The sequence below is a fragment of the Fimbriimonadaceae bacterium genome, assembly GCA_023957775.1.
Lineage (GTDB): Bacteria > Armatimonadota > Fimbriimonadia > Fimbriimonadales > Fimbriimonadaceae > JAMLGR01.
Genome location: JAMLGR010000007.1, coordinates 112732 through 170402, shown reverse-complemented (window position 1 = coordinate 170402; position 57671 = coordinate 112732). Strand labels below are relative to the sequence as shown.

The following is a 57671-nucleotide window of genomic DNA, read 5'->3' as shown; positions in this document are numbered from 1 at the left end:
CGCGTCTTGCCCCTCGCGATCACTCCATATCCGGGCCGCAGGTAAGGTCTGACTCAAGATGCGGCGAGGAATCAGCGGGGCGGATGGGGCGGGCCGGAGGGTCCTCATCCTCGGTGCCGTCCTGTTGGCGCTCGCACCCCTGTCCGCCATGGCCGAAGAACCCGCACCTCGCATCGTCAACATCGTCAACTTCATCCGCCAGAACGAGCCGCGCATCGCCGCGTACACGCCGGACGTGCTCTACCAATGCGTCGTCGAGCAGGTGGCGATCCTCAAGCGGTACGGGCTCAAAGGCACCTTCCTGCTGCAGTACGACGCGCTGATCGACCCGCACTACCAGAAACTCCTGAAGGAACTGCCGCCCGAGCAGTTCGAGATCGGGGCGTGGTGGGAGATCCCGCAGCCTCTGGTCGAGGACAGCGGCTACAAATGGCGCGGGCGGTACCCGTGGGACTGGAACGCGGACGTCGGGTTCGCCACCGGTTACACCCCCGCCGAGCGCGAGAAGCTCGTGGACACCTACATGGCCGAGTTCAAGAAGGTGTTCGGCCGCACGCCCGCGAGCGTGGGCTCGTGGTTCATCGACGCACATACGCTCCGGTACATGTCGGAGAAGTACGGCATCGTGGCTTCGTGCAACTGCAAGGACCAGATCGGCACCGACGGCTACACCCTCTGGGGCGGTTACTGGAACCAGGGCTACTACCCGAGCCTCAAGAACGCCTACATGCCTGCCCAGAACGCCGAGAACCAGATTCCCGTCCCGATCTTCCGCATGCTGGGAAGCGACCCGATCCACCAGTACGACAGCGGCCTGGGCTCCGACCACCAGCGCGTGGTGTCGCTCGAGCCGGTCTATCAGGGCGGGGGCGGCAACGCCGAGTGGTGCCGGTGGTATTTCGACAACTTCGTAAGCGGCTCCGCGATGGCGTACGGCTACGTGCAGGCGGGACAGGAGAACTCGTTCACGTGGCCCCGCATGCAGAAGGGGTTCGAGATCCAGATGCCCCTCATCGCCTCGTTGGCGAAGGAGGGCAAGGTCTCGGTGCAGACGCTCGAGGAGACGGGCAGGTGGTTCCGGCAGCGCTTCCCCGTCACGCCGCCCACGTCGGTGGTCGCGCTGAGCGACCACTCGGAGAAGAACCAGAAGTCCGTGTGGTTCAACTCCCGATTCTTCCGGGCGAACCTGCTTTGGGAGAAGGGCACGGTGCGGTTCCGCGACATCCACCTGTTCGACGAGCGCGTCGCGTCCGACTACGTGGACAAAAAGGGCACGTCCACGCAGTGTTTCTACGCGACGCTTCCGCTGGTGGACGGCTTCGTGTGGAGCTCGGACACGAAGGTGGCGGGATTGCGCGTCGTGGCGGCCGACGGGCGGGAGATCGTCGGGGGCGATCCGAGCGTGGACGACGCGACGCCCGGCGTGCTGAAGGTGCGATGGCCGACGACGACGCCGAAGGGCGAGCTGGCGTTCACGTTCGACGAGCGCACCCTGACCGTTGCCGGCGAAGGCCTCCCGGACGGGTGGTTCTTGGAGCTGACGACGGCCGAAGGCGCGCGCCTTCCGTTTGCGCAAGTGGAACCCAAGCGGCTGACGTGCAAATTCCGGGGCGCGGCGTACCGCATCGAGGCGGTCCGCGGGAGTTTCCGAGCAGGGCGGGGCGCCGCTTTGCGAATCGTCCCCGAGGCCGGGCGCATCGCCCTCGACTGCGCCGCGAGATAGTGTGGGAGTGCGCGCGCTCGCGCGACGCCTTGCACCGCCGAACTTGTTCGGCACCTCGGGGCTCGCGGCAAGCCGCTCGGGGACAGGGCGACGAGCAAGCTCGCGCACTCCCACATCGTGCCGAACTTGTTCGGCACCTCGGGGCTCGCGGCAAGCCGCTCGGGGTCAGGGCGACGAGCAAGCTCGCGCACTCCCACGTCCTCCCAAATTGGGGCACAATCGGGGCCGTGAACAACCTGACGCTCACCCTTTCGATGGCGATCCTCCTCCTCTCGACGGTCGCCCTGGCGGGGCCTACGCGCGGGTTCGTCAGTTCAATCCCCGCGGAGACGTGGGAGCAGGGACTGCTGAGCGGGAACGGGACGATCGGCGCGGATGTGTTCGGGCAGCCGGTCGACGAGACGATCGTGTTCACGCACCACCGGATGTTCCTGCCCCAGGGCCCGCCGACGGTGCCGCCGGACACGGCCGACCAGTTGTTCAAGGTCCGGAGCCTGATCGACCGGGGCCTCTACAAGCAGGCGACGCAGTTCGCGTTCGATCTGTCGGGCCAGCAGAGTTTTATGTACCCCGACCCGTTCGTGCCGGCGTTCGATATGCGCGTGCACATGCCCGCGCGCGGCCAGGTGCGCGATTACGCCCGCAGCGTCGACTTCCACACCGGCGAGGCCGCCGTGCGGTGGGTGGACGATCGCGGCGCGTTCGAGCGGACGTTGTTCGTCTCGCGCGCCGACGGCGTGGCCGTGCTGAGAATCGCCGGTCCCGCAAAAGGGACCGTGGAGTGCATACTCGAGCTGGCGCCCCGCACGCCCAGCCCAAATCTCGACCCCAAGACCGTCCAGGCATCGGCCGAGGTGTTCAAGAGCCACGTTTCGAACGTCGTCTGCACCGCGGACGCCGCGCACCTCACGTTCTCCAGCACGTTCACGCGCGCGTATCCGGGCAGCATCCACCGCCTTGAGGGGGTTTGCCGCGTGGTGGTTCAGGGGGGCCGCGTGAGTGCCGAGGGCTCGGTCATGCGCATCCAAGGGGCCGACCAGGTGCTGGTGTTCACGACGATCGAGCCGATCTACGATCCCGAGAAGCCTCAGGTGGACTCGATGAAGGCCGCTCTGGGCCGCCTCGAGGCCGACTACCCGCGGCTTCTTCAGCGCCACGCGGCGATCCACGGGGCGATGTTCGACCGGATGCGCCTCGACCTGGGTGGCGGCGACGACCAAGGGAAAACCTCCGAGGAGCTCATCGCCTCTTCGACGAACGAAAACCTGTCCCGGGCGCTGGTCGAGAAAGTGTTCGACGCGGGCCGCTACAACATCATCAGTTGCACGGGGGACCTGCCGCCGACCCTTCAGGGCCTCTGGGCGGGCACGTACGTGCCGCCTTGGGCCAGCGATTTCACGCACAACGGGAACGTGCCGTCGGCGATCGCGGGCATGCTGCCGGGCAACACCCCCGAGTTGATGCGCGCGTACACGTCGTACATCGAGTCGATCGTGCCGTACCTGCGCATCAACGCCAAGCACATCTTCGGCGCGCGCGGGGTCGTGCTGCCCTCGCGCTCCACCACGCACGGCTACAACAACGCGCTCGCGCCCGAGTTCGCCGGCGGGATGTGGGTCGCGGGCGCACCATGGGCCGCGCACTTCTTCTACGACGACTATCTTTTCACCGGAGATCGGCGGTTCCTCGCCGAGCACGCGCTGCCGTTCATGGAGGAGGCGGCCGAATTCTTCGAGGACTACCTGTACCTGGGGCCGGACGGGAAGTACGTGTTCAACCCCACGACCTCGCCGGAGAACTTCCCAAAGAATACGGCGTCCCAAGGCTCGTTCAACGCGACGATGGACGTGGCCGCGGCCAAGGAGCTGCTGACCAACCTGATCGCGGCCTCGCGGGAGCTGGGAGTGAATCAGGAGAGGATCCCGGTTTGGCAGAAGATGCTCTCGCGCATGCCCGAGTATCAGATCTCCAAAGAGGGCTACGTGAAGGAGTGGCTGACGCCGAAGCTCGAGGACAACTTGAACCACCGCCACTCGTCGCAGCTCTACCCCCTCTACTACTGGATGCCCGACGAGATCGCGGCCTCTCCAGCTCTGCAGGCGGCGTTCCGGAAGATCGTGGAGATCAAGCTTGAGAACCACTACAAGACCGCGGGCTTCATGTCGTTCGGCGTGGTGCAGCTCGGCCAGGCGGCCGCCACGCTGGGCGACGGCGAGTTGGCCTACCAAGCGTTGGCGCGTCTGGCGAACAGCTACTGGCTGGGGAACCTGGCGTCGATGCACAACCCGAAGTCGCTGCTGAACATGGACATCAGCGGCGGCCTGCCCGCGGTGCTGATCCAGATGCTGGTGGGCTCAGCCCCAGGTCGCGTGTCGTTGCTGCCCGCGCGGCCGAAGGAGTGGCCGACTGGCGCCTTGGACGGGGCGCTGTGCAGGGGCCAGATCGAGGTGCGGCACCTGGCGTGGGAGCCGGGCCGTGTCCGAGCGACGCTGGTGTCCGGCAAGGCCCAGACCATCGAGCTTTCGGTGCCTGCGCTGATCCAGGGCGCGACCGTCTCGGGCGGCGGTCGGTTCGCCGCCGGACCGGACGCCCGCACACGGCGGCTCACGCTGCCTGCGGGTCGGGAAGTGAAGGTGGAGATTGTGATGAACAAGCCAGAACCCCCTCGCCCCTCCGGGGGAGAGGGGGCAGGGGGTGAGGGGTGATAGCGCGAACACCGGCCCGGCCAGGTGGGCGGCTGAGAACGACCCGCCCTTGGGCGGCGGCTGATGCTCCAGGCGTTCGCGGCCAGGCCTTCATGGATGCGGCACGGAGAACAGCAGCCGCCCGGCGGAGAAGGCGCGATGACGCCATGTACGGGACCGAAGACCTCGACACTCGGCACCCGGTTGGCCCGTCTATGATCCAGAGCTTGGGCGCGATTGAGGTTCGTGTTGGGAACGGGCGAACCGCGCCGCCGCCGCCATGAGAAGGACACGCCTCGCACCTTGGATTCTCTCCCTGTTGTTCGCGCTGGGCGCCGCCCCGGGCCCCACGCCGACGGACCCGCCGCGCTTCCGCGTCCTCCTCGTCGGCATCGGACCGTACACGGGTGGGCGCTTCGGCCCCCTGAGGGGAGACAAGGACGTGGCGCGGATCGCGGAAATCCTCGAAACCCGTTGGAAGGTTCCCGAGGAACAGATCCGTCTCCTGAACACTCCGTCCGAGACCACGAAAAGCGCGATCTTGGCCGCATTCCGGAAGCACCTCGTCGAACCCGCCCAACCGGGCGACGTGCTCTATTTCGGCTATGCGGGCCACGGCACCCAGATTCCCGATCCCTCGAAACCCACGGGCCTGTCGCAGGCGATCGTCCCCATCGACGTCCGCCTGGTGGCACGCGACGACGCAAAGGGCAACCACGTCGGAGACGTCGATCCCGACTCGCTCATTACCGGTCCCGAAATCGGCCGCCTGCTCGACGCGCTTCGGGCCAAGGGCGTCTCCAACGTCACCCTCACGTTCGACTGCTGCCACTCGGGCAGCCTCACGCGGGGGGCGTGCCGTGCACGGGGTGTCTCCAATCCCGCCGTGGAACGCTTCCTTTCCCGCAGCCCGACCCGGAGCGGGCAAGCATCGTCGGAGCAAATCCTCGAAGGGCCCGCCCTGCAGGGGGTCGTCTGCCTCTCCGCGGCCCGGGCGGACCAGACGGCGTGGGAGGACTCGAGGGGAGGATTCATGACCCAGGCTCTGGTCGGGGCCCTTGGCGCGGACCGACCCTCGCACACCTATGGCGCCCTGTTTCGGGACATCCAGTCCAGGATGGCCTGGGCGCAGGTTCCAGCGAGACAGGATCCCCAACTCGAGGGGCCGCGCGAGCGCATCGTGTTTGGGGACGCCTACTCGGCCGAACCGCCCTCGGTGCCCGTATTCCTCGAGGAAGACGGGCTGGTCATGCACGCGGGCACCTCGTTGGGGATCCAGGATGGATTCGTGGTGGGCCTTTACCCTCCGGGCACGGTCACCTTCGGCCAACCCCCTCCGTGGACGGCCACCGTGGCGCGCGCCGAGTCGACCCGCGCACTCCTCAAGCTGAGCCCGGAGTCGGCCAAGGGTCTCAAGCGCGGGCTGGTCGACCTGAACGGCGCATCCGCGGTCGTACTCGACGGGAGTCCCGACGGCCGCCTTCGCGTCCGCGCTTCCAGCCTCGCCTCCGACCCGCAGGCCGCCCCGCTGCTCGAGACCCTGCGCGGCATCCCCACGGTGGCTTTCACGTCCGGCGAGGACTTCGACCTCGCAGTGGTCCGCCCCTCCGCCGGCGGAGACTGGGTTTTGCAGAACGCGGCCGGCAAGCCGGTGGCCTCGTTCCCAAGCTCGACCGGCTCGGCAGAAGCGGCGGCGCAACTTGCGGAGGCCGTCCGCGTTCAGGCAAGGAAGCTCGCCGTGGCGCGGCTCGGCCCTTCGGAGGCGCCGCGCGTGGCGTTGGAGATGCGGTTCGTCCGCGCGCGGGTGAGCGACGGTCGAGTGGTCGAGCTGGGCGAGGAGCTGCCCCCGGCCGCCGAACTCGGGCCGAGCGACCGGTTCGCCGTCAAAGTGCGCGCGACGGCGCCGGCGGGATCGCCCATGCCCTACCTGACGCTCCTCTTCGTCTCGCCGAATGCCCGACCGCCCGCGGGACAGCATGTGGGGCAGATCTGGCCCGATCCTGCCGAGAGCGTGCGCGAACTTCGACGCATCCGGCCCGACGGCCTTTGGCGGTACCTCGGACGCAACCAGGACCTGGTCGACGGAAGCGTGCCCGGCGCCTTGCTGGCGCTCTATGTCGATTCGAAAGAGGACGGGGTTGGCCCCGAACTCTTCAAGCTGTTCGCCACCGAAGAGGTCGTGGACTTCGGCGTGCTCACAGACCCCAGTCGAAGAGGTGGGACCTCCCGCCTCGGCAGGCTGCTCGAGGCTTACGCGGACAACCGGCCGGTGTCGCGACGCTCGGATTCGGGGCACCCTCCCGCCGAATGGTCGGTCGCCGACGAGGTGGTGATCGTCAAGGGTGCTCCAGGCGCCCGGGTGAATCGCGCCGGGTATCAGCGGGGGTTGCCAGTCAGCACGAAAGGCGCCCAGTAGTAGGGGTGGGCGAACGGATGCTCGGGGTCGGGCGTGTACTTCGGGAGGGTGTCGTCGACGCGTGTGGCGTAGCCCGCCCGCTGGGGCACCGCTCCGGAAAGGACCCCGGGCGATGCTCCCATCAGCCACGCCTGAGCCTGCCGTAACGCTTCGAGCTTGGACATCCGAGACCGCAGTTCGTAGAACTTCGCCATCAGGAGACTCGTGCTCGCGTCGTTGACCGGCCAGAGGGTGGCCAGCACGGCGTCGGCTCCGTTTTCCTGCGCCACGCGAGCGAAACTCTCCAGTTCGCCACCGTCCGCTTCATCGTCGACCGGAGTGGCGGTGTCGCACGCGGACAAGACGAAAAGGGACACCCCGTCGAGGGCGCCTTGCATCCACTTCGCGAACGCGGTCACCGCGAGGGGTTTGCCGTCCCCCAACAGCACGAACGACGCCGAGGCGTCGCCAGGCTTCAACTGAAAGTGGGTCGCCACGTGGACGATCTGCGGAGACTTCTCGAGGGCGTTCTTCAGCGAGTCCTCCGTGAAGGCGGCGTCGAGGTAGACCGACGCCCCGAACAGCCGGTTGAGCGTCGCCAGCTCGGTTCCCACGCCGGCCAATCCATCGAAGTGGACCTCGCCCACGTCGTGGGGTTCGGTGACCCCGAACCCGACGGCCGAGGGGTTCGCGCCGGGTTCGCGCATCATGCCCAGCAGTTTCGAGGGTGTGAAGAGGCTGCAGGGGAACTTCTGAAAGAGGAACTGCCGAGTGTCGCGGTCGTAGAGTGCTCCGATCGGGAGATACCGGAGGGGCCCGTCGAGCGACCAGAGCAGGCTCTCGACCTGGGCGTCGCGCAGCTCCCCCTCGATCGGTCGTACGAGAAGGTCGTACAACTCCCCGGCCAAAGGTAGGGGATCGCAGGAGGGCGAGGTCAACGCGGTGCGGAAGCGCGCGACCTTCCGGCTCAGTTCGGCAAACGGGATTTTGGACGACTGGCCGTCCTTCAGCTCGGTCAGGCGCGGCAACGTGAGGATCAGCCGCACGGCGTCCTGGGTGACGAGCGTGTAGACCGCCGCGGGGCGGCCCGGGAGTTCCTTCACGACGCGGGCGAGTTCGGTGCTGGTGCGCAGGGCCGTCAAGCGCTCGTCGTCGGCGCCGGCAGCCGCGAACTCCTGCTGGGCCTCCTTCAGGAACGTGGCAAACGTGACCCGGGCCGCGGAGAGCCGATCGGAAAGGTCTGCCTTCCGCCGGACCTGCTCTTCCGTCAGCGTGTCCGTCTTGGCAAGCTGCACCAGGGCGTCGTACTCGGTCGCTTCGCGCGCCAACGCGTTGCCCAGCGCTTCGTACTGGGCCTGCCACGCCGCCTCCCGGGGCGTGAGATCGATCTTCTCCCCCTTGCCGGCGCGCGTGAACTGGAAGTACTCGGCGTCCTTGAGGAGGCCCAGGACCTCCTCGGCCTCGGCGAGCCTTCCCAGATCGATGAGCCGTTCGGCCAAGAACCGGTATGCAGGCTCCACCTCGGCCGCGTAGGATCGTCTAAACGTCGGATCGAGCGCTTTCAGGTCGGCTCGGAGGTCTTGGAACCGAGCGACGCTCATTTTGGCGTTCGCGACGGCGAGACGGGGCTGTTTCAGCGCGTGGAGGGCGTAGGCCGTGTTGCGCAGGGTGATCGCCTCCGCCTCCCGATGCCCCACCTCGCGCTCCAGGCGCAAGGCCGCCGAGTAGAGGTCGAGCGCCCGTTCAGGGTGTCCCATCTCGACGTGGACACGCCCGATGTTGTTGAGCGTGATCGCCTCGCCTTGGCGGTCCCCAATCTCCCGCCGACCCGCCAATGCGCGCTCGTAGTACCCGAGCGCCTCGTCGAGCCGCCCCAACTCCTTGTGGGCCTTTCCAAGATCGTTCAGGGTGGCGGCCATGCCCGAACGATCCGAACCCCACAGGGAAAGGGCATCCTCGTAGAGCCCGATCGCGCGGGATGGATCGCCCATGTTGTCGACCGTGACCCCCATGTTCGTGAGCGTTTGGGCACGCCCGCGGGAGTCGGCTGCCCGCTGGAACAGCTCCAGCGCCTGCTGGTAGTGGGAGAGCGCCTCGGGCCGTTGGCCGAGCTCCTCGTGAAGCTTGCCGAGCGCGTTCAGGGCGGCGGCACGGCCTTGGGGCTCTCGCGCTTCAAACAAAGCGAGCGCCTTCCGACAGGCGTCGAACGCATCCGATCTTTGGCCGAGGTCGTCGTAGACCTTGCCCAACGCCAGCAACGTGGCGCCCCGACCACGCACGTCGGCTGCGGCTTCCTCGGCGGCCAGAGCGTCCCGGAACGCCTGGACGGCGAGTGGCCGATCCCCGCCGAAGTCGTACGCGACGCCCAGCTCGTGGAGGGCCACGCCGAGGTCCCTTTTCGCACCGATCGCCCGGTACAGAGTGGCCGCGCGGTCGAAGGAGACCGCGGCCCGCTTCCATAGGTAGAGGCCCTTGAGCGCCTGTCCGGAGTAGAAGGCGCCGTCGGCCTCGCCGTAGCGGTCGCCGGAGGAGCGGGCGGCCCGAACGGCCGAATCGAGCGCGGCGAGCTTGGCCTTGGCGTCGGCGAGAGCCATGGCTGCGTCGAGCATCCCCTGAATCCGCGCGGTGGGCCCCTGCGGCTCCTGGCTCCGCCCGATCCCGAGCGCACAACACATGAGCCCTGCGGCGACCAGGAGGAGCAACCGATATCGAACGGGGCGCGGCGACACTTCTTGAGACCTCTATTCGGCGGATTTCTACTACAATTCGGTTGTTACCAGCGGATTCTAGCAGTGCTTCGGATCAACCCAATGACGAATCAACAACCCCATAGTGTCGGACTGCGGGCCAGACTGGGTACGGTGGCGCTCCTCTGTGTCGCCGCGACCCTCGCCCTGCTCGTCCCACCGATCCGCGCCGGCGGCGCGGCCGCGGCCGCCCAGGCCGGGCCGGCGTGGCGACTGCGCACCTACACGCTGCGTGGCGCGGCGATCGACTTCGCTCTCCGCTACCCTGAGAGCCTTGGGGAGGATCTGGGCGGACCGGCCACCGTAATGAAAAACGCGACGTACGCGCGTCTTGCGGACCTCGCGAATCGCTTCTCCACCAAGTTCGCAACCGACGAATTCGGGGACGCCGGGTTGTTCGGATCGAACGAGGAGGAGGGAACGGGCCGTACCGTCCCATCCAAACCGTTCCTCGGCAAACCGTTCTTCGTGGGAGACTCGTTCCAAGGCGCAGGTCTGTTCCCATCCGAGAAGGTCGTGGCAAAGGACCTCAAGCAAATCCTCGCGGGTGGGTCGGAATGGCGGCTCGCGGTCACCGCGACCTACGACGAGGGCAAGTTCGGACGCGCGATCTTCTGGCGGTCGTCGGACGCGGGCTCGCTCTTCCCCGTGCCCGAGGGGGCCGCCGTGGACGCCAAGCAGCTCGAGCTCATGAAGTACGTGGCCGCAGGACCCTTGCCGTTCGGATTCCTCATCCAGTGCCACCAGGTCGAGATCGGAGGTTGCTCCGAGGGGGCGAGCCTCTACGACGAGGCGCTGCCGAGATACGTGAACCTGAGCGTCGCCGTGCTGGAGAACAACTCCGGGCATCCGCTCAAGTTCAGCGGCTTCCGCGGTGGGGCTGGCACGTCTTCCAAACTGCGCCTGGCCTCGAGCGACGACCGGGCGCTGAGCGCGGCGACGAAGGACCTCGGCTGGGCGTCGGCCAGCATCGTGCCGGCGGGGGGGCGCCTCGTCGTGCCGCTGCGCATCGCGTTCTCCTACAGCGACTACGAGTACGCCTCGGGCGACGACACGCTGGACTACATCGCCGCGAAACCCAACCGCAACGCCGTGCAGAAGTTCTTGGCCGAATTCACCACGAAGAAGAAAGGCCTCGAGTTTTACGTGGACGAGACCAAGACCGCGATCAAGGACGCGACCTTGCGATCCATTGCGTTTCGAGCGTGGAGGGATCCGCTCGTGAAGCAGGATTTCGTCTACGGACCCTCGTTCCGTCTTGCCTCGTTCAAGGTGGACGCCTTGGCTTCGACGGCCGCGCGCGCCAAGTCGCAGTCTCTCAGTTACACGACGGCCGAAGGATTCGGCAGTTGTCCGTTCGTCTCGATCTGGGACGCGGAGCGCGGGATCTGGCTTGAGAAGGGTCGGGTGCTGGTCGGGCGCGTGGGTCTCGCTGGTGCGGCCCGAGAGGTGTACGATTTGGCGTTCGCGCCGGAAAAGATCGCGGTCCGGGAGAGGGAGGCCGAGGCGACCCTCCTTCGCGAGCTGACTTTGGAGGTCCTTGGACCGGACGGAACCTGGCACCAGGTGCCCGCAAGGGAGCCCGTCGAACGTGGTGGCCTTTGGTTGCGGCATGGTGAGTCGCGGGTGTTCGAATTCGCGGTGCCCCCGGCCCTCCGAAGCAGCCCGGCGAGGCTCCATCTCGAGGGCTACTACGTGCCGGCCCCCGGCATCCGCGTGGTCGGCTCGGGGTAAAGCGCGGGGGCACGACCCGCTCCACGACGGCGGAACCGCATCGACCGCTCGCGTGCACAGGGGCGAAACCTGGTTTAGAATCATCCCATGCAGATCCACGCCGTTTCGCCTCGCCTGCGCTCGTTCGCAGCCAGCGCCGTTCTGCTCTCGGCGGCGTGGGCCGCGGGGCAGGTCGCGCCAAAGCCCGTGCGCGTGTTCATCCTCGCCGGACAGTCGAACATGGAGGGGCACGGCTTCGTGTCCGCGGACCCCAAGCGCAACGAGGGCAAGGGGTCCCTAGAGTTCTTGGCGCACGACCCCGCGACGGCGAAGCGGTTCTCGAAGTTCCTCGGCCCGGACGGGCAGTGGCGCAGGCGGGACGATGTGTGGATCGACTATCTCGATCGGAAGGGGCCGCTCGCCGCGGGCTACGGCGCGAACGAGAATCTGATCGGCCCCGAGCTCGGCTTCGGTTGGGTCGTGGGCGACGCGTACGACGAGCCGGTGCTGCTGATCAAGTGCGCCTGGGGCGGCAAGAGCCTAGGCGTGGACTTCCGCCCGCCCAGCGCCGGCAAGGTGCCGTACTCCCTCGGCGAGAAGACCGACGCGGCCATCGCCCAGAACCCGGAGATCGTGGGCCACTACTACCGGCAGACGGTGTCGCTCGTGAAGAGCGCGCTTACGAGGGTCCAGGAGTTGGTTCCGGGCAGCGACGGCCGCTACGTGCTGTCGGGGGTCGCGTGGCACCAGGGCTGGAACGACCGCATCAGCGAGCCGTTCACGGCCGAATACGAGAGCAACATGGCGCACTTCATCCAGGACATGCGCAAGGATCTCGGCGCCCCCAAGCTGCCTTTCGTCATCGCGGAGACCGGCATGAGCGGGCTCGAGGAGACGCATCCCCGCGCGCTGGCGCTGATGGCGGCCCAAGCCGCCGTCGCCCAGCGCCCCGAGTTCAAGGGCAACGTGGCGTTCGTCGGGACGAGGTCCTTCTGGCGGCCGACCGAAGCCTCGCCCAACGCGCAGGGCTACCACTGGAACTGCAACGCCGAGACCTACACTTTGATCGGCGAGGCGATGGGGGAGACGATGAAGGGGCTCGCAGGAGTTGGGCTGCCTGCAGGGAACATGACGGGTGACAGAGAAGGGGCATCGAGAACCTGACGATCGATCAAGCGGGCGCTCCAACGCAGAGCCGGTCTTCTGATTGCGATCGCGATCTTCGGATTCGCGGTGTCGCTGTACTATGGAGGGGGTTGGTGGTTCGCGACAAAGCTCATCCTGGGCGGCGACAACTCCCTTCGAATCAAGCTGATGGATCAAGGCGACGCTCTTCAACAAGGCGTGACCGGAGTAGTCGGCTTCAGCGTCGCCCTCATATGGATCTATGGCGTTACGAGCGCATTGATTTTCCTCATGTTGCTTGGTCTGCTCTGCGTACTCGGACCTAAGAGCCATGGTATGATTCGGGCTATCTGCTTGTCGATCGGCCTTCTCTGGGTTGTAGTCGCTTGTGCAGGTGTGTGGTCCGCGTTTCGGGGCGATGACTGGGACTGGGTCTATGGCCAACGAGAATTGCGCGACCTACAGATGCGAGTCTTGAGGATCAATAGCTCGATCAAGAAACCGTGAAATTGGATCGGCGCCGTTGGAGAACGCATGGACTCCCGCCAAAGAGATTCATTCTGACGGCATGCATGCTCGACCAGGAGGATTGGCGTGGTTGATCACGTTGCGGTCATGATCGCAACATTGACATTCTGTTTGGCGATCGTGGCCATCGCAAGACTCCGCCCAAGATCAGGGATGGCAAGAATCGCTTCGAAAGCCGATCGAGCACTCTACATAGTTGTTGGCTTCTACGCACCCGTCCTCTTGGGTATGTCCATGCTCAAGGTCGCTGGTCCAACCTATGCCCGAGTGTTGGTAGCGTTGGCTGTTCTAAGCACTTTGGCATCCTGCTACGTCTTGGTACTATGTGGATTGCCGAGACGACGGGAATAGCACCGTGCCGAAGCCAGAGATCCTCCAATAGCAGTAACGATCCAGTGTAGAATGGATGCAGCAGTTTGATTTATTGTCTTGATCGTAGGTCGAGGATTTCATGACTGGGTTCACTTGGAGTCTTGCTTATGCGCTCTTCCACGTAGCGCTGACACTCCTCCTGTGCGCACTCATTTCGAGAAGTCTGGAGCAGGGATTGAGACGGCTGCGGGTCGGCTTTTGGCTGTGGGGCCTGATCCTCCTAACGGGATGCCTTAGCATTTCCGCTCTTGTAAAACGTCCCGACATTCGACCCATAGACGTCGCAGTCACCGCTCTCTTTGGGATCTATGCAGCGTTGGCCCTTGCTCTAGCGAGAATTGGCGATCTCCTTTTGGCAGGTGACAAGTTTCAGAAGGACGCTGCAAGGGAAGAACCTCAAACGAACCCAACGAGCAACGGCAGCAGCGAAGTTCGATGACACATGAGGATGAATTGGAGGAAGGTCCAAGCCTCACCATAGCGCAATTGGTCTTCACCGGCATCAGTCTCTCCCTGACCGTCATCGGTGTGATTGTCGGCTTTTCGTGTACCTATGCAATCATTGCTGCTTGTGCGGTCACGATCACCTATGCCAGCATTGTCCGCATTCGGTCACTAACGATTGAGACGTCGTTCCTTGCGATTGTCGTCCTGGTGTTCTGGGGCATCGCGGGGGTTCTTTTTGCAATCAAGTCTCCATCTGATCAGGCGGAAGCCCTAGTCATTTGCGACGTGGCAGGAATCTTTCTGTTCGCCACCGTATACATCGCCATGCGAGTTTGCGGAGTCCGTAATTTCCGCCATTCAGCCTATTGGGTCGTCGCGATTCTGGCATCATCTTTGCCCGGACTTGTTCGCCAGATGATTCTTGAGCGCTAGGAACGAAGGCTCAGCTGAACGCCCACCTTGGCAGGACCGGGAAGCACTGGATGCTTCGATTCGGTGTTGTCTAGCTACGGTACGCGTCGCTCGATCCTCAGGGTGACAATGGGAGCACGTGCGTCCCGACCAAACCGTATGACGGAGATCCTGGTCGGATCTGCACCACGGAAACGAAACCCTCATTGGGCCAAGCATGTAGAAGTGTTCACCCTGCAACCGATCAGCCCAACACTCTTTGGGATGTAGGAGCCCAGCATGCGGATCGCCACTCGCCAAGTCGTTCACGCGCTCGTTCTGGCCGCGTTCACTCTTGCCTGTGGCGTCGGGTCGGTGACGATCTCTCTTGAACATGGATTCTCGGATCCCCTTCGATGGGTCTTTCCGGGCGGTTACCTGATGATCTTGATTCCGCTCGCGGTTTGCGGCCTCTTTGGGACGGTCGCCTCGGTTTTTCGAATCCGCACCGGTGGGTTGACTCGGGACGCAGGGAGGCAATTCCTCGCGATCACAGCGTTAGTTGTTGGTATCTCCTCGATTGTCTGGATCGCGGTGTTGCTCTGCTCCGGGACACTTGCGAGCTATCTGGTGATCTTCTTCGCGCTCATGTCGATACAAGAGACCGACCTCCCCTTCCTGGGGAAGCTGAGGCTCCCCAAAGCCAAATCTGGAGTTGAACACAGAGACCCCGCCCACGCTGTTGATGACTCCGCAGCCAATTGAGCCGTAACGTGCCCACGAAGATCTTCCCCCGAGGATTCGTCATCGCGTCGAACGAGCGAGAGGCTCTTCGTCTCAGCGAGGAGCTCAGACTTGTTGTCGACGCCCTGAGCCCAACCGTACATGCGGTGTGGCGGCGGCACCGCAAAGACAAGCGGATTTGGGACGCATCTTGCGCCCTGACGATTGCGGGTGGCAGTCTGCAGAACCCGGTTCTCTTGTGCGGCAAGTTGGTGCTGGCCAAGACGAGACCCTATTGGACGCACCGTCCGCTGATCGAACCGAACACAGCCGATCTTCTATCGACCCTGCTTGAGCCTGAGAATCAACTTCGGTTGGGCCGCGCTCTCCAGCTTGATGCTTCCATTCGGCGTTGCCTTGGTCTTGAATCGACGAAGTGAGCCAAGCGGCCCCTGGGTTAATCCCAGCACCAAGGCCCTGCACGCAAGACTCACCTGGTCTCCGACTGGATCGCCTTCCTCAGGTTGGCAGGCGAAGCTTGACAGGGTTGCTTGGCGAATATGGCCCTAGTCCAGCGTCTTGGCCATCAGCACGCTCACGTAGTTCGTGTCGTGCCAGTCGACCGTGCCGGCCAAGCGGTACCCGCGCTTCTCGTAGAAGGCGATCAGGTGCGCCGCCCCCTCCGCCGTGTCGAGCGCGACCTGGCTTGCTCCGGCCCGACGCGCCACCCGCTCGGCCTCTTTGAGGAGTTTGCTCCCGGTGCCCCGCCCCTGTAACTCCGGCAAGATGGCGAACTGGCTGACCACACGGGTGCCCGGCTCGAGGTACAGCGCGGGGTCGTCCTCGTCGAAGATCTCCTTGAGCAGCACCGTGCCCACGATCCGGCCTTCCGCCAGCGCCACCAAACAGGTGCCCGAGGCGCACCGATGGCGGGTGTCCTCCACGCTCTGATACGTTCCCCAGTAGCGAAAACCGAGGGCGGCGAGCTGGGCATACGCCGCCCGGATGAGCGCCGTGAGCTCCTCGAACGAGTCGTCCGCGTGCAAGGGTCGAATCTGCACCGAAACAGTCTAGCTCGTCGCCTTGGGAGTGCGCGACCTTGGTCGTCGCCTTGCACCCGAGCGGCTCGCCGCGCGGACGGGGAGCCGAACAAGTTCGGCGAATTCAGGGCGACGCGCAAGCGCGCGCACTCCCAGATTCAGGGCGACGCGCAAGCGGGCGCACTCCCAGATTCAGGGCGACGCGCAAGCGGGCGCACTCCCAGATTCAGGGCGACGCGCAAGCGCGCGCACTCCCAGATTCAGGGCGACGCGCAAGCGCGCGCACTCCCAGATTCAGGGCGACGCGCAAGCGCGCGCACTCCCAGATTCAGGGCGACGCGCAAGCGGGCGCACTCCCAGGGAGGATGAGCCGCCCCCCGCGGTCTCGCGCCATAATCTCCCCGTCCCATGAGCGACTTCACCACCCTTTCGCGCGACTCGAACCAAGCCCTCGGCCTTGGGCGGTACGCCCTCGAATTCATGCGCTCCGGCGAACCGGCACCCGCAGTGCTTGAACGCACCCGCCTGTTCCATACCGATGCCGTGCTGTGCGGACTCTCGGCCCTCTCGTTGGGCACGAACGCGCCCACCCTTCTTCGGCGGGAAGCGCTGGAGTATCCCGATCCCCAGGGTGCGGCCGTGTTCGGTTCCGAGGCCCGGGTGAAGGCGGAGAAGGCCGTGGTCTCCAACAGTTCGGCCGTGCGGGAGTGGGACTCGAACGGCACCAACTTCGGCTACAACCCCGCCCTTGGCCACACCGCGGGCGAGTTCGGGCACAACGACTTCTATCCCGTGGCGATCGCTGCGTGCCAGCAACAGGGGCTCGACGGCGCGACCGCCCTCAAAGCCATGGTCCTCATCGACGAGATTCGAGGCAGGCTCGCCGAGGTGTTCAGCCTCAAGACTTACAAGATCGACCACGTGGTACACGGAGCGATCGGCTCTGCCGCCGCGTACGGCGCCTTGATGGGTGCGACGGCCGAGCAGATCGAGTCTGCGATCGGCATGTTCGTCGCGCACTTCATCCCCTGGCGCGCGATTCGGGCCGGGAAGCAGCTATCCGACTCCAAGGGTGCCAGCGCCGCGATCAGCACCGAGGCCGCGATCCTCTGCATGAAGCGCTCTCTGGCGGGATTCACGGGCCCGAAGGACATCTTTCGGAACCCCGAGGCGATCTGGCGCTACTTCGAACCGACGACCGAAGGGTCCGCCCGCTGGAAGGAGCAAGGCGACAGCCCCTTCGACCTGGTCCTCGCGATGCGCAGCGACGACTTCGCCGTGATGGGCATGCACTTCAAGCTTGGGCTGTACGAACACCAGTCCGCAGGCGCGCTGCAGGGCGCGATCGACCTCCTGGCGTCGGCCCCCGAGCTCCTCGAGGATCCCTCGGGCGCGCGCATCCGTCGCATCGAGATCGTAGCCTACGAGCCGGCGTTCGGCATCATCGGCAATCCGATGAAGAAGGACCCGCACACGCGCCAAAGCGCCGACCATTCGATGGCCTACATCGTGGCGACACTCATCCGAAAGGCGTTGGAACGCGGCTCACTGCCCCAAGGCAACGACGCGATCTGGAAGGCCCTGATGCTCGATCCGTACGACTACCAGGTGGCCGACACGGCAATCTTCCACCCGGTCACCCGAGCACTGATGGAGCGCATCGAGTTTCGCCACGGCGGTCCCGATTACGACGCGAAATACCCCGACGGCATCCCCACGTCGATCGTGATCGAGGACACCGCCGGCACGCGCCACGACAGCGGCTTGGTGATGTACCCCGCAGGCCACGCGCGCAACACCACGGCGAATCTTCGCGACATCCTGGCGCACAAGTTTCAGTTGCTGGCGGGACTTGCCGTGCCCAATGGGGCCGACCCGTCGCCGCTCATCGAGCGGTTCGAGGCGCTGCCAGAGCTTGATGCGGCGGGAGTACGGGTGCTCTACGAATTCGAGTTGGGGTCAAGGCCCGGGTATGAGTAGATCTTCCGAGACAATTCTCAACGCGATACTCGGCCCGGAAGGTGCCGGCAATCCAGCTCTTCTTGGTGTCGGGAAGGGCGAGGATAACCTTGCCGGGAAGGGTACCGTCCTTCACCTTGCCGAATTCGAGCCGCACGGAGTACTGCTCGCGGAAGTCCACTGACGAGGCCGTGCCGCCTCCCGCCGGGAGGGTCGACACCGTGACCTTCACGATCCCTCTCGGGAACCTTACTGCGCCAAGGTGCATCAGCTTCTGCTTCAGGTCCTCCGGGGAGCTGAAGGCGCTCGGTTTCCAAGTTAGGGTCTTTCCATCCAATCGCTGATCCCAATCCGCGTTGATCCGAAAGTAGATCGTGCGGTCGGCACGCCCCGGCCCGTGGTCTCGAATCCGGAACTTGTAGGGTCGTATCTCATCGGAGCCGAGATCCTGGGAGTACGTCGCACTTCGTCCGTCGGCTTCCATCACCGCCTCGGTCATCTCAAAACGCGTGCCCAACACGGCACCGACGACCGGACGGTTCGGGATCGACGCCTGGCTCACATCGGGAGCGGTGCCGCTCCAACCCATGACCACGCCTGCGATTACAGCAAAGAGCCCCATCACCGCCTATTTTCGGCACGCGATCCGCGCCCGGACACCGGCCGAATTGCTGGAGATGCCCTAGTGCGTGACCACCCGACCCAACACCTTCGCCTCGGCGACCCAACGCTCGACCTCGCTCTCGACGGGCACCTGGCGGACAAGGCTCTTCTCCCGGTTGACCTCGACCATCTTCGCGGCAAGGTTCGCGGGGTTGCGCTGCGCAAGCTCGGGGACGCTGTCCACACCGGACCCTTCCAGGAGGTCGGCGTACTCCGAGCCGATGCCCTTGATTCGGGCGAGGTCCGCGCGGTTCACCCACTTGAGCACCAGCGTCTCGCTCACGTCGGCTGCCTCGGCGATCTCTTCGCGCCCCTTCTTGGACGCGCCACGCTCGAGCAGCTTTTCCACGGTGTTCACGCCGATCCCGGCCAGTTTCTCCCCGTAGGCGGGCCCGATTCCTTCGATTTCACTGATATTTGCCATTGCATGTCTCCTTCCTTCGATTATCCCCGCGCGCGAGGGGCTACGGTCCCGCCGTTGGTCGGCGGGTGGGGGTCGGCGGCTCCCCCGCATTCGGACAGGGGGTGCGCCGCAAACCTTCCGAGGATCTCGGCCAGCGTCCGAGCCTCCTCGGCGCTCATCCTTGAGCCGAAGTGCTCTTGGATCGCCGTGCGGTACACCGGCCACGCAGATTCGCGCGCTGCAAGCCCCGCGTCCGTCAACACGGCGTACGTGGACCTTCGATCCTGAGGGCAGCGCTCGCGACGAATCCAACCGAGGCGCTCCAACCGGTCCACGAGTCGGGTCAGTCCGCTGCGCGAGTAGACGATCGCATTGGCCAGATCCGACATCCGCAACCTCTGGTCGGGCGCCATCTCCAACGCGAGCAGGACGTCGTAGACCTCGAGCCCCGGGCAACCCGCCACGGCTAGCGCGTGCTCGATCTTCTTCGTGAGGAGGCCGTGGCCGACGAAGAAGGCGACCCATGCCTCGTGCTGCTCCTTGGGAAGTCTCACGGATGGAATTTTACCATGATAGTTGCATTGTCAACTATTTTTGTGGAATAATGATTGACATAGCAACTATTGCTAATACAAGCAATGGCCCGGACGAGAGCCGGCGGCCCCCAGTTGCAGGAGATAGGAACGATGAAAACACTGCTTTCGACTCGAGACAACGGAGCGCTGACCCTCTTGCGGATCGCGCTGGGAACGGTCATGTTCGCGCACGGCGCGCAGAAGCTGCTGGGCTGGTTCGGCGGCAACGGCTTCGACGGCACGATGGGATTCTTCACCCAACAGATGGGGATCCCCGCCGCGTTCGCCTTCCTTGCGATCGTCGCCGAGTTCTTTGGAGCGCTCGGCCTGATCTTCGGCTTCCTCACGCGCATCGCCGCGTTCGGCATCGGCACGGTGCTGGCGGTCGCCATGCTCAAGGTGCACCTTCCCAACGGGTTCTTCATGAACTGGATGGGCGCCCAGCAAGGCGAGGGAATCGAGTTCTTCCTGCTTGCGATCCCGATGGCCGCCACGCTGATTTGGAAGGGCGCAGGCGCGTTCTCGGTCGACGGATGGCTCGCACGGCGCCGGTCCTCGGAATGGAGCGGATCGACCGCCCCCGCCAACTCCTAAGCGACAAACGACAAACGCCGCAGGGGCGGACCCGCCCCCGCGGCACCGGGTATCACTGGCGAATGCACGCCACCGACAACCCCTCCGCCTTCCGCGACCTTCCCTTCATGGGAGTGATCCGCGTGAACGTGGAGGCGATGAAGATCGGCTACCGAATGGGCGATCCCGCGTGGTCGAACCTAGGCCAGGGCCAGCCGGAGGTCGGGATGATCGACGGCGCCCCTCCACGCATCGACTCGATGCCGATCGAGGCCGCCGATCACGCGTACGGTCCGGTCGAGGGCATCCCCGAACTGCGCGAAGCCGTGGCGGACTATATGAACCGCCTGTACCGGCAAGGCAAGCCCTCCCAATACACCGTTGAGAACGTGGCTATCGCCCCGGGCGGGCGGGCGGCGCTCACCCGGATCGGCGCGGCCCTCGCCCACCAGCGGCTCGGCTACTTCACCCCCGACTACACGGCCTACGAGGACCTGCTCACCACGTTCTCGGGCGTCGACCCCGTCTGGATCGAGTTGGAACCGTCGACGGGCTTTCGCATCGAGCCGGACGCACTGGAGCGGAGGGTGACCGACGAACGTCTCGGCGCGCTCCTGATCAGCAACCCGTGCAATCCCACGGGCACCGTGGTGTGGGGCGACGAGCTGCGGGAGTGGGTGCGCCTCGCGCGCGAACGGTCCTGCACGCTGCTGATGGACGAGTTCTACTCGCACTACTTCTATGCGAACGGCGCGCAAGGACCCGTGAGCTCGGCCGCCTACGTGGAGGACGTGGACGAGGATCCCGTGGTGATCGTGGACGGCCTGACCAAGTCGTTCCGCTATCCGGGGTGGCGCATGGGCTGGGTCGTGGCGCCGAAGAAGGTGATCCAAACCCTCACCGCGGCTGGATCGTTCCTCGACGGCGGTCCGTGCCGGCCCATCCAGAAGGCCGCCCTGCGCGCCCTCGAGCCCGAACAGGCCGACCGCGAGACGTCCGCGACCCGGGCCGTGTTCGCCGAGAAGCAACGCCTCACGCTGGACGCCCTCAAGGCCATGGGCGTCACCTTCGCGAGAGACCCCGAGGGCACGTTCTACGCGTTTGGCAGCGTGGCCGAACTCCCCTCGCCTCTCAACACGGGAATCGGGTTCATGCGGGCCGCATTCCTGCACAACGTGCTCACAGTCCCGGGCGAGTTCTTCGACGTGAACCCGCACCGCCGGCGCCCCGCGCCGTCGCCCCTGGAGCAGACCGTACGGTTCTCCTTCGGCCCGCCAAGAGACAACCTGGAGGCCGGCCTGGCACGGCTGGCCGAAATGGTGGCCCGACACCGATAACTCAGATCAGCCCCCCTCCCACCACCGGAATCGGATGGCTGGGCCGGCTTCGTACAGGACGCCGACCTTCTTGCCCACCCGCGTGAGGCTGGACGCGCCTGCAGGACCCTCTTGGACGACGGTGCCCATCGCCCACGTCGCGCCCTGGTCGTGGCTGACGCGCAGGGCCAGCCTTCGGGGCAACGTGTCGGCCGGGCCCGAGAACACCCACGTGCCGTCCTCGGCGACCGCCAACCCCCCTCGGGTCGGGGGAGCGATGAGCCACGGGTCGTGGTCGAACGCCTCCCACGTCTCGCCCCCGTCACTCGACGCGGCATGCGCCCGAAGCCCCACGCCCTGCAGGCTTCCCATCGAGAGCAGGAGCGATCCGTCCTCGCGCTCCACAACGGCGCCATCCACGGCACCGGCCGCCGCGAGCTTCGAACAGCGCCACGACCGGCCGTGGTCGTCGCTCAGCAAGGCGCGCGATTGCACGATGCCGTTCTCGTCGATCGCCGTCGCAGGGAGCACGATCCGGCCTGATCGCAGCACGGCACCGCTTCCCGGCGACGTCCAGAGCGCCCGCCAGGCGCGCTGCTTCACCTGCGTGGTGATGTTCACCGCGTCCGACCAGGTCGCGCCGTCGTCTTCGCTGCGCCGCACGAGGAGCTGCAGGGTCTCGAACACCCCAAAGCCCGGGCGTGACTCCTGGGTGCCCAATCCGCGTGAGCCGTACGTGTACGCCAGCCACAAGACCCCCGAAGCCGAGTCGTACGTGAGCTGAGGACGGCTCGCGCCTTCGGTGCCGGGCGGGTCCACGATCGTTTCCACCGCGCTCCACGTCTGGCCACCGTCGGTGCTTCGGCGCATCACGAGGTCGATGTTGTTGGGCAGATCGCCCGCCCGCTCCCGCCGCGCTTCGGCCACCGCTACCAGCGCGTGGGGCGTCGCCGCCAACGACGGGCTGCGGACCTCCGCGGCACCGTCGAGGCCATCTTGGAACAACGCGGTGTCCGGCGCGGCGCCCAGCAGCTTGCCCTGCTTGGCCAGCGCGTCCAACTCCTCCACCCGAAGCCGCACGCACACCACGTAGGGCTCCTTGCCCGCCTCCCAATGGCCGTAGGTGGTGGTCGCGATCGTGCCGTCGGGCAGGACCTCGACGCCCGGATAGGCGCAATCCCAAGAGTCCTGGTTGTCCATCAGGCGCACTCGATACTGCCCCTCGCGCCTGTCCACGATGTCGTCGTACGTGCCCACCCATGCGACCCAGTCCCCCTGCGTCGGGCTTTCGCGCGTCGTGTCGCGAAACGAGATGAACAGCCGGCCGTCCGGCAGGTACTTGGCCGTGTGGCGGTCTCCGGTCAGGGCCGCGGGAAGTTCGCGCGGCGCGGTCCACGTCTGGGCTTCGTCGTTCGAGAACATCACGAAACTGTTGCGGCGACGGCTGTTTTCGCGCAGCAGCAGCGCGAGTTGGCGGCCGTCGGGCGAGCGGACCACTCCCGGCTCGCACAGGTGCACGTCGCTGCCCGACCAGATGGCGCGTGGGGCCTCCCACGTCAGGCCGCCATCGCCGGAAACCGTCTGGTATAGGGTGAACGTCGAAGTGGCCTTGCCCGAGTTGGCGAAGAAGCGCCCGTCGTCGTGGAACCACGCCGCGTAGTCGCCGTTGGACAGCCTGGCCACGCTCGCCATCGCCACGATGCCGCCGAAATCGCCCACCTTCTCCAGGGGCGACCATGTGGCTCCATCGTCCTCCGACACGGCCCGCCGAATGGGATAGAGCCCGGAAAACACGATCAGCCTGCGCTTGCCCGTGCGCGGGTCGATCGTGCGGTGGATCGTCGGGGTCTCGAGGCTCGTCGCCCAGTTTTCGGGCGTCGAAAGCCGCTCGGACCACGTTTTGCCGCCGTCTTCGCTGCGTTTGAGCACGATCGGACCGCGCCCGTGCCCCTTGGGGAACACGGTGAGGATCGTCTTGCCGTCTTCGAGGAGCACCGTGGTGGGATGTCCCAGGTATTGGCCCTCTTCCCGGTCCACGACGAACTGCCTCGACTTGTCGCCCGAAAGGTCAAGCGTGGGAATAGTGTAGCCGCGCGCCATCTGGGAAACCTCCCTGTCCTCAAGCTCTCCCCGAACCTCGAGCGACTCGACGGTCATGCGGCTGCGGAAGGGGTCGAACCCGAAGGCGTGGACGGGACCGGAATCGGGCGCGCTCGCAACGACCTTCCCATCGATCGAGCACGTGAGCGTTCCACCCTGGCGCGAGGCCTCGAAAGCGATCCACGCCCCCCGCTTGAACACGGCCTCCGAGGGTTGGAGCAGTTGGAGGTCGCCGAACGCCCCGCCCGACACGAAGAGCGTCTCCTTTGCGCCCTCGAACCCGAAGACCGAGTCGTCCAGAAAGAACGCGGCCGCGCTGCCCTTCTGATCGTCCATCTTCAGCCGCGCGGTGATGCGGAAGTCCCCGTCGCCGATCGAGACCCTGGAAACCAGGCGGTTCCCCGGCCCGTTACCCACCAGGCCCTCGGGCGAAGGCGACCAGCCGTCCGCTTCGGCACCCAGCGGAACGCCGTTGCGAACTACCGCCCTCCACGTGCCCGCCACCCGCGGGTGGCCGTTCAAGGCCAAGAGATCGGCCACGCGGCGCGCGAGCACGGCCGCCAGGGCGCGGTGTCCCTCGTCGTTGGGGTGGAGCCCGTCCGAGAGCCAACCCTCGATCTTCTCGGGGTTGCGGTCCTGGGCCTCGTACATCCGATACACGTCGACCAGCGGCACGTCCGTTTCCTTCGCTATACGCCTCACGGACTCGGCATAGCGAGCGTTATAGACGTTGAATCCCCAACGGTCGTTGACGTCGTACGGGGGCTGGCCGTAGGTCTCGAGGAGGCGCTCCGACCAGATTCCCGGGTTGGGCGTCGCGAGGATCGGCTCGCCTCCCCGTTCCTTGATCCGCCGGATGATCGTGCGGAGGTTCCACTCGTACTCCGAGCGGGACACGCGCGGTTCCGTGCGCCCGCGGAGCACGTCGACCGCCGAGTCGTTCAGGCCGAACTGGATGATTACGAGGTCGGGGTCGCGGGCCAATACGTCGTGCTCGAGGCGGGCCACCGCTTGGCGGGTCGTGTTGCCCCCGACTCCCGCATTGACGATTTGCGATGCGATCCCCTGGCTCGCCAACTCTTCCGCGAGGCGGTCGGCGTAGACGAGATGGACGCCGGTCCGCAAGGCCGTGGTGGAGTCACCGAAGACGACGATCTTGAGAGGCGCCATTCCGCCGAGCAGGGCGGCGGCAAGAAAGGGGACGAGCACCCCGAGAGTTTATCAGGCAAGACCGGAACGGAGGGATTTCCCTTTGCGTCCATAGCGTTCTTTGCGAGCAACTTCCCTCGCCGGCTAACCCGCCCACCACGCCCACCCGTAGTACAGTAGAAAGACGGAGGCCCATCCCATATGAAAGAATTCGTGCTCGTCGTCAACGGCAAGGAACACAAGGTGGAAGCGGTGCCGACCACGCCCCTTCTGTGGGTGTTGCGAGACAACCTGGGGCTGACGGGCGCCAAGTACGGATGCGGCGTCGGCTCTTGTGGCTCTTGCACGGTGCATCTCGACGGCGCCGCGTTTCGGTCCTGCCTCCTCCCCGTCGCCGACGCGGTCGGCAAGAAGATCACGACCATCGAGGGCCTGTCGCCCGACGGATCGCACCCGGTGCAGCGCGCCTGGGTCGCGGAGGACGTCGCGCAGTGCGGCTACTGCCAGACGGGTCAGATCATGAGCGCGGCGGCCCTCTTGGCCTCGACGCCCCGCCCGTCCAACGAGCAGATCGACGAGGCCATGCAGCACAACGTTTGCCGGTGCGGCACGTACCAGCGCATCCGCGCGGCCATCCACCGCGCGGCCAAGGAGGAGCAGCCATGAGCAGCCAACCATCGCTTTCCCGACGAACGCTTCTGAAGGTCACCGCCGGTGCCGGCGCAGGATTGGTCCTCGGTTGTTACGCCCGCCCCACGTTGGAAGAAGGGCTCCTGAAGAGCGGCGCCGGCAAGGCCGAACTGATCCCGAGCGCTTGGCTCCGCCTTGATTCCAACGGCATTGCGACCGTCACGATTTCCAAGTCCGACATGGGGCAAGGTGCCCGCACGGTGCTCGCCACCCTCGTCGCCGAGGAGTTGGACATTCCTTGGGAGAACGTGCGTGTGGAGCAGGCCGACGGCGACCGTGAGAAGTACGGCTCCCAAGGCACGGGCGGCAGCAGTTCGGTGCGTTCGATGTGGGGACCGCTTCGCCTCACCGGCGCAACCGCCCGGACGATGCTGGTCGCCGCGGCCGCCCAGAAGTGGGGCGTGCCCGCGTCCGAGTGCCACGCCGAGAACGGCAAGGTGTCGCACCCGGGTCCCGGTCGCGAAGCCCCCTTTGGCGAGCTGGTCGAGTTGGCCGCGACCCTTCCGGTCCCCGATCGCCAATCCGTCCAGCTCAAGAGCCCCGAGGCGTTCAAGCTCGTGGGCAAGCGGGTGGGACGGATCGATGCCCGCGACATCGCTATGGGCAAGGCGCAGTATGCGTCGGACCTTCGGCCCAAGGGCGCCGCGGTCGCCGCGATCGCACGCCCGCCGGCGTTTGGCGCTCGGGCGAAGTCGTTCGACGATTCGCGCACGATGCGGATTCCCGGCGTACGCAAGGTCGTCGAGCAGCCCTCGGGCATCGCGGTCGTCGCCGACCACACGTGGGCGGCCCTCGAGGGGCGCCGCGTGCTCGAGATCGACTGGGACATGGGCCCGAACGCCGATCTCGACAGCGCGAAGATCCGCCAGGCCTTGGTGGACGCGGTCGGCGAGTTTCCAGCCGTCGGCGGTGCGAAGAGCCTCCGCGCGGAGTACGACCTTCCGTTCCTGTCGCACTCGCCGTTGGAGCCGATGAACTGCATCGCCGACGTGAAGGCCGACTCCGCCGAGCTTTGGGCTCCCACCCAGGGCGCGGACGGGGTGCGCTCCTCGGTCGCACAAACCCTCGGCCTGCCCCTGACGGCGGTGACGGTGCACGTCCCGATGATCGGCGGAGGATTCGGCCGGCGCCTTCAGGGCGACTACGCGACGGAGGCTGCGCTTCTCTCGAAGGCGATCGGCGGTCCGGTGCAGGTGATCTGGTCGCGCGACGACGACATGCGCCATGACTTCTACCGCCCCACCAGCCACCACGCCCTGATGGGTGCGGTGGACGCGCAGGGCATGCCGGTCGCGTGGCTTCACCAGATGATGGGCCCGTCGGGGCGGCGGGGCGGCGGGGATTTCTCCCGCACGCGCATCGCCTACGACGTAGCGAACGTGCAGCAGCGCAACGGCGGTGCGAACATTCCCGTTCCAACCGGCGCATGGCGCTCGGTCGGCGCCTCCCAGACGTGCTTCGTCGAGGAGTCCTTCTTCGACGAACTGGCGCATCTGGGCGGCCAGGACCCGCTCGAACTTCGCTTGAAACTCCTGCAAGATCCCAGGCTGAAGAAGTGCGTCGAGACTGTGAAGGAGAAGGCGCAGTGGGGCCGCGAGATGCCCAAGGGCTCCGCCCAAGGCGTCGCGTGCTTCGCGGGCTTCGGCTCGTATGTCGCGGTCGTCGCCGAAGTGACCGTGAGAGCGGGCGAGGTGAAGGTGGACCGCGTGGTCGAGGCCATCGATTGCGGGGTGGTCGTGAGTCCGAGCGGGGCCAGCGCCCAAGCCGAGGGGTGTGTGGTCGACGGAATCTCCACGGCCTTGCACGCGGGCATCACGATCGCGAACGGCGGAGTCGAACAGAGCTCCTACTTCGATTACCCGTGGATCAAGATCGCCGACATGCCGAATGTGGAAGTGCACTTCATCGAGGGCGCCAACTCGCCGGGAGGAATGGGCGAGCCCACCTACCCGCCGGTGCCGCCCGCGTTGATGAACGCGATCTTCGCCGCGACCGGCAAGCGCATTCGGCGCCTTCCGATGCAGCCGGGCGACCTCGACTAGATGCGCGCCGTCGCCGGAGCGGTGCTGGAGTGGACGGCCGAAGGCCGGCGGTTCGCGTTGGCCACGGTGGTCCAGACGCGGGGCTCGTCCCCGCGCCCGACCGGTGCCTGCATGGCCGTGCGCGACGACGGTCTGAGCGTGGGGTCGGTGAGCGGCGGCTGCGTGGAGGGGGCGGTGATCACCGAAGCCCTGTCGGTGCTCGGGGACGGCCGGCCCAGACTGCTCGAATTTGGAGAAGCGTCCGACGACGGATGGGAGGTCGGTCTCTCTTGCGGCGGCGGAATCCAAGTGTGGGTCGAGCGTCCGGCCCTTGAGGAGGACGGACCCGACGGGACGGGTTGGTGGGACGTGCTGCGGATGGCCGACGAGGGCCTCGCCTGCGTGCGCGTGGCCAGCCTCGACCCGAATCGGCCGACACACCTGGTGTGGAGCCCGACCGGCGCGTCGTCGGGAGGCCTTTTGCCGGCTGTGGAAGCAGCAAGGAGCGCATGGGGACGGCGCGAGGACGGTGTGGCCGAGGTCGAGGGCGTTCCGTGTTTCGTCCACGTCATGCCCGCACCGGACCGGCTTCTCATCGTCGGCGCCGTGCATATCGCCGTGCCCTTGGTTCGCCTCGCACGCGACCTCGGGTTCACCAGCGTTGTCGTGGATCCGAGAGCGGCGTTCGCGACCGCGGAGCGGTTCCCCGACCCTCCGGACCTGCTCGTCGCCGAGTGGCCGCAAGACGCGCTGTGCGGCTTTCCTCCGGACGAGGAGACGTATGCGATCCTGCTGACCCACGATCCCAAGATCGACGATCCGGCGCTTGAGATTCTCCTGCGGAGCCCCGCACCCTACATCGGCGCCCTCGGGGGCCGATCGACCCAGGCGTCGCGCCGCGAACGCATGCGGGCCAAAGGATTCTCGGAGGAGGATCTCGACCGCATCCGCGGCCCGGTCGGGCTCGCCATCGGCGCGCGGACGCCCGAGGAGATCGCGCTCGCAATCCTCGCCGAGATCGTGCAGGTCAAGCGGATGCGATGACGATCGCCGGGATCCTGCTTGCGGCGGGACGTTCGGAGCGGATGGGCGGCGTCAACAAGCTGCTTGCCCCCTGGGGATCGGGGTTCGTCGTCGAGGCGGTCTGGAAGACGATGCTCGGGGCGGGTCTGGAGCGGATCGTGGTGGTCGCGGGCTTCGAGGCCCCGCGGGTGCAGGCCGTTCTTCCAGGCGCCACCGTGGTTCGCAACGCCCGTTTTGAAGAGGGGCTCGGCACCTCGATCGCCGCAGGGGTGGAAGCCGCGGGCGCCGCGGAGGGCTACCTGATCGTGCTCGGAGACATGCCGCGCGTGCCGCCCGACCACCTCCGGGCGCTTGTGGCGGAACGGTCGGAGGAAACCACGATCGTCGCCTCGCGCACCGAGGGCCGTTTGGGTCCGCCCGTGCTCTTCGGCGGCGCTTACCGCGGCGAACTGGGTGCACTGTCGGGCGACGAGGGGGCCAGAGTGCTGCTCCACCGCCACGCCGACCAGGTGAGGGCCGTGGACCTCGCGCCAAGCGAAGCGGCGGACATCGACCACCCCCAAGACCTCGTCTGAGTGTGGGAGTGCGCGCGCACGCGCGTCGCCTTGCCCCCGAGCGGCTCGCCACGACTTGGGAGTGCGCGCGCTCGCGCGTCGCCCTCGCTCGCCGGACTTGTCCGGCGAAAAGGGGTTGCCTGTCACGGGCTTTGGTCTCGCGGCAAGCCGCTCGGGGGAAAGGCGACGCGCGAGCGCGCGCACTCCCAGGTTTCTTGGCGGCAAGCCGCTTGGGGAAGGGCGACGCGCGAGTGCGCGCACTCCCAGACTTAGGTAGTCAGCGAGCGCAACTGGCCCTCGATCCATCCCAGGATCGCCTCGGTCGAGTCGTCCTTGGCAAACGTGTGGGGTTCGCCCCACTCGGCGTGGACCGCTCGGAACGCCGGTCTGGGAATCGTCGCCCCGTACGGCAAAAGGCGACGCGTCCCGGTCACGCCCAGGCAGATCACCGGGGCGCCCGACATGCGAACGATCAGCGCCACGCCCGGCTTCAACTCCTGGAGCTCGCCGTTCTCACTGAGCTGGCCCTCGGGGAACACGCACACGACCTCGCCCGCCTTCAGGTACTCCACCGCGAGTTTCAGCGCCCCCCGGTCTGGTTCCCCGCGCTTCACGGGGAAGGCCTTGAACAGCTTCAGGAACGGCCCGAGCGCGGGCATGGAGAACAGCTCGCTCTTGGCCATGAAGTGGATGGGGCGCGTGCACGCGAGTTGGACCGCGACGGGGTCGATGTCGGCCGTGTGGTTGACGAGGACGAGGACCGGACCCTTGCGCGGAACCCGGTACTTGCCGCGCACGCGCAACGAACCGAGCAAGAACATGAGAAAGCCGGCGAAGAGCTTCATCATCGGGAGCCAGAGCCAGCGAAAGAGAGGCCCGTGCACCGGTGGGGAGGGGTGGTTTTCAGCCACCGTTCCTCCGCTGGATCTCCAAAGCCAGAGCCTGCGCGTACGCCTGGTGCTCGAGGGCCAAGACGCGCGCCGCGAGGGTCTCGGGCGTGTCGTCCGGCAACACCGGGCATCGAAGCTGCAGCACGATCTCGCCCTCGTCGTAGCGTTCGTTCACCCGGTGCACCGTGCAACCCGATTCGGTCTCTCCGGCGGCCAGCACGGCCTCGTGCACGTGATGCCCGTACATCCCCTTCCCCCCGAACTTCGGCAGGAGGGCGGGGTGGATGTTCAGCACCCGGTCCGGATAGGCGGCCAACACTTGGGAGGGCAGCAGGCGCATGGTGCCCGCGAGGCAGACCCACTGGACGCCAGTCTCGTGGAGCAGGGAAACCAACCGCTCTTCATAGGCGGGATCCTTGTAGGGGAGGACGGCGACGGCCAAGCCCAACTTGCGGGCGGTCTCGACGGCTCCGGTCGCCTCTCTGGGTGAGACCACGAGCGCCACGGAGGCGGGAACATCGCCCCGAGCACAAGCCTCCGCCAGCGCGCGCATGTTGGAGCCCCGCCCTTGCGAGCCCACCAAGATCGCGATCCGCCCATCCTCGCTCATGCTGCGGAACAAGCATACGCGCAATGGCCCCGGCCCGCTGCGTGCAGACTTGGGTGACGCGTCAAAAGCCGAAACCGAGGCTGATTCCGGGGTAGCGCATCTTGATCATCAGGAAGCTCACGTTCGCCTCGGGCATCTTGTACGTAACGAGCGCGTGGGTGTTGCGGCCGTCGTGCATGCCCGTCAGATCCCATTGGCGCGCCACTTCGAACGTTGAACCAAAGGGAACGAGCAGCGTGTCCTCCCACTCCGAGTAGGAGAAGGAAACGTAGGCGCTGGAGCCGGTCCAAGGAAGGCTCTTGGCGAGCGTCGCGTAGTATGCCTGGGTTCCCCGCGGCGAAAAGATGCGATCGCTCGACGTCCCGACCGTCGTCATCGGCCGATGTTTGCTCTCCGGGGCGAGGATCCAGTTGGCGACGGGTCCCAACTCCCGTTCTCCCGGGTTCCACTCCAACCCTGCCTGGAAGTTCGGTGCGAATCGATAGAAGAGATTCACACGCGTGCGCGCCCGGTCCACGTCGACGTCGGCGAACCGCAGGGTCAAGCTCCACTCGTTCTCAATGCCCCTCGAACCGAGGAAGCGGCCCTCGCCGGGTCACCCGGTTCACGTGGGGACCTGGGCGCCTCCCGCGGGAGACTCTTGTCCCAAGGCAAACGGGGCAACTGCGAGAAGGGGTGCGAAGTGCCACCGGACCATGAGGCATTATGCATTGAGGGGCGCACGGTGGGAATCGAACGCCATCGGACAGGGACGGGAACGAATCGCCTCTCCTCAAGCGGTATCCACGTTTAGAACCATGAAAAGCTCCTTTCTTCTCCTCGCCCTTGCGGCGCTCGCCGTGGGTTGCGGCACCGGCTCTCAACCGCCGTCCGAAGGCTCCAGTGCCGCCAAATCCGAGCCCAACGCCACCGTCGCCCAGAAGGAGGGCACGGACAGCACGGCCGTAACCGGCGCCCAAGCGACGGCCGAACCGGCTGCGCCCGAAGCGGTAAAACCCGGCGAGCAGACGCCGGCCGCTGCCCCCGGCGAAGCGAAGCCGACACCCCCCGCCAACGGGGCGGCCCCAGCGCCCGGAGGGAGAGCCCCCCAAGCCGGCGCTGGCGGTCCCGGGCCGAGCGCGAACAACGCGCGCGGCGGCCCAGGCGGAGGCGGGCCGCGCGGCGGCGGACGGGGATTCAACGTCGGCATGATGCTTCGGAACGAGCAGTTCCAGAAGGAGCTGAAGCTCACCGACGACCAGGTCAAGAAGATCGAGGCCGCCTTGCCCCAACAGGGTCAAGGCGGGGGTGGGCAACAGATGTCGCCCGAGGAGCGAGCCAAGCAACGCGCCGAGATTCAGGCCAAGGTCGAGGCGATCCTCAAGCCGGAGCAGACGCAGCGGCTACGCGAAATCGAGCTACAAATGCAGGGTCCCCGGGCTCTGACCCGCGACAATGTGGCCAAGGATCTCGGCCTCTCCGCGGATCAGACCAAGAAGATCGAAGCAGCTCTGCAAGTCCCGCGCCCGCAGGGCGGCGGCGGTGCCGCCGGCGCCGCTCCACGCGGCGGCGGGGCGGCCCCGGGCGCGCCTGGTGCCGGAGGACCGGGCGGAGGATTCGACCGCGAGGCCTTCATGAAGGCGCGGGAAGAGGCCAACAAGAAGGCCCTCGCCATCCTCACGCCGGCCCAAAAGGCCAAGTGGGAGAAGATGCTCGGCAAGCCGTTCGTGTTCCAGCGTCCCCAGGGCGGCCCCGGCGGCGGGGGCCCCGGCGGCCCTCCCCGCGGAGGTGGGCAGCGCGGCGGCTAGCAGAGTCCTCACTTTGAATCGCCTCGAAGGTGCGCGTCGAACTCCTCCAGCATGTCGATCTGGAGCTGCTGGATCTCCATCAGGCGCTGCATCTGGTGCATCACGAGATGGTCCAGCTTCTCGTGCAGGTGGCGTATCTCCAACTCCGCCTTCAGGTTGACCTTGTAGTCGTGCTCGGCCTGCAATCGGTCTTTCTCCGCATGGCGGTTCTGGCTCATCATGATGACCGGCGCCTGCATGGCCGCAAGGCACGAAAGCACGAGGTTCAGCAAGATGAAGGGAAAGGGGTCGAACGGGTGGGCGAGCAGGGCAAACCCGTTGATCCCGATCCAGCAAACCATGATGCCGAGGAAGAGGCCGATGAACGCCCAGCTTCCCCCGAACGACGCCACCCGGTCGGCGACACGGTCTCCGAACGATGGCGGAGTTTCGAATTCGTCGTGAAGGTCGGCGACCAGCAGTTCGTGGTTTTTGAGACTCTCCACCACGTCGCGCTCGATCTCCGAAAGCTCTCCTTGATCGCTGCTGATGGCGTCGACGATGTACTGCACGCGCGCTCGGTCGAGGCACTCGCGGCAGACGAAGCCCTGGGGCTGCCACTCGGGCGAGCGTTCTCGAAGCGCCGGCCAAAGCGCCTCCCGGACTGCATCGCCGGGCACGGCGGACGACTCCGGAACCGATTTGCCGCACACGCCACAGGGAACGAGTTCTGCATCCACGTCCTTTGAGACGCCCGGACGAGGACGAAGGGACCGCGCCTTGCTCCGATGAAAAAGGCGAAGTTTGTCCTCCCAGTCCGGAACGGGCCGTGCCGCTCCAAGGTTGCTCTGCATTGGGGATGGAGATCCCCAAAGAGAAAATCACTGGAGGTTCTGATGAAGAACAGACTGTTCGCAACGGTGGCGCTCGCCACCCTTCTCGCGGTATCGGGCGCGGCCCTCGCACAGGGTCCGGCCAAGACGCCGCCTTCCAACGACAAGAAACCGGTCACGCACGCCGCCAAGGCCAAGTCTCCAAGCGCGAAGGCCCCGGCCCGCAAGGCGGCGAAGTCCAAGGCCGCGCCAAAGGCCAAGTCCATGCATGCCAAACATGCGACGGCCGCGAAGCACTCGACCTCGAAGACGCCGAAGCACAAGGCCACCCACAAGCGCGCCCACGCAGCGACGCCCACCCACCACTCCGGCAAGACGCCGCACGCCTCGGCTGCGACCACCAAATCCAAGCCGACCGCCGCCCCCGCAAAGACCACAGCCAAGGCGCCCTCCAAGGCCACCGCAGGCAAGGTCAACGACCAGAAGACCCGCAAAAGCAAGGTGAATCGACAATGAAAACCTCTCCCCTGATCGTTTTAGCGATCCTCTCTCTCGCCACGACCGGCCTCACGGGATGCAAGAAGGAAGAGCCCGCGGCGCCCACGACCAAGACCTCCAGCACGAGCCCTCTCTCTAGTTCGACCACGGCGGCGAAGGCACCCCCGACCTCTCCACCGGGCACGAGCACGGCCTCCTCGCCAAGCTCCACGAGCTCGACTCCGTCCCCCATGGGCGCCAGTACGGCCCCCTCGGGTTCCACTCCTTCCACCCCCGCGTCCGGCAAGTAAGAGCCTGACCGCACCTCCCAGCTGCCATGGGGTGCCGCAAGGCGCCCCGGCAGCCCACGGGCACCGGCGGACGGTGGCAACCAACTATGGCCCCGCTACCAAGGGTGGTCAGAAGCGTCTGCCGCCTTGGCTTCCCCGTCCGCTACCTGCGACGTCGCCGAATCGCCGCGGCCAACGCACCGCCCGCGAGAACCATCGTCAACGGTTCGGGCACGGGCGCTTCCACGGTGATGTTGTCGATGAACGTGTTGCCGTTTCCGCCGTTGTTCGGGTTGGTCGAGAGTCTGAGGAGCGCGTTCGCCTCGACGTTGATGAACGTGAGGTTGAACGACAGCCAGGTGTCCGACGGATTGAGCTCAAGTCCGTTCAAAGACTGCGACCCAAGCGAGACGTTGATCTGCCGGTTGATGGCACTTCCCGTCCAATACAGTTGGAACCTAACCTCGTAGGTCCCGCCTGCCACGGTGGCCAGAGTCTGTTCGACGCTCCCGGGTCCGGGGGTTCCAACGAGATCGAGCGCCTGCGTCCCGTAGAAGGGATACGGCGCCCTGACGATATCCACGCTGGTCATGCCGACCGTCCAGTTGTTGATTCCCGAATTGCCCGCGTTGAACGTCCAGTACCCTGAGCCGGAAGAGTTGGCTGCCCCCAGATTGGCAAGTTCGAAGTCGCCGTTTGAAACCAGATTCGCAGCGGTCGCCCGGCCCGAGAGCCCAAGCGTGGTGGCGACTATCAGCGCGCCGATCGAGTATTTCAGAATTCTCACCCTCCTATCGTAACCGCAGCCCGGCGACTTCCCTGCCGATCCCTTCGATTCAGGAGCAAAGCTGGCAAATTCACCAGCTCAAGCGACTCGCTGGGTACGATCGCGGCTTCGCGCGGGGTGAGCCGGACGGTCGTCGCGTTGGCCTGGCTTCTCAAGCACCCATCGGGCAACCCCACGCCCATCCGCGGGGCCACGTCGGCCACGGATGTCGAATTGACGCGAGAGGAGTGGTACACCCTCACCGTGGCCGCGCGCGGAGCGCCGATGCCCTAGCGGTTCCTTCTGCGACGCAACAGCGCGGCGGCACCGAAGCCCAGTGCCGCAAGGGTCGCGGGCTCGGGAACGGGAGTGGACACCAAGTTCGTGACCAGGAAGTTGGCGTTCCCCCCGGTCGTCGCATTGGGGTCACCCACCCATCGCGCTGCGAAGAGCGTTCCGTACCCATTGGCCGTGTCGGTCGCGGCCACACCGTCGAAAGATGGTTGGTTCGTCGCCCCACTCTGCGTGCTGAAGCGCATCAAGATGGCCAAGTCCCCACCCGTGTAGGTGTAGGAGGAGTTGAATCCGACGGTCGCTCCAAACGCATTCGGCGAGCCACCGCTGGTGAAGTCACCCGGGTTGAACGTCAGCGGACCTGAGCGAACCTGGGTCGAACCACCCGTGAAGTTGTCCGCAAACACGTTGCTGGTCGCGGTCGGGTCCACACCCGCTCCCACCCAAATGTCAAAGAAGGTGTAGCTTGTCGCCACGCTTGGCCAGTTTGCCGTCACCGCGCCGTTGAGGCGCCACTGCATCCCGTTCAGGTCCGTATTGACCAATGCGCCGAGCTGAGACGAATCGATCACGAACATGTACGTTCGAGCGGTCACCGTCGAGGTCAAGCTGAAGGTGCTCGGTGCCTCGGTCGCAGCAAACGCCGTTGGCACAACACCGTCCGCAGAAGCCAACGCTGCCGCAGTCATCAAGCCAACGAACAAAGTTCCTTTCATCACTGTCACCCCTCTCGAGAGTCGCTAACAGTTCATCATAACAAGCCCCGCCCTATTCAGGGCCCGTAAAATTGCTTGTTCTGAAGCAACCTAACCAGAGACAGGGGCCTTTCGGCACTAGAGTTTGTAGAACTGAGCCCACTCCGCTCGGGGCGGAGCTCCGTCCAAAAGGGCGTCCGCGACTTTGTGGTTCGTGATGCGCTTGGTGCGGCGATCGAACTCCACCTTCGCATTCACCTGCTGGGCGATGATGCCGATTGCCATCGCCTGGCACAGAGGACCCGCGACCGCGAAGTTCGAGCGGCACTTCTCCTCGCCTTGGCACGCGCGCAGGAAGTTCACAAAGTGGTTGGAGGGGGTCGGGGGCACGTCCGGCAACTTGAGGTCCTTCGCCTTCGACGCGGGGATGATCTCCAAGGTGGACGCGTGCGAGCCTCCCTTGAAGGTCAGCCCCTCGCCGTAGATCACCTTTCCGGGCGGGTAGACCTTCGTGTCGATGCTCCCCTTCGTGGGAGGCGGAATATTGGGATCGACCACCCCTCCTCCAAAGTCGGGCGGCAAGGGCGGCAGGTTCTTCACGCCGTCGTACCAGGTCAGTTCCAGCGGCGGCATCGACCCGCGCCGGGGGAATCGAAACGCCAGCGTCGAGGCCTGCGGGAAGATGAAGGCGCTGTGCCCCTCGATGAGCACCGGATCAACCTCGACGGGCAACCCGAGATTCAGGAACTCGTGAGCGGTGTCGAAGATGTGCGCGCCCCAGTCGCCCAGGGCACCGTCGCCGAAGTCGTACCACGAGCGCCACTCGCCGTTCAGGTACTTCGCGTTGAACGGATGCCGACGCGCAGTGGCGATCCAGCAGTCCCAGTCCATCCCTTCGGGCAGGGGTTCGGCGGGAAAGTAGTCGGAGACGTTCATGCCGTGCCACCGGCGCGCGCTGTTCATGAACGCGGTGATCTTCGTGACGTTCTTGATGATCCCCGCGTCCGTCCACGCCTTGAACTGGAAGTAGTTGGCTTCGGAGTGGCCCTGGTTGCCCATTTGGCACGCCACCTTGTACTTCTTCTCCGCAGCCATCAGCAGCTCGATCTGGCGGAAGCTGTGCGCCAGCGGCTTTTCGACGTACACGTGCTTGCCCATCGACATGGCGAGCATCGCGATCGGGAAGTGCGAGTGGTCCGGGGTCGCTACGCTCACGGCGTCGATCTGACTCCCCATCGTGTCGAACATCGTGCGGAAGTCCCGGAACTGGGGCACGCCCGGGAAGTCGGCCAGCGTCGCCACCGTGTGCTTGGCCCCCATCTCCGTGTCGCACAGCGCCACGACGTTGGCGAGCCCGGTTGCGTTGAGAGCCTTGACGATGTCCGCGCCTCGGTTGCCGATGCCCACGCACGCGAGGTTCACCTTCGCGTTGGGGCCGATGCCTCGTCTGGGAGCGACGGCGCCGAACACGCCGGCCGGAAGCATCGCGTAGCCTCCCGCCGCCAGCATCCCCTTGAGCACGGAGCGCCGGTCGAGCGGTGTCGAGAGAGGGTCGTTCGTTCTTTTGGGTTTCATGGCTTCTCTGGGTTTGCGCGGGGCGTTGGTTTGCCGGTTCGTATCTTGATGCTGCGGAACGAGACGCGGTCCCCGTGGTCCTGGAGGAGGATGTGTCCGTCCTTCCACTCGCCGAAGCCCGGGATCGTCTTGTACTTGCTTTGGGCGACCAGCTCGCGGAACGCCGCGGAACCCCGCTCGTACTCGAGCACCTTCTGGCCGTTGAGCCAGTGCTCGACGTGCGGCCCGTGGCTCACGACGCGCGCGGTGTTCCACTCGCCGATCGGGTTCGGCTGCTTGGTGCCGACCGCTGGAATCAGGTCGTAAAGCGAACCGACGGTCCGGTTCCCGTCGCGCCCGAGCTTGGCGTCCGGGTGCAGTTCATCGTCGAGGATCTGGAACTCCAATCCGATCGCCGAGCCGGTCTGGGCTTTGGCGCCGGTGCCGGTGATGGGGTCGAGATTGGGCTCGCAAAAGTATTTGATGCCGCTGTTCGCACCTGGGGTGATCTTGAAGTCGACCACCAGCTCAAAGTCGCTGTAACGGTCCGTGGTCACGATGTCGCCGCCCGCGGCCGATTCGGCGCCGCCGCTGGCAAGAACGGTCAGGACCCCGTCCTTGATCTCCCAGCCGTGGTCGGGGAACGTCTCCAACTTGGCGCCGCGCCATCCCTTGGTGGTCTTGCCGTCCCACAGCAGCCGCCAGCCCTCGGCCTTTTCTTGGGCGCTCAGCGTGTTCGGAGGCGGGGTGAGATCGGTGAGCTTCATGTTCCGCCAGCGCACCTGGATGCCCAGCTTCGAGGTGTCCGTGCCGATGCCGTGGACCTGGAGGGCGATGAAGCCGCGCCGCGTCATCCCGTCGTGGATGGACGCACACGGGGTGCCGTTGAGCCACGTCTTGATGGAGTCCCCGACGGCCTCGACACGGACGTGGTTCCACTGACCCTGCTTGAACAACTTGCGCCCTTGGTCGGTAAAGGCCTTCGCATCGCCACCGACCGTGCCCGGGAAGAGCCAGCCGCGACGGCCCTCGTCGTAGATTCCGGCGGTCCACCAGCGATCTTGGACGGGGTCGGGATCGATCTCCACCTGGTATCCGTGCACGCGGCCGGCCGGAACGTCGATGCTCTTGCCCTGCCACATCACCGAAGAGGGCTTGTCGAAACACTCGCTCCGAATCTGGACCCCCGAGTTCAGGCGCGGATCGACCTTGAAGTCGTACTCGAGGATGAAGTCGCCGTAGGTCTTCTCGGTGCAGAGGAACGAGTTGGGCGTGTTCAGCACCGACGTGCCGACGAGCTCCTTGCCCTCGACCGCATAGGTGGCGTTGCCCCCCCGCTGGACCCAGCCGGCGAGGTCCTTGCCGGGCAGGATGTCCACCGGTTTCTGGGCGAATGCGGCGATCGGAAGCATGAGAGCGAGGGGGAGGAGAGAGGCGGTTGGGTTCATGGGATTGGTCGATGCCTGACGGCGGCATCGATCTCAATGTACCAAGAACGGCGTCTCAACGCTACTGCGGTGTGTGCGGCGCCGCGCTGGCGCGCGTCACCCCCGCACCCTTGCCGCTCTTGGTCGCTCTCGCCCTTCCCCAGGCCAAGCCCACTCCCCAAGGCGAGGCCATCCTCCAGCGGATCATCGCCGTCCGAGAGCTGCCCGCCGAGAAGCGACCGACCGCGATTACGGACATCGCCAAGACGATCTCGGCCAAGACCACGGGTAGCGAGAGGGTCACCCTCGCGTCCCTGCTCGTGGGATCCTCGTCGGAGGGCGACGACGGAATCAGCACCCTGCAGTTGGCCGCGGACACGTTGATCGAGGCTTTGAAGGAGACGCCCGCCAGCGGGCATTCGGTAGGAACAGGACACGCAATCCTGGCAATCGGTACCGAACGTTCCTCCCGCCCATGGGAGTCCATCTCATGGGAGCAGATGCCATGGTGGAAGGAGTCGCGGCGCGCGCGGTTGGCGCGCTGATGGTTGGGCTTGCGGCGATCGTCGCCGCAAGCGGCGGGTCGGGGACACGGAAACAGGAGCCGCCCCGGTCGGTGCCGGTGCTCGAGCGCGTTGGCGATCCGCCGGCGATGCGGATGCTCCCGCGCTACTCGCCGAGGGGGATCTCCCTGGTCGGCGACAGCCTTAGCGTGCAGGTCAACGTCGGTCCCGGCGGCGCCAACATCGTGGGCGACGCGGCCAACGAACCGTCCCTATGCGTCGACCCCCTGCATCCGAACCGCATCGCCATCGGATGGCGCCAGTTCGACAGCGTCTCGTCCAACTTCCGCCAGTCGGGTTACGCGTACACCCTCGACGGTGGCGCCAACTGGACGTTCCCAGGCGTGCTTGAAGCCAACGTGTTCCGAAGCGACCCCGTGCTCGCGAGCGACGCCGACGGGAAGTTCTACTACCTCAGTCTGATGGAGACCTTTTACGACGATCTCTGGTCGTCGTTGAACGGCGGCCAGAGCTGGGTTCGGATCGGACCCGCCACGGGCGGCGACAAGCAGTGGATGGCGGTCGACACCACCGATTCGCCCAGCCGCGGGTTCATTTACCAGACGTGGAGCACGGCCGGCAACAACTGGGGAGGACGCCAGTTCAGCCGCACCACCGACGGCGGCGCCACCTGGATGGACCCGATCAACATTCCGAACCGACCGGTGTGGGGCACGTTGGACATCGCGGCGAACGGCGACCTCTACATTTGCGGGGCGAGCGGCAGCACGTTTCGCGTGTTGCGATCGCGCAACGCGAAGGACCCCGGGGCCACGCCGACGTTCGATCTCAACCGCGTGGTGAATCTGGGCGGCTCCATCGTCTCAGGCGGAACGGTCAATCCGGGAGGGCTGAGCGGCCAAACCTGGATCGCCGTCGACCGTTCGGACGGCCCCACCGCGGGCAACATCTACCTTCTGTGCTCCGTGGAGGTCGACGGCAACGACCCCTGCGACGTGCGCTTTTCCCGCAGCACCGACGGCGGCAACACGTGGAGCCCTTCGGTGCGTGTCAACGACGATCCGCCGAACCGAAATCGCTCGCACTGGTTCGGCACGATGTCGGTCGCTTCGAACGGCCGCCTCGACGCCTTCTGGAACGACACGCGGGACGATCCGACCTCGACGTTCTCGGTGCTGTACTACTCGTACTCGTACGACGGCGGGGTCACCTGGTCGCCCAACGAGCCGATGAGCGCGCCCTTCAACCACTTCCTGGGCTATCCGAACCAGAACAAGATGGGCGACTACATCGGATCGGTCTCGGACCCCTTCGGCGTCGGCGTCGCCTACACTGCGACGTTCAACGGCGAGCAGGACGTGTACTATCTGCGCGTTCCGGCGCGACCCCTGATCGTCTTGCCCGACACTTTTCGAATCGACCGCGGTCGATTGGCGGGCGGGGGCCTGGCCGACCTGTTCGCCAGCGACGACTCCTGGCTGCAGGCGCGGGTCTACCTGGGTGCGGAAGAGGTGGGCGACGCTATCCGAGTGGTGGTCGAAGGCACCTCGCCCTCTCCTCACCCCTCTTCTCTCGGGTTCCGGCTCGAGTCGCGGGCTCAGTACACAGGTGTCCGCCAACTCCTCGAGTTTTGGAACTGGAGCACGGGCGCTTACGAGACGTTGGACACGCGGTTCGCGACGGCGGGCGCCGATACGATCGCCGAGGCGGCGGCAAGCGGGGATCTGTCCCGCTTCGTGCAGCCCGGGAGCGGCACGGTGCGGGCCCGAATCGGTTGGGCGAACCTGGCCGCCGATCTGGCCGGGTCTTGGCGCGTTTGGATCGACGAAGCGGTCTGGACGGTGCTTCCCTAGGAACACCGCCGTCGGGCGCTGGTATGGTGGGCCATGTTCGGCGCCCTCGTTCTCGCCGCAGCGGCCCACGTCGCGCCCCTCAACGTCGTGGTGCTCTTCACGGACGACCACCGCCGCACGGCGGTCGGCGCATTGGGCATCGAACCGGTCAAGACCCCGAACATCGACACGCTGTACCGCGACGGGACGGGTTTTTCGAACTGCTCGACGATGGGTGGTCCGCACGGGGCGCTGTGCGTTCCAAGCCGCGCCATGCTGATGACCGGGCGCAACCTGTGGCACCTGGGGCCGCGGGACCCGAAGACGGGGGCGGTGGACGTCGGCCAGGTCCGGGAGGAGTTCACCACGTGGCCGGAGGTGTTCCGCGCCCACGGCTACCAGACCTTCTTCACCGGCAAGTGGCACAACAACAAGGACGCGGTGAACCGCCTGTTCACCGACGGGGCGGCGCTGTTCTTCGGCGGCATGCACGCGTACGAGACGAACGGCCACTTCGAGCCCCGCATCCACGACTTCGACCCCACAAGCGCCTACCCCGAATCGGACCGGCACGAGGTGGAGGCGTATTCGAGCGAACTGTACGCGAACGGGGCGATCGAATTCCTCGCCCGTCGGCGAGACAAGTCGAAGCCGTTCGCGATGTACGTGGCGTTCACGGCGCCGCACGATCCGCGCAAAGCGCCGCCCGAGTGGCACGCCATGTATCCCCCAGAGAAGATCGAGCTCCCGCCGAACTTCATGCCCCAACACCCCTTCGACAACGGCGACATGAAGGTGCGCGACGAGATGCTCTCCCCGGTGCCAAGGACCGAGGCGCGGACAAGGCAGGACATCGCCGACTACTACGCGATGGTCAGCGAGGTCGACGCCCAGATTGGCCGCATTCTGGACACGTTGAAGCGCGAGGGGCTGGAGCAGAACACGTTGGTGGTGCTGATCGGCGACAACGGTCTCGCAGTGGGCCAGCACGGGCTCCTGGGCAAGCAGAGCGCGTACGAGCACAGCATGGGCGTCCCGCTCGTGTTCCGCGGGCCGGGGATTCCGGAGGGCCAGATGCGAAGCGCGTTGGTGTACCACCACGACGTAACAGCCACGCTGCTGGAGATGGCGGGGATGCCAAGGCCCAAGACGATGGAGGCCAAGAGCCTCGTCCCGGTGCTGACGGACCCCGCGCGGGTCCACCGTCCGGTGATGGTCAACTGCTACCAGAACCGGCAGCGCGCGGTGCACATCGGGGATTGGAAGCTGATCCGCTACAGCGTGCACGGGGTCGAGCACGCGCAGTTGTTCAACCTGGCCGAGGACCCGTGGGAGACCAAGAGCCTGCTTGGGCAGCCCGGCTCGTTCGCCCGGTATCGGGAGCTGAACGACGCGTTGCGCGACTGGATGCGGGAGCAGGACGACCCGGGGTACGACCAGTTCTTCGAGAAGGCGATCAATCGAGGAAGTAACGGACGCTCGAAACCACCACGTTCTGCCGTTTCCCGAGCGCGTTCTTGATCTGCTGGCCGACGTTCTCTTGCAGGAAGCGGTGCGTCCACTTCTTAGCGACGGCGACCGGCACGATGACGGTCACCACGCGATCCGGCTCTTCCTCCAGCATCTGGTCGATGTATTCGAGGATGGGTTCGATCAGCGAACGGAATGGGGATTCGACGATCACCAGCGGCACCTCGCCCGCATAGTGCTCCCACGCCTCCTTCACCAGCGGCACGCTCTTCTTGTCGATCGTCACGTGGAAGCCGCGGACCTCCCCATGAAGTCCCCGCGTGTAGTCCAGGGCCGAGAGGATTCCCCGGTGGACTCGGGGGACGAGAAGGATGGCAGCCCCCTGTCGCATTTGGGGCGGCCGCGGCCCATCCAAGGCGAGCTGATCGGAGATGGCTTTGTAGCGGCGTTTGATCGCATGGAGCATGACTGCCGTCGCGCTCATCAGCAAGAGGACCATCCACGCGCCCTCGGCAAACTTGGTGACGAGAATGACGATGGCGACGACTCCGGTCAGCAGGCCCCCGATACCGTTGACCGTCGCCCGCAACGCCCACCCCTTGCTCTTGAGCTTGATCCAATGGCGGACCATGCCGGTTTGGGAGATGGTGAACGCGGTGAAGACCCCGACGGCATAGAGCGGCAGGAGCAGGTCGAGTTCGCCGTGGAAGTACCAGACCAATGCGATCGCCAATGCGGCAAGGAGGAGGATTCCGTTTTGAAAGACCAGGCGGTCGCCTTGGCGGGCAAGGGGTCTCGGGAGGTAACCGTCGCGGGCGAGGATGCTGCCAAGGCGCGGGAAATCGGCGAAGGCCGTATTGGCGGCGAGGATGAGGATGGCGGCCGTGGCGAATTGAATGGCGTAGAAACCGCCGCTGTCGGGGCCGAAGGCAAACGCGGCGATTTGCGAGACGACCGTGCGGTACTCCGGGTTCTTTGTGGCGTACAGGGAGACCTCGGGCAAGTGCTGGACGAGGTAGCCCGTGCCCAGAAACATGAAGATCATCAGCACGGCGAGCCATCTGAGGCTGAGGGCCGCGTTGCGCGCCTCTGGAGCCCTGAACGCCTGCACGCCGTTGCTGATCGCCTCGACGCCAGTCAGCGCGACGCAGCCTGCCGAGAAGGCTCGCAGCGTGATGAAGAGGAGCAGGAAGTTCGCTTCGCTGCCGATGGAACCGGGCTCGGCAAGGATCGTCTGTTGCGGAACGGGTTGGCCCCAAACCCGAAGCACTCCGCAGACGATCATCACGAACATCGCAAGCACAAATCCGTAGCTCGGGAGGGCGAAGAGCGTGCCCGACTCCCGCACGCCGCGCATGTTCGCCCAGGCGATGATCGCGATGAAGGCGACATTGAGAGGCACGAGGACCGGGTGCAGCGCGGGAAACGCCGACACTAAAGCCGCCACGCCGGCCGCAATGCTGACCGCAACCGTGAGCACATAGTCGATCAGCAGCGCCGCACCGGCGACCAGCGCAGGCCGTTCACCGAGGTTGTCGGACGCGACGATGTACGAGCCGCCGCCCGTTGGGTACGCGTACACGGTCTGCTGGTACGAGATCACGACGATCACGTACAGCACGCAAATGGTGAACGTGATCGTGGGCTGAAGCGCCATCGCGGTGACGCTGTAGAGGATCAGGATGCTGAGGATGGCCTCGGTGGCATAGGCGGCCGACGAAAGAGCGTCCGACGCAAAGACAGGCAACCCGAAGAACAGCGAAAGCCGTTCGTGGTGTTCCCTCGCCGTGGGAATGGGCGCACCAAACACGAGAAGACGGAGTCTCCTAAAGAACCCGTCGGACGCGACTTGACTCATGGATGGCGGACCTACCGCGCTCCCCGAACAGGCGTTTGCCCCGAGGAACGTATCCCGAGTATTCGGGGAACGCGTGTCAAGGTCGCGTCAGGATTCCCGCACGAGGAGTCAGGATCTTGTGAAGATCCAGCGCTACACGCGGAGCCGGTAGCCGACGCCGGGTTCGTTGATCAGCAGTTTGGGCCGCGCGGGGTCGTCTTCGAGCTTGTGCCGAAGTTGCCCCATGTAGACGCGCAGATAGTGGCCTTCCTCCACGTACGCCGGCCCCCAGACCTCGCTCAAGAGCTGACGATGGGTGACGACCCGGCCGGCGTGGCGGACCAGCATGGCGAGCAGGTTGTACTCGTTTGGCGTGAGGTGGATCTCGGTCCCATTGCGGAACACCTGCCGCTTCGCGAGATCGACCCGCAGCCCCCCTGTCTCGAGGACAGGCTCGCCCGCGTCTCCTCCTCCGAGGCGTCGCAGGGCCACCCGAATCCGGGCGTGCAGCTCGCCCATGCCGAACGGTTTCGTCAGGTAGTCGTCCGCACCGGCCTCCAGGGCATCGATCTTGTCCTTCTCTTGGCCCCGGGCGGAGAGCACGATGATCGGAACTTGGGTCCATTCCCGAAGGCTCTTTGCCACGTCCACGCCATCCATGTCGGGAAGGCCCAGATCCAAGAGCACAACCTGCGGGTTGCGCATCGCGGTCGCTTGGATGCCCTGCTGGCCGGTCTCGGCCTCGATCAGCTCGTACTCGACCGGATCCAGGCTGGCTTTGAGGAAGCGCCGGATGGGCAGGTCGTCGTCAATGATCAGGATCCGTTTGGGCTCAGCCACCGCGCACCTCCGGCTGTCGCTCGGCCAGCGGCAGTTCGAACGAGAAAGCGGCACCGCCTTCCGGGCGGTTTTGAGCCCAGATACGCCCGTTGTGAAGCGTGATGATCGCCCGGCAGATCGCCAAGCCGAGACCGAAGCCGATGGGATTGCCGGCGGCCTGGTTGAACTGTTCGAAGACGGCCTCTTCGTTGCCTGGCGTGATCCCCGGCCCCGTGTCCAACACGGTCACCCGGAGCGAGTCAGCGAGGCGCTCGACGCGGACCTCGACCTCGGCCTCTGGCGGAGTGTGGCGCGCCGCGTTCTCGAACAGGTTGATCAGCGCGCGTTCCAGCAGGGCCCCGTCGGCTTGGACGAGGGGAAGGTCGGGCTCCAGGTGAACCTTGACCTTGCGGGAGTCGAGCAGCTCCTCGGTGCGGTCCAGAGCCGAGCCGATCAGCTCTTCGAGCGATTCCCATTCGCAGTTCAGCCTGAGCTCTCCCCATTGGAGGCGCGTCATATCCAGGAGGTTCTGCACTTGACGGTTCAGGTGCATCGTCTCGGTGTAGATGTTGGACGCCAGGGCCCTCGTGTCGCCTTCGCCTCGCCGCAAGGTATCTGCCGCCCCGGCGATGGAGGTGAGCGGTGTGCGCAGGTCGTGGGAGATCGAAGTCAGGAGCGTGTTGCGCATGCGGTCGGCCTCAGCCTGCAGACGGGCCTGCTGCGACTCCTTGAGGAGCGTCTCCGAAACTCGGGCCTGTCGCCGAACGCGCAAGGTGAGCGAGCTGATGAGGAGGGAGACCAGCAGCATCACGATGAAGGTCACGATGTACTGCATGTCCGACACGGCGAAGGTGCCGTGGGGTGTGACGAACAGGAAGTCGAACGTCGCCACGCTCAAAACGGATGCGAGAATCGCCTCGCGCGGGCCAAACCGGCTCGCGACGAATGCGACGCCCACAAGATAGACCATGATCAGGTTCGACAGGTCGAACCGGTCGTACATCAGGCGGCAGGCGCCCGTAGCGACGGCGGTGACGCCTCCTGCCCAGAGGTAGCCCGCGGGGGTGCCGCGCTCAAGCAAAGGCCGCTCGTCTGGCCGTGACCTCCTGGTCGGCTCGTCCGATTCTCGACGCACTCTGCTAGGCTAGCCCGTTTTTGGGGCCGCCGTCCACTTCTTCGTCCGGGGGACGACCCCGAGCGCAGGCTCCAGCCAAAGAAGCGGGCAGTTCGAACGCTTAGCCCGGTGAGTTCGTCCGGGGTAGCAATATCACTAAGAGTGTATGCTTTTGAATAGATGCGAATCGGTCTGGTCTGTCTCGATCCCGTGATGTCCGACGCCATCGCCGCTCTCCTGTCGCGAACCGGGGGCTTCGACGTGGTGTTCAACATTGGACATCTTCTCAAAATGGTCGAGATCATCGAGTCCGAGATGCCCGATCTGGTCATTTTCACCGAAGAGTTCGACGCCCCCGACAGTCGTGCTCATATCCGGCGGATGCGCGAATCGACCGACGTGCCGACGATGCTCCTTCATGCGCAGAACCGCCAGGACCTCGGTGCGGACGTGGAATTCGACGTCGTCCAGAGCCGCTGGGCGGGCACGGGGGCACTCCTCGATGCCATCCGTGGGCTGGGCGGCACAGGCGGTGGACAGAACGGGTCGGACAGGCCGCCTGCGGTGTCCAATATCCGCGACGACACCATCATCCGACAGCTCGCGAAGATGTCGCTGAGCGAGCGGAATGTCGCGCATTGCATTGCCAAAGGCATGCCCAACAAGGAAATCGCGGAGACGTTGGGGCTAAGCGAACCCACTATCAAGCTGTACGTGGGGCGGCTTCTTCGAGGCTTCGATTGCAAGAACCGAGTCCAGTTGGCCCTCAAGCTCCACGCTGATGGGCACCTCTTTTGAACCGGTTGGCGGGAATGTGTGGGGTGCTCTTTTGGAGGCTCAGAATAGGCTCAACAGGTTCAAATGACCCGCACCAGCCCGCACCAAGCCGCATGGATGCGCACCCAATGTACCAACGTTTTGCCCAGTATTCGCCCCTTCAATGTGGAGCGCTTCATAGAAGCTCACTTCTTGCCCCGTAGTATGCGGTGCCTTTAGCAAGACCAACTCAGGGTTCCATGCTCAAGGGAACGACACCATGGAAAGGCGAATCTCAGATCGAGCCGGGCGATACGCCAAGCAAGCTGCCGACTCTCGAGCGTTCATTCCATCCCGGCTCCCGCAAGTGTCGCTATTTACTATTTCGAAATGGTAAATAGATGGTTGTGCTCAGACCCCTCGACCTTGTTGTGTTGCTAAAGATCTACGTGCTCGCGAGTCCGGAACTCGGGCAGATGCGCATCGCCGACTTGCTGGGCGTGAGTTCTCGATCGGTTCACGGCGCTCTCAAGCGGGGTGCTGCCTCACGTCTGTACGACAAGAACAGGCGCGCCATCAACGTCAGCGCACTTGAGGAGGCGCTCCTTCACGGCGTGCGCTACTTCATGCCAGCCGAAATGGGAGGCATAACCCGCGGCGTTGCAACAGCGTGGGCTGCGCCGCCACTGTCTGCATTGCTCGCTTCCTCGGATGAGCCTGCCCCCGTGTGGCCGCATCCCGAGGGGAGTGTTCGAGGCATCGCACTCCTTCCGCTTCACCCGAGCGTTCCTCGAGCCGTCGAAGGAGACCCAAAACTCTACGAACTCCTCGCCCTGACAGACGCCCTTCGCGCCGGACGCGCACGCGAGGCGGGACTTGCGGCCGAGGAGTTGCGCAAGCGGTTGCGACAGCCGTGAGGCGTGCCCTTCCGCCGGTCGAGATGGTTCGCGCCGTTGCCCACCTTCTGGGCGACCTTCGCGATGAGGTGGCCTTCCTCGGCGGCGCGGTGGTGGGCCTCCTGGTGACCGACCCGGCGGCCCGCGAGCCTCGTCCGACGCAAGACGTCGATGTTGTTGTCGAGCTGGCCACCAAACGAGAGTACGACTCCCTTGAGGAGCGTCTGCGCGAACTGGGCTTCCAGAACGTAATGGAGGGTCCAATCTGCAGATTCCGACACGGCGACCACCTCTTGGATGTGATGCCGACATCAGAGGAGGTTCTCGGATTCGGCAATCCCTGGTACTCGGAGGCGCTCGCCGAAGCGGTGGAAATGGACCTTGGGGAAGGTGTTTCGGGCCGCGTGATCACGGCGCCCTATTTCCTGGCAACCAAGCTCGCCGCGTTCGACTCGCCCCATCGAGAGGGACACCGAGATCTGGTGGCGAGTCGAGATTTCGAGGACGTCGTGACTGTCGTCGACGGCAGGCAAGCAGTTGTCTACGAGGTGGCTCGGTCTCGTCCTGGGCTGAAGGCATACCTCGCCGAGAGGATCCGATATCTTCAAGGGTTGAGAGCGTTTGAAGAGGGGGTCGCAGCGCACCTCGACATCGACGAGGCCAGTCAAAGCAGAGTTGCCTTTGTGCTCGAACGCCTCGGCAGCATCGCCGGCGACTAGCCCGGTGCATAGGAACCGGTTGGCGGGAATGTGTGGGAATCGAACCCACCAGACGCGTTACACGTCACACTGGTTTTGAAGACCAGGCGGCACACCAGCACCGATCCACTCCCACCCCGTTGTACCGCACCCGGAAACACCTCATGCTTTGGAACTCCCCGATCAGCGAAGAACGATTCGAGGCGATGGCCCGGCGGCTGGACCTCCAGCGCGGCAGCCGGGTCCTCGACGCCGGTTGCGGAACCGGCGAGATGCTCATGCGTCTCGCCGAGCGGTACGGAATCCTCGGCGTCGGCATCGACCGCTCGCGAGAGGCGATCCAGAAGGCGCGCTCGGCTTCGGCCACCCGCTTCCAAGACGCGCCCATCGAGTGGTTCGACGGCGATGCGGCCACCTACCCGGGCTCGGGATTCGACGCGGCCCTCTGCATCGGCTCCACCCACGCGTTCGGCATGGGCGCGGACGCCTTTGGACTCGCCCTGGAAGGCCTCGCCCGGCGCGTGAAGCCCGGAGGGCTGCTGCTGGTCGGCGAGGCCGCGATGAAGCGCCGCGCGCCCGCCGAGTACCGCCGCCTCCTCAAAGGCTTTCCTCCGGACTCCATGACCCACGCCAGCAACGTGGAGACCGTGCTCAAAAAGGGCCTCCAGCTCGTTACGTCGTGGTCGAGCACGGACGCCGAGTGGGACGCGTTCGAGTACGCGCACCAGGCCGCGGCCGAAAAGGCCGCGCGCGAACGACCCCGCGATCGCCAGGCGCAGGAAAAACTCGAGTTCCGCCGCGAGTGGATCGAGGCTTACGAGATCTGGGGCCGCAACACGCTCGGGTTCGTCGTGTACCTCGTGCGCGTGCCGTAGTGTGGGGGGCTCGGGCTTGCGGCGGGCAGGATGCCCGCGCCACTACCTAGGGCCGGGCAAGCCCGGCGAATGCAGGGCGCCGCGCAAGCGCGCGCACTCCCAGGTTTACACTCTACGCTTTACGCCTCACGCCTCACGCCTCACGCTTTACGCCTCACGCCTCACGCCTCACGCTTTGCGCCTCACGCCTCACGCCTCAAAACCCGCACCCCAAGGGCCTTCGAGGCCATCGAGCGAGGCACGCACGAGGATGAGGCTGCGCTGGTACATGTCGAACCCCTCGCTCAGCTTCTTGAACGTCGGCGCGTCCTTGCCGTAGGGGTCGTGCTCGAACGTGCTCACGATGTGGTAGCTCTCGCGGCCCTGGGACACCAGGTCCAACAGCGAGTCCTTGCCGCCGGGCCGCTTCAACTGCGTCAGGAACTCGGGGAACATCCCGGACCAGAACAGCACGAAGTCACCGATGTGGCGGTGCACCTCGCGCTCGCGATCGAACGAGTCGGCGTTGAGGCGGACGTCGCCCTCGACCATCATCTCGGCCACGGACTGGATGCGACGACCTTCGGCGTCGCGGATCGCGTAGATCCGGTCGTGGTGCACAAACGAGGCGAGCATCTCGGCCAGGTACTCCTCGACGCGGTGGTCGTCCACCTCGCCCAACCGGGTGAGGGACGCGTGAAGCGCCTCTCGAAAGAATTCAAACAGCGGATGCCCGTTCATCTCGTTTCGACCTCCTTGGCTCTGCAGGATCGACAGCGCCGGTCTTGAAGTCTTTGTCCCACAGACGTTCGAAATCCCCAACGTGTTCGTGCGGGATTCCCAGGTCCTGGGTCGAAAGCTGGCTTATTTACGGGAGCCGGGAATCGGGAACCGGGAATCGGGAATCGGGAATCGGGAATCGGGAATCGGGCGGCGTCGTCTAAAGTTGTAACGGATGGTTTGCCCCCACTGCGGACAGGCGGTCAACGGACAGGGGCGGTTCTGCATGCACTGCGGAGGCGCGCTGGGTGCCCCTGCCTCGAACAGCCCACCCCCGTCCGGCGGCGGGGCGCCCTCCTTCGGAGCCGAAGCGGCGCGCCAGAAGCGCTCGATGCGGTGGATCGCCGCGCTCGCGATCGTCGGCTCTCTGGCCGCGGCGTACATCGGGCTCCGCGCCTCGGGCGCACTCCGAATCGGCGCGTCCACACCCGAGGCACCGACGCTCGAAGCGCAAGGCAGCGTCCAAGCTCCCGCGATCCTTCGCACCGAAGGCACGACTCCTCCGCCCGCCCTCAACAAGCCCGGCGAACGCATCGTGATGCCGCCCGAGATTCGGGACTGGCTCGAGCACCTGCGACGCACTGAAGAGAAGCGCATGCGCCTCGCGGAAGACCAGATGGCCGAGCTCATGGTCTCGCTCACCCTCCTCCAAGGCGGGGACCCCCTCACCAATCTGGGAGACCTCCTGGATCCCGACGCCCCGACCTACCCCGAACAAGATCCGCCCAGCGTCAAGCGCACCACCGAAGACGCCCAGAAACACAGCCGCGCATGGGCCGAACTCACCCAGTTCTTCAACTCCGTGCCCCCGCCGGCGGAGTGCGTGCCCATCCGCAACGAGTACGATCAGGTGGTGCGGGAAACGGGCCTGATGATGACGGACATCATGGGCTTGGTCCAAGGCTCCACGGCCAACCCGCAGACCGCTCTTGCGAGCCTCATGCGCATGCGCGGGCGGAGCAAGGAGCGCATCGACCAACCCGCGATCGAAACCGATTCCCTCGTTCAGGAGATCTGCAACAAGTACAACACGAGGAAGTGGTTCGACGTGAAAGGGGACGTGGGGGGCGGGATGCTCGGGAAGAGCGGAATTTTTTGAGTCGTTTGTCGTTGATCGTTTATCGTTTGTCGGGGTGAGGGTGCGTGCTTGATTTGGAACTTACTGCGGAGGTGCTTCTTGCGGAGCTTTGTGCGGTGCACCCGCTCGGGTACTCACCTCGCATCGAGTGGAAGAACCTTCGTGTGACCGCCGGGGCCGCGTATTACACGAAGGGGGTTATTGGACTCTCGCGATTGCTGCTCACTGACGAAGCGCGCTTGCGGAGCACGCTGGTCCACGAGTTCGCGCATCTGCTCGCGATCTCCCGTCACGGGCGGAAGGCGGCGGGGCATGGGGAGGCTTGGCGGAAGGCCATGCGCGATCTGGGCGCCGAGCCCGAGGTGTACCACCGCTACCCGGAAACCAAACGCAACCAGCGCCGCCAGCAGGTGACGTACGCGTGCGCGAAGTGCAAGGCCGTCATCACAAGGTCGCGGCGGCTGCCCCGGAAGGGGCGGTACGTCCACGCGGGGTGCGGCGGCGCGATCCGCGTGCAGGGGGTCGTGCGGCTGACGGCGAGGCCGCCCCAAACGCCCCTCGGAGACGACGCATGAGCGTGTGGATCGCCGATGCCGAGCGCAGCCGCGAGATCGATCGCCGCTCGACCGCCGAGTTCGGCGTGGGCCAACGCGAGCTGATGGAGTCCGCGGGCGGCGCGGTGTTCGACGCTCTCGCCGAGATCCTGCCCGACGGCGGCCGGCTTCTGGTGGCGTGCGGCAAGGGCAACAACGGGGGCGACGGCTTCGTCGCCGCTCGACTCGCCCTCGATCACGGGTACGAGGTCGAGTGCCTCGTCGCCGCGAAACCGGGCGAACTCAGGGGTGAAGCCGACGAGCAAAGGGTGCTCGCCCAGCGGGCCGGCATCCCTTGCGTTTTCCACGGGGACCCGCATTGGACGCAACGCCTCCGGTCGCTTGGCGAATTCGACCTCGTCGTCGACGCGCTGCTCGGCATCGGCGCGACGGGCGAGGTTCACGGCCCGGTCCTCGAGGTGATCGAAGCCATCAACGCAAGCGAAACCCCGGCGATCGCCGTGGACGTGCCGAGCGGCATCGAGTGCGACACCGGCGCCGAACTGGGCGACGCGGTATGGGCTTTACGGACGGTCACCTTCGGGCTCGCCAAACCGTTCCTCTTTCAGAGCGTCGGGTTGGAGAAGTGCGGCTACTGGTCGGTCGCCGAAATCCTGTTTCCGCCCCAGTTGCTTGCGCAGCCCACCGACGCCCGCCTGCTCGACGCCACCTGGGTGGGCGAGCGGTTGCCCGAGCGGCTCAAGGGCAGCCACAAGGGGCACAACGGCGCCGTGCTGGTCGTGGCGGGGAGTACGCGCATGCCGGGAGCGGCCGTGCTCGCGGCGCGGGCCGCGTTGAGATCCGGCGCCGGCTACGTCGGGGTCGCTTCGATCCCCGCGGTTTGCGACGCCATCGCCGCTCACGTACCGGAGGCGGTACTCGTGCCCCTCCCGGAATCGGGAGGCGCCATTGCCGAAGCCGCCGCCGCGGCCCTTCTTACCGAGGAGCGCTGGGACTCGCTGGTGATCGGACCCGGGCTCTCCCAAGACGGACAGGTCGCGTCCTTCCTCCAGGCGCTCCTCCCGAATTGGCGCACGCCCCTCTGTGTCGACGGGGACGCCCTCAACGCGATCGCACTTGGATGCCCGCTTCCGACCAGTCCCTTCGTGCTCACGCCCCACCCGGGCGAAATGGCGCGGTTGCTGGGCTCCGACATCGCCACCGTGCAGGCGGATCGCTTCGGCGCCGCGAGGTCGGCCGCGCAACGCCTCGGCGGCACGGTGGTGCTGAAGGGCGCCCACTCCGTGATCTCCACCTCCGGCAGGCCCCTCTTGGTCAACCGAACCGGCAATTCGGGCATGGCCGCGGCCGGCATGGGCGACGTGCTCTCCGGCGTGGTCGGCACCCTCCTGGCGCAGGAGCTTTCTCCCGAGGACGCGGCTGCCTGCGCGTCCTACTGGCACGGCCTTGCGGGCGATCTGTGCGCCGCCGAGACGGGGCCGATCGGGTTCCTCGCAGGCGAAGCGGCGGACGCACTGCCTAAAGTCCGGGCTAAAATCGTGGCAGCGTGCGATACCGACTGAGCCTGATCGTTCTCGTGGCGGCCCTCGCCGCCCTCGCGCCTGGCCAGATGAAAGTGCGGCTGGTATTCCCCACCGCCGGGTTGCGCGAAGTCTGGGCCGGTCCCGGCCTGCCGGAAAGCCCGCCCGTCTCGCCCGAGAGGCTCGACGGCCAATCGTTCGAGTACAAGCTTCCCGCCTTCGGCCCCGAGGACCGTCTGTTCATCCTCGATGCGGGCACGGGGAACCTCGCCGCGAAACCCATCTCCGAGATCAAGGGGTTTTGGGAGGTGGCGCCCGCGGAGTTCAAGCGCATCGGCCGGCTGGAAGTGCGCGTCGAGCACGAGGGCAAACCCGTCGCCGCCGCCAACGTGACGGTTTCGGACGGCAAACGCAAGCTCGAGCGCGTCCTCGATCCCTCCACCAAGGGCGTCCTCACCTTCGCCGCCCTCGAACCGGGTCCCATTGTCGTGACGGTGCGCTACAACACCGAAGGACGCCCGGCGGACCCCCTGAAGCAGACCGTCGACATCGCGCTCAAACGCGACAAGCCGACCCCCACCATCGTCGCCTCGCTCCCCGAGCCCGTGGAGGTCGTCGGGCAGGACGCCCCCGCGCAAAAGCCAGCCGGCCAGGCGCCGGCGCAAACCCCCGCGACGCCGCAGCCCAACCCCTTCGGTTCGGCAATCGTGTACCTCGTGGTGCTGACCGCGGTGGTCGCCGCCGGCTACTACCTGTTGCAGTTCATGCGGAAGAACCCCGACGCGGTCAAAGACCGCCTCGGGAAGCTGGGGGTCGACCTGCCCGAGCCGCCGGCTCCGGAGCCGGACGACGCCGCGCCGCCGATGCCCCGCGCCCCGGAACCGCCGCAACAGATCCTCCTCGGCGACTCTCCACCCGACCCCGCCGTCGCGGTGCCGGCGGCCGCGCCCGCCCCCGCGACCGGCCAACCCCAACTCGTCGGCGCCGACGGGCGACTGCACGAGATCCCCGAGGGGCTCTCGGTCGTGGGCCGCGAGGAGGGTCTTCCGATCGCGCTGGTGGGTGAAAGCACCGTCTCGAGGCGCCACGCCGAAATCGTGCGGGACGGCGAGTCGGTGACCGTCCGAGATCTGGGGAGCACGAACGGGACGTTCGTGAACGGCGCGAAGGTCGATGCCGAAGTCGCGCTCAAACACGGCGACGACGTTCAGTTCGGCGCCGTGCGGTTCCGATACGAGGGATAGCTATGGGGATTCTGCTGCTTCGCGCCTTCGTCGGAGGTCTGGCCGGCATCGCGGCTTGGGCTTTGATCGAACCGACCGCCCCCGCGCTCGGGGTCGGCACGGCGTGGAGCGCGTTCGAGGTTCGGCTCATCCTCACTCTCAGCGCGGCGATCGGGTTGGCCGTGGGCGGCCTCAACGGCTGGCTCCAAGGCAGCCGCGTGCACTTATTGCGCGGGGCGCTGGTGGGTGGGATTCTCGGCGCGGTGGGCGGGATGCTCGGCTACGGGATCGGGGGTTCGATCCGCGACGCGATCCTTGGTGGAAGCGGCGCCGTTCCTGAGATGGGGCTCTCCGTCACCGAGATCGTCGCCCGCATCGCCGGCATCACGCCGATGGCCGCGTGCCTGGGAGCGGCGATCGGCGCGAGCAGCCTCAACTGGCGGCGCGCCCTGCAGGGCGCGATCGGCGGGGCCTTGGGCGGCGCGCTCAGCGGCGCGGTGTTCGACCTGATCGGGAGCATGCTCAGCGCCTCGATCCTCGCGGTGCGCGGCCAGGTGACCGGCGAGGTGGGCATCGCCTCGCGCGCCGTCATGGCGCTCACCGTGGGGGCGGGCATCGGGCTGTTCATCGGCATCGTGGAGCGCATCTCGAGGCAGGCGTGGGTGCGGCTGCGGCTCGGGCGCAACGAGGGGAAGGAGTGGGTCGTGGATTCGCCGCAAGTCTTCCTCGGCCGCAGCGAGACCGCGCAGGTCCCGTTGTTCGGCGACATGACCGTCGCCCCGATGCACGCCTGCATCATGAAGCGGGGAACGAACTACGTGCTGGTCGACGGAGGTTCTCCCGCTGGCACGTTCCTCAACGGGCAGCCCATCCAGGAGGCGATCCTGTCGCACCAGGCCCAGATTCGGATCGGCAACCACCATCTCGAGTTCCTGATGAAGCTGGGTTCGATCCCGCAAAAGGTGGCGGAGGTGTACCGCGGCCAGCCTTACCCGGGCACCCCCTCCTCGCCCGCGCCGATCGCGCCCCAACCTCCCGCCGCGGCCGCCGCCCCCGGCTTGGTGGCGGTCTCGGGCCCGCTCACCGGCCAGCGGTTCGACGTGCGCGGCCTCGTGGAAGTCGGCCGCGAGGCGCCCGGCATCACCCTGGGATTCGACGGGTCGGCGTCGCGCCGCCACGCGACCTTCGCGCCCGCCTCCGGTGGGCTCGTGGTGACGGATTTGAACAGCACCAACGGCACGTTCGTGAACGATCAGCGCGTGCAGAGCACAACGATCCGCCCCGGTGACATCGTCAAGATAGGAGTGACCGCCTTCCGCGTCGAATGACGCAGGACAAACCCATGGACCAGACACAGCGCATCGATCCCAACAAGACCCAGATGACCCCGGGGCCGGGGGACGATCCGATGCGCACCCAGGCGATGGGTGCGATGAGCGATCCGAACCGAACCGCCGCGATGGGCTCGCTGCGCGGACTGACCGCCGAAGTCGTTCCCGGCCGCACCGCATCGATGGCGAACGGGCCTGCACGCGAACAGTTCCTGCTCGAGTTCCACGGGGCCGGAGAGGCCATGCCCGGCATGGGAGGCGGCTCGCGCACCGCTTTGAACCTGTGTCTCGTCATCGACCGCTCGGGCTCCATGGAGGGGCCGCCGCTAGAGTACGTGAAGCAGGCGTGCTGCCACGTGGTGGACCTGCTCTCGCCGAACGATATCCTCAGCATCGTGACCTTCGAAGAGGTGGTGGACGTGCTGATGCCGCCGCAGCGGGTGACGAACAAGCAACCCATCAAGGACGGCATTCAACGCCTGATGGCCGGCAACACCACCGACCTGCACGGCGGGATCATGCTGGGCGCGGCGCAGGTCGCCCAGGTGGGAGAGCCCGGCCGCAGCACGCGCCTGGTTGTGTTCTCGGACGGCGATCCCACGACGGGCGTGAAGGATTTCCACGCGCTTGTGTCGGCGGCGGGCGACATCAAGGCGCGCGGCGTGACGATCACGTTCCTCGGCTTCGGGCCCGACTACAACGAAGAGCTGCTGGCCAGCATGGCGAAGAAGGCGGGCGGGAACTACTACTACATCCAGAGCCCGGAGCTGATCCCGGAGGTCTTCCGAACGGAGCTGGACAAGATGATGACGGCCGTCGCGCGCAACCTCAAGCTCGAGTTGAAGCTGGCGCGATGGGTCACGCTGCGGGGCGCGCACGCCCAGATGGGTGCCCCCGGGGACCGCGAGCTGACGATCGAGCTCGCCGATCTCGAAAGGGGCGCGCACCTTCAGCAGGTAATCGACCTTGAGTTTCAAAACCACCCGCTCGGGCACTACCGCGTGGCTTCGGGGCGGCTGACGTACGACGACATGGTCACGGGCAAGAACGAGGTCGTGGATCTCGATTTCGTGCTCGAGTTCACCTCCGACACGGCGCGCTTCTCGGCCCCGCAGGACCCCCGCGTCCGGCAGGCCGCCGACGTGCTGTTGGCCTCCCGGGCGGTCGAGAAGACGATCATGGGACTCAAGACGCAGCAGCTCAGTCCGCAGGCCGCGGTCGCGGAGCTCCAGAAGACCCAGGCCCTACTGCTGCAGGAGGGCCGCACCGCCGAAGCGCAAGAGGTCACCCAAGCGTTGCGGGCGATCCAAAGCGGCGATCAGGGAACGGCCGAGAAGACGCTGATCGGCACGATGCTCCACCTCGACCAAGGCAAACACAGTTGAAGGTCCTTTTTGTTTGTGTCCACAACGCAGGCCGTTCGCAGATGGCCGAAGCGTTCTTCAACCACGCGGCCAAGGAGCGCGGAGTCGACGCACGCGCAGAATCGGCAGGCACGATGGGGGGAGGTGAGATCAACCCCGTTGTGGCCGAGGCGATGGCCGAAGTCGGAGTGCCGCTCACCGGCCACTTCCCGAAGCAGCTCACCCAAGAGATGGTCGATCGCGCCGACCGGGTGGTGAGCATGGGATGCGGCGTCGATGCCGAGGCGTGCCCGGCCAAGTTCCTCGTCACGGAGGATTGGGGCCTCGACGACCCGAAGGGCTTGGACCTGGAGACCGTGCGCCCGATTCGAGACGCCATCCGCAAGCGGGTGGCAAACCTCCTGCGGGAGTGCGCCGATTCAGACGCGCTTTGATGGCGCCCCGTAGGTGCCATGCCCGCTGGACGGGCGTGCCATCACTGTCACAACCGGAGAGCCCCGGCACGC

The 57671-nt window shown here is 66.0% G+C and carries 49 protein-coding genes and 1 tRNA gene; 31 read left to right on the top strand and 19 right to left on the bottom strand.

Translation table 11 applies throughout. From position 1 onward, the window contains the following. Nucleotides 1-58: 58 nt before the first annotated feature. The 3 genes from M9921_08115 to M9921_08105 all read left to right on the top strand — a co-directional run bounded on the left by M9921_08115 (nt 59) and on the right by M9921_08105 (nt 6823). Complete coding sequence (locus tag M9921_08115; GenBank protein MCO5296807.1) at nt 59-1723, top strand: hypothetical protein; 1665 nt, start codon at nt 59-61, stop codon at nt 1721-1723. Nucleotides 1724-1950: 227 nt separating this feature from the next. Beyond that, on the top strand, nt 1951-4428 hold the full coding sequence (locus M9921_08110) for a glycoside hydrolase N-terminal domain-containing protein (protein MCO5296806.1): 2478 nt from the start codon (nt 1951-1953) through the stop codon (nt 4426-4428). A gap of 259 nt (nt 4429-4687) precedes the next feature. Continuing rightward, nucleotides 4688-6823: a caspase family protein gene (locus tag M9921_08105; GenBank protein ID MCO5296805.1), complete on the top strand. Its 2136-nt coding sequence runs from the start codon at nt 4688-4690 to the stop codon at nt 6821-6823. Here M9921_08105 and M9921_08100 read toward each other — a convergent pair. Next, complete coding sequence (locus tag M9921_08100; GenBank protein MCO5296804.1) at nt 6784-9477, bottom strand: CHAT domain-containing protein; 2694 nt, start codon at nt 9475-9477, stop codon at nt 6784-6786. The genes M9921_08105 and M9921_08100 overlap by 40 nt on opposite strands. Nucleotides 9478-9663: 186 nt before the next feature. Between M9921_08100 and M9921_08095 the strand changes: the two genes are divergently transcribed. From M9921_08095 to M9921_08080, 4 genes are all read left to right on the top strand, one after another. After that, entirely contained in the window at nt 9664-11283 is a 1620-nt protein-coding gene (locus tag M9921_08095) for a hypothetical protein (protein MCO5296803.1), read from the top strand. An 87-nt stretch (nt 11284-11370) separates the two neighbouring features. Further along, nucleotides 11371-12426, top strand: coding sequence for a sialate O-acetylesterase (locus tag M9921_08090; GenBank protein MCO5296802.1), 1056 nt, complete (start codon nt 11371-11373; stop codon nt 12424-12426). 1347 nt (nt 12427-13773) lie between these two features. Next, nucleotides 13774-14166, top strand: coding sequence for a hypothetical protein (locus M9921_08085; GenBank protein ID MCO5296801.1), 393 nt, complete (start codon nt 13774-13776; stop codon nt 14164-14166). 258 nt (nt 14167-14424) lie between these two features. After that, the gene (locus tag M9921_08080) at nt 14425-14889 is read left to right on the top strand and encodes a hypothetical protein (GenBank protein MCO5296800.1); all 465 of its coding nucleotides are present in this window, start codon (nt 14425-14427) and stop codon (nt 14887-14889) included. Nucleotides 14890-15413: 524 nt separating this feature from the next. On the opposite strand, the gene M9921_08075 is transcribed toward M9921_08080, so the two are convergent. Next, nucleotides 15414-15908 (bottom strand): GNAT family N-acetyltransferase, encoded by a 495-nt coding sequence (locus tag M9921_08075; protein MCO5296799.1) that lies wholly within the window; start codon nt 15906-15908, stop codon nt 15414-15416. 387 nt (nt 15909-16295) lie between these two features. Between M9921_08075 and M9921_08070 the strand changes: the two genes are divergently transcribed. Then, nucleotides 16296-17867: an MmgE/PrpD family protein gene (locus M9921_08070; GenBank protein MCO5296798.1), complete on the top strand. Its 1572-nt coding sequence runs from the start codon at nt 16296-16298 to the stop codon at nt 17865-17867. Here the strand turns inward: M9921_08070 and M9921_08065 are convergent. Genes M9921_08065 through M9921_08055 form a run of 3 tightly spaced genes read right to left on the bottom strand, consistent with a single transcriptional unit; the run spans nt 17773 to nt 19466 of the window. Next, the gene (locus M9921_08065; GenBank protein MCO5296797.1) at nt 17773-18468 is read right to left on the bottom strand and encodes a hypothetical protein; all 696 of its coding nucleotides are present in this window, start codon (nt 18466-18468) and stop codon (nt 17773-17775) included. The two genes, M9921_08070 and M9921_08065, sit on opposite strands and share 95 nt — an antisense overlap. Nucleotides 18469-18528: 60 nt before the next feature. Beyond that, nucleotides 18529-18933 (bottom strand): DUF4332 domain-containing protein, encoded by a 405-nt coding sequence (locus M9921_08060; GenBank protein MCO5296796.1) that lies wholly within the window; start codon nt 18931-18933, stop codon nt 18529-18531. Between the two features lie 20 nt (nt 18934-18953). After that, entirely contained in the window at nt 18954-19466 is a 513-nt protein-coding gene (locus M9921_08055) for a MarR family transcriptional regulator (GenBank protein MCO5296795.1), read from the bottom strand. Between the two features lie 132 nt (nt 19467-19598). Between M9921_08055 and M9921_08050 the strand changes: the two genes are divergently transcribed. Together M9921_08050 and M9921_08045 are read left to right on the top strand one after the other, a co-directional pair. Continuing rightward, the gene (locus tag M9921_08050; GenBank protein MCO5296794.1) at nt 19599-20081 is read left to right on the top strand and encodes a DoxX family protein; all 483 of its coding nucleotides are present in this window, start codon (nt 19599-19601) and stop codon (nt 20079-20081) included. A gap of 62 nt (nt 20082-20143) precedes the next feature. Further along, nucleotides 20144-21397 carry a pyridoxal phosphate-dependent aminotransferase gene (locus M9921_08045; GenBank protein ID MCO5296793.1) on the top strand — a complete coding sequence of 418 codons (1254 nt, stop codon included), beginning with the start codon at nt 20144-20146 and terminating at the stop codon, nt 21395-21397. Between the two features lie 6 nt (nt 21398-21403). Here the strand turns inward: M9921_08045 and M9921_08040 are convergent, their stop codons facing one another. Next, the gene (locus M9921_08040; protein ID MCO5296792.1) at nt 21404-24685 is read right to left on the bottom strand and encodes an exo-alpha-sialidase; all 3282 of its coding nucleotides are present in this window, start codon (nt 24683-24685) and stop codon (nt 21404-21406) included. Nucleotides 24686-24826: 141 nt separating this feature from the next. Here M9921_08040 and M9921_08035 point away from each other — a divergent pair, with 141 nt between their 5' ends. From M9921_08035 to M9921_08020, 4 genes are read left to right on the top strand one after another with little or no spacing between them, the layout of a single operon-like run. Beyond that, nucleotides 24827-25291, top strand: a complete 465-nt coding sequence (locus M9921_08035) for a (2Fe-2S)-binding protein (GenBank protein MCO5296791.1) — start codon at nt 24827-24829, stop codon at nt 25289-25291. Next, entirely contained in the window at nt 25288-27357 is a 2070-nt protein-coding gene (locus M9921_08030) for a molybdopterin-dependent oxidoreductase (GenBank protein ID MCO5296790.1), read from the top strand. The genes M9921_08035 and M9921_08030 overlap by 4 nt, the downstream gene beginning before the upstream one ends. Further along, the gene (locus M9921_08025; GenBank protein MCO5296789.1) at nt 27358-28380 is read left to right on the top strand and encodes an XdhC family protein; all 1023 of its coding nucleotides are present in this window, start codon (nt 27358-27360) and stop codon (nt 28378-28380) included. It begins immediately after the preceding gene. After that, the gene (locus M9921_08020) at nt 28377-28934 is read left to right on the top strand and encodes a nucleotidyltransferase family protein (GenBank protein MCO5296788.1); all 558 of its coding nucleotides are present in this window, start codon (nt 28377-28379) and stop codon (nt 28932-28934) included. Before M9921_08025 ends, M9921_08020 begins: the two co-directional genes overlap by 4 nt. Nucleotides 28935-29182: 248 nt before the next feature. On the opposite strand, the gene M9921_08015 is transcribed toward M9921_08020, so the two are convergent. The 3 genes from M9921_08015 to M9921_08005 form a co-directional block, all read right to left on the bottom strand. After that, on the bottom strand, nt 29183-29824 hold the full coding sequence (locus M9921_08015) for a 1-acyl-sn-glycerol-3-phosphate acyltransferase (protein ID MCO5296787.1): 642 nt from the start codon (nt 29822-29824) through the stop codon (nt 29183-29185). Then, nucleotides 29817-30413, bottom strand: a complete 597-nt coding sequence (purN, locus tag M9921_08010; protein MCO5296786.1) for a phosphoribosylglycinamide formyltransferase — start codon at nt 30411-30413, stop codon at nt 29817-29819. The genes M9921_08015 and purN overlap by 8 nt, the downstream gene beginning before the upstream one ends. 61 nt (nt 30414-30474) lie before the next feature. Further along, a complete protein-coding gene (locus M9921_08005) occupies nt 30475-30957 on the bottom strand; it encodes a hypothetical protein (GenBank protein MCO5296785.1) in 483 nt (160 codons plus the stop codon). Nucleotides 30958-31210: 253 nt separating this feature from the next. Between M9921_08005 and M9921_08000 the strand changes: the two genes are divergently transcribed. After that, nucleotides 31211-32200: a hypothetical protein gene (locus tag M9921_08000; GenBank protein ID MCO5296784.1), complete on the top strand. Its 990-nt coding sequence runs from the start codon at nt 31211-31213 to the stop codon at nt 32198-32200. 8 nt (nt 32201-32208) lie between these two features. Here the strand turns inward: M9921_08000 and M9921_07995 are convergent, their stop codons facing one another. After that, entirely contained in the window at nt 32209-32919 is a 711-nt protein-coding gene (locus M9921_07995; GenBank protein MCO5296783.1) for a DUF1003 domain-containing protein, read from the bottom strand. A 156-nt stretch (nt 32920-33075) separates the two neighbouring features. Here M9921_07995 and M9921_07990 point away from each other — a divergent pair, with 156 nt between their 5' ends. Then, entirely contained in the window at nt 33076-33528 is a 453-nt protein-coding gene (locus M9921_07990) for a hypothetical protein (protein ID MCO5296782.1), read from the top strand. A 414-nt stretch (nt 33529-33942) separates the two neighbouring features. On the opposite strand, the gene M9921_07985 is transcribed toward M9921_07990, so the two are convergent. Continuing rightward, the gene (locus tag M9921_07985) at nt 33943-34566 is read right to left on the bottom strand and encodes a DUF642 domain-containing protein (GenBank protein MCO5296781.1); all 624 of its coding nucleotides are present in this window, start codon (nt 34564-34566) and stop codon (nt 33943-33945) included. Between the two features lie 117 nt (nt 34567-34683). Here M9921_07985 and M9921_07980 point away from each other — a divergent pair, with 117 nt between their 5' ends. Next, complete coding sequence (locus tag M9921_07980) at nt 34684-34839, top strand: hypothetical protein (protein ID MCO5296780.1); 156 nt, start codon at nt 34684-34686, stop codon at nt 34837-34839. Here M9921_07980 and M9921_07975 read toward each other — a convergent pair. From M9921_07975 to M9921_07965, 3 genes are all read right to left on the bottom strand, one after another. After that, on the bottom strand, nt 34836-35555 hold the full coding sequence (locus M9921_07975) for a PEP-CTERM sorting domain-containing protein (protein ID MCO5296779.1): 720 nt from the start codon (nt 35553-35555) through the stop codon (nt 34836-34838). The two genes, M9921_07980 and M9921_07975, sit on opposite strands and share 4 nt — an antisense overlap. A 117-nt stretch (nt 35556-35672) precedes the next feature. Beyond that, nucleotides 35673-37109 (bottom strand): Gfo/Idh/MocA family oxidoreductase, encoded by a 1437-nt coding sequence (locus M9921_07970; protein MCO5296778.1) that lies wholly within the window; start codon nt 37107-37109, stop codon nt 35673-35675. Next, a complete protein-coding gene (locus M9921_07965) occupies nt 37106-38500 on the bottom strand; it encodes a DUF1080 domain-containing protein (protein MCO5296777.1) in 1395 nt (464 codons plus the stop codon). Before M9921_07965 ends, M9921_07970 begins: the two co-directional genes overlap by 4 nt. A gap of 47 nt (nt 38501-38547) precedes the next feature. Here M9921_07965 and M9921_07960 point away from each other — a divergent pair, with 47 nt between their 5' ends. The 3 genes from M9921_07960 to M9921_07950 are packed head-to-tail and all read left to right on the top strand — an operon-like array spanning nt 38548 to nt 42392. Beyond that, nucleotides 38548-39060, top strand: a complete 513-nt coding sequence (locus tag M9921_07960; protein ID MCO5296776.1) for a hypothetical protein — start codon at nt 38548-38550, stop codon at nt 39058-39060. Next, complete coding sequence (locus tag M9921_07955; protein MCO5296775.1) at nt 39006-40892, top strand: glycoside hydrolase; 1887 nt, start codon at nt 39006-39008, stop codon at nt 40890-40892. Before M9921_07960 ends, M9921_07955 begins: the two co-directional genes overlap by 55 nt. A 33-nt stretch (nt 40893-40925) precedes the next feature. Further along, nucleotides 40926-42392, top strand: coding sequence for a sulfatase-like hydrolase/transferase (locus M9921_07950; GenBank protein MCO5296774.1), 1467 nt, complete (start codon nt 40926-40928; stop codon nt 42390-42392). Here the strand turns inward: M9921_07950 and M9921_07945 are convergent. The 3 genes from M9921_07945 to M9921_07935 all read right to left on the bottom strand — a co-directional run bounded on the left by M9921_07945 (nt 42328) and on the right by M9921_07935 (nt 46078). Next, the gene (locus M9921_07945) at nt 42328-44151 is read right to left on the bottom strand and encodes an APC family permease (GenBank protein MCO5296773.1); all 1824 of its coding nucleotides are present in this window, start codon (nt 44149-44151) and stop codon (nt 42328-42330) included. The genes M9921_07950 and M9921_07945 overlap by 65 nt on opposite strands. Nucleotides 44152-44331: 180 nt before the next feature. Next, nucleotides 44332-45018 carry a response regulator gene (locus M9921_07940; protein MCO5296772.1) on the bottom strand — a complete coding sequence of 229 codons (687 nt, stop codon included), beginning with the start codon at nt 45016-45018 and terminating at the stop codon, nt 44332-44334. Beyond that, nucleotides 45011-46078 carry a DUF4118 domain-containing protein gene (locus M9921_07935; GenBank protein ID MCO5296771.1) on the bottom strand — a complete coding sequence of 356 codons (1068 nt, stop codon included), beginning with the start codon at nt 46076-46078 and terminating at the stop codon, nt 45011-45013. Before M9921_07935 ends, M9921_07940 begins: the two co-directional genes overlap by 8 nt. Nucleotides 46079-46324: 246 nt before the next feature. Between M9921_07935 and M9921_07930 the strand changes: the two genes are divergently transcribed. The 3 genes from M9921_07930 to M9921_07920 all read left to right on the top strand — a co-directional run bounded on the left by M9921_07930 (nt 46325) and on the right by M9921_07920 (nt 48482). Next, nucleotides 46325-46909, top strand: a complete 585-nt coding sequence (locus M9921_07930; protein ID MCO5296770.1) for a LuxR C-terminal-related transcriptional regulator — start codon at nt 46325-46327, stop codon at nt 46907-46909. 359 nt (nt 46910-47268) lie between these two features. Continuing rightward, the gene (locus M9921_07925; protein ID MCO5296769.1) at nt 47269-47784 is read left to right on the top strand and encodes a hypothetical protein; all 516 of its coding nucleotides are present in this window, start codon (nt 47269-47271) and stop codon (nt 47782-47784) included. A gap of 68 nt (nt 47785-47852) precedes the next feature. Next, nucleotides 47853-48482 carry a hypothetical protein gene (locus M9921_07920; protein ID MCO5296768.1) on the top strand — a complete coding sequence of 210 codons (630 nt, stop codon included), beginning with the start codon at nt 47853-47855 and terminating at the stop codon, nt 48480-48482. Nucleotides 48483-48502: 20 nt separating this feature from the next. On the opposite strand, the gene M9921_07915 is transcribed toward M9921_07920, so the two are convergent. Continuing rightward, nucleotides 48503-48595, bottom strand: a tRNA-Sec gene (locus tag M9921_07915). Between the two features lie 30 nt (nt 48596-48625). Here M9921_07915 and M9921_07910 point away from each other — a divergent pair. After that, the gene (locus M9921_07910; GenBank protein ID MCO5296767.1) at nt 48626-49336 is read left to right on the top strand and encodes a class I SAM-dependent methyltransferase; all 711 of its coding nucleotides are present in this window, start codon (nt 48626-48628) and stop codon (nt 49334-49336) included. A gap of 189 nt (nt 49337-49525) precedes the next feature. Here M9921_07910 and M9921_07905 read toward each other — a convergent pair whose 3' ends face one another. Next, nucleotides 49526-50056, bottom strand: a complete 531-nt coding sequence (locus M9921_07905) for a hypothetical protein (GenBank protein MCO5296766.1) — start codon at nt 50054-50056, stop codon at nt 49526-49528. Nucleotides 50057-50270: 214 nt separating this feature from the next. On the opposite strand from M9921_07905, the gene M9921_07900 reads away from it, so the two are divergent. The 7 genes from M9921_07900 to M9921_07870 all read left to right on the top strand — a co-directional run bounded on the left by M9921_07900 (nt 50271) and on the right by M9921_07870 (nt 57599). Next, nucleotides 50271-51194 carry a PepSY-associated TM helix domain-containing protein gene (locus M9921_07900; GenBank protein ID MCO5296765.1) on the top strand — a complete coding sequence of 308 codons (924 nt, stop codon included), beginning with the start codon at nt 50271-50273 and terminating at the stop codon, nt 51192-51194. A 143-nt stretch (nt 51195-51337) separates the two neighbouring features. Continuing rightward, nucleotides 51338-51748: a SprT-like domain-containing protein gene (locus M9921_07895; protein ID MCO5296764.1), complete on the top strand. Its 411-nt coding sequence runs from the start codon at nt 51338-51340 to the stop codon at nt 51746-51748. Further along, complete coding sequence (locus M9921_07890) at nt 51745-53289, top strand: NAD(P)H-hydrate dehydratase (protein ID MCO5296763.1); 1545 nt, start codon at nt 51745-51747, stop codon at nt 53287-53289. Before M9921_07895 ends, M9921_07890 begins: the two co-directional genes overlap by 4 nt. Continuing rightward, a complete protein-coding gene (locus M9921_07885; protein ID MCO5296762.1) occupies nt 53274-54491 on the top strand; it encodes an FHA domain-containing protein in 1218 nt (405 codons plus the stop codon). The genes M9921_07890 and M9921_07885 overlap by 16 nt, the downstream gene beginning before the upstream one ends. A gap of 2 nt (nt 54492-54493) precedes the next feature. Further along, nucleotides 54494-55798: an FHA domain-containing protein gene (locus M9921_07880; protein ID MCO5296761.1), complete on the top strand. Its 1305-nt coding sequence runs from the start codon at nt 54494-54496 to the stop codon at nt 55796-55798. A 14-nt stretch (nt 55799-55812) separates the two neighbouring features. Then, entirely contained in the window at nt 55813-57186 is a 1374-nt protein-coding gene (locus tag M9921_07875; GenBank protein MCO5296760.1) for a VWA domain-containing protein, read from the top strand. Continuing rightward, on the top strand, nt 57183-57599 hold the full coding sequence (locus tag M9921_07870) for an arsenate reductase ArsC (GenBank protein ID MCO5296759.1): 417 nt from the start codon (nt 57183-57185) through the stop codon (nt 57597-57599). Before M9921_07875 ends, M9921_07870 begins: the two co-directional genes overlap by 4 nt. Nucleotides 57600-57671 lie beyond the last annotated feature (72 nt).

Bases quoted from the DNA above. Each gene is read 5' to 3' on its own strand.
- M9921_08050 (MCO5296794.1), top strand. From the start codon at position 19,599: ATGAAAACACTGCTTTCGACTCGAGACAACGGAGCGCTGACCCTCTTG.
- M9921_08035 (MCO5296791.1), top strand. From the start codon at position 24,827: ATGAAAGAATTCGTGCTCGTCGTCAACGGCAAGGAACACAAGGTGGAA.
- M9921_08030 (MCO5296790.1), top strand. From the start codon at position 25,288: ATGAGCAGCCAACCATCGCTTTCCCGACGAACGCTTCTGAAGGTCACC.
- M9921_07975 (MCO5296779.1), bottom strand. From the start codon at position 35,555: ATGAAAGGAACTTTGTTCGTTGGCTTGATGACTGCGGCAGCGTTGGCT.
- M9921_08060 (MCO5296796.1), bottom strand. From the start codon at position 18,933: ATGGCAAATATCAGTGAAATCGAAGGAATCGGGCCCGCCTACGGGGAG.
- M9921_08000 (MCO5296784.1), top strand. From the start codon at position 31,211: ATGAAAAGCTCCTTTCTTCTCCTCGCCCTTGCGGCGCTCGCCGTGGGT.
- M9921_08065 (MCO5296797.1), bottom strand. From the start codon at position 18,468: ATGGGGCTCTTTGCTGTAATCGCAGGCGTGGTCATGGGTTGGAGCGGC.
- M9921_08105 (MCO5296805.1), top strand. From the start codon at position 4,688: ATGAGAAGGACACGCCTCGCACCTTGGATTCTCTCCCTGTTGTTCGCG.
- M9921_07925 (MCO5296769.1), top strand. From the start codon at position 47,269: ATGGTTGTGCTCAGACCCCTCGACCTTGTTGTGTTGCTAAAGATCTAC.
- M9921_07970 (MCO5296778.1), bottom strand. From the start codon at position 37,109: ATGAAACCCAAAAGAACGAACGACCCTCTCTCGACACCGCTCGACCGG.
- M9921_07880 (MCO5296761.1), top strand. From the start codon at position 54,494: ATGGGGATTCTGCTGCTTCGCGCCTTCGTCGGAGGTCTGGCCGGCATC.
- M9921_07910 (MCO5296767.1), top strand. From the start codon at position 48,626: ATGCTTTGGAACTCCCCGATCAGCGAAGAACGATTCGAGGCGATGGCC.
- M9921_07950 (MCO5296774.1), top strand. From the start codon at position 40,926: ATGTTCGGCGCCCTCGTTCTCGCCGCAGCGGCCCACGTCGCGCCCCTC.
- M9921_07890 (MCO5296763.1), top strand. From the start codon at position 51,745: ATGAGCGTGTGGATCGCCGATGCCGAGCGCAGCCGCGAGATCGATCGC.
- M9921_07990 (MCO5296782.1), top strand. From the start codon at position 33,076: ATGAAGAACAGACTGTTCGCAACGGTGGCGCTCGCCACCCTTCTCGCG.
- purN (MCO5296786.1), bottom strand. From the start codon at position 30,413: ATGAGCGAGGATGGGCGGATCGCGATCTTGGTGGGCTCGCAAGGGCGG.
- M9921_07875 (MCO5296760.1), top strand. From the start codon at position 55,813: ATGGACCAGACACAGCGCATCGATCCCAACAAGACCCAGATGACCCCG.
- M9921_07955 (MCO5296775.1), top strand. From the start codon at position 39,006: ATGGGAGCAGATGCCATGGTGGAAGGAGTCGCGGCGCGCGCGGTTGGC.
- M9921_07960 (MCO5296776.1), top strand. From the start codon at position 38,548: ATGCCTGACGGCGGCATCGATCTCAATGTACCAAGAACGGCGTCTCAA.
- M9921_08020 (MCO5296788.1), top strand. From the start codon at position 28,377: ATGACGATCGCCGGGATCCTGCTTGCGGCGGGACGTTCGGAGCGGATG.
- M9921_07905 (MCO5296766.1), bottom strand. From the start codon at position 50,056: ATGAACGGGCATCCGCTGTTTGAATTCTTTCGAGAGGCGCTTCACGCG.
- M9921_08080 (MCO5296800.1), top strand. From the start codon at position 14,425: ATGCGGATCGCCACTCGCCAAGTCGTTCACGCGCTCGTTCTGGCCGCG.
- M9921_07930 (MCO5296770.1), top strand. From the start codon at position 46,325: ATGTCCGACGCCATCGCCGCTCTCCTGTCGCGAACCGGGGGCTTCGAC.
- M9921_08100 (MCO5296804.1), bottom strand. From the start codon at position 9,477: ATGTGTTGTGCGCTCGGGATCGGGCGGAGCCAGGAGCCGCAGGGGCCC.
- M9921_08025 (MCO5296789.1), top strand. From the start codon at position 27,358: ATGCGCGCCGTCGCCGGAGCGGTGCTGGAGTGGACGGCCGAAGGCCGG.
- M9921_07965 (MCO5296777.1), bottom strand. From the start codon at position 38,500: ATGCTTCCGATCGCCGCATTCGCCCAGAAACCGGTGGACATCCTGCCC.
- M9921_08045 (MCO5296793.1), top strand. From the start codon at position 20,144: ATGCACGCCACCGACAACCCCTCCGCCTTCCGCGACCTTCCCTTCATG.
- M9921_07900 (MCO5296765.1), top strand. From the start codon at position 50,271: ATGGTTTGCCCCCACTGCGGACAGGCGGTCAACGGACAGGGGCGGTTC.
- M9921_08090 (MCO5296802.1), top strand. From the start codon at position 11,371: ATGCAGATCCACGCCGTTTCGCCTCGCCTGCGCTCGTTCGCAGCCAGC.
- M9921_08115 (MCO5296807.1), top strand. From the start codon at position 59: ATGCGGCGAGGAATCAGCGGGGCGGATGGGGCGGGCCGGAGGGTCCTC.
- M9921_08070 (MCO5296798.1), top strand. From the start codon at position 16,296: ATGAGCGACTTCACCACCCTTTCGCGCGACTCGAACCAAGCCCTCGGC.